This window comes from Gilliamella bombi (genome assembly GCF_900103255.1).
Lineage (GTDB): Bacteria > Pseudomonadota > Gammaproteobacteria > Enterobacterales > Orbaceae > Gilliamella > Gilliamella bombi.
Genome location: NZ_FMWS01000050.1, coordinates 1 through 54,099, shown reverse-complemented (window position 1 = coordinate 54,099; position 54,099 = coordinate 1). Strand labels below are relative to the sequence as shown.

General features: G+C 35.7%; 80 protein-coding genes and 1 tRNA gene (1 of these 81 only partly in view). 52 read left to right on the top strand and 29 right to left on the bottom strand.

Translation table 11 applies throughout. The features are described 5' to 3' along the window. The 3 genes from B9N71_RS09775 to proA all read left to right on the top strand — a co-directional run. On the top strand, positions 1–732 hold the 3' portion of the coding sequence (locus tag B9N71_RS09775) for an alpha/beta hydrolase (RefSeq protein ID WP_085165795.1). The gene continues 525 nt to the left of window position 1, outside the view; 732 of the gene's 1,257 nt are visible here — the last part of the coding sequence; its start codon lies beyond the left edge, outside the window; its stop codon occupies positions 730–732. Positions 733–754: 22 nt separating this feature from the next. After that, positions 755–1,864, top strand: coding sequence for a glutamate 5-kinase (gene proB, locus B9N71_RS09770; protein WP_085165794.1), 1,110 nt, complete (start codon positions 755–757; stop codon positions 1,862–1,864). Between the two features lie 174 nt (positions 1,865–2,038). Next, positions 2,039–3,292 carry a glutamate-5-semialdehyde dehydrogenase gene (gene proA, locus B9N71_RS09765; RefSeq protein ID WP_085165793.1) on the top strand — a complete coding sequence of 418 codons (1,254 nt, stop codon included), beginning with the start codon at positions 2,039–2,041 and terminating at the stop codon, positions 3,290–3,292. A 59-nt stretch (positions 3,293–3,351) separates the two neighbouring features. Here proA and trhP read toward each other — a convergent pair whose 3' ends face one another. Beyond that, positions 3,352–4,695, bottom strand: a complete 1,344-nt coding sequence (gene trhP, locus B9N71_RS09760) for a prephenate-dependent tRNA uridine(34) hydroxylase TrhP (protein ID WP_085165792.1) — start codon at positions 4,693–4,695, stop codon at positions 3,352–3,354. A gap of 519 nt (positions 4,696–5,214) precedes the next feature. Here trhP and argC point away from each other — a divergent pair. The 5 genes from argC (at position 5,215) to serC (ending at position 11,232) form a co-directional block, all read left to right on the top strand. Next, positions 5,215–6,225: an N-acetyl-gamma-glutamyl-phosphate reductase gene (argC, locus tag B9N71_RS09755; protein ID WP_085165791.1), complete on the top strand. Its 1,011-nt coding sequence runs from the start codon at positions 5,215–5,217 to the stop codon at positions 6,223–6,225. A gap of 78 nt (positions 6,226–6,303) precedes the next feature. Beyond that, complete coding sequence (argB, locus tag B9N71_RS09750) at positions 6,304–7,083, top strand: acetylglutamate kinase (protein WP_065606314.1); 780 nt, start codon at positions 6,304–6,306, stop codon at positions 7,081–7,083. 104 nt (positions 7,084–7,187) lie between these two features. Next, the gene (locus B9N71_RS09745) at positions 7,188–8,432 is read left to right on the top strand and encodes an argininosuccinate synthase (protein ID WP_065560029.1); all 1,245 of its coding nucleotides are present in this window, start codon (positions 7,188–7,190) and stop codon (positions 8,430–8,432) included. A 180-nt stretch (positions 8,433–8,612) separates the two neighbouring features. Continuing rightward, positions 8,613–9,986 (top strand): argininosuccinate lyase, encoded by a 1,374-nt coding sequence (gene argH / locus B9N71_RS09740; protein ID WP_085165790.1) that lies wholly within the window; start codon positions 8,613–8,615, stop codon positions 9,984–9,986. 160 nt (positions 9,987–10,146) lie between these two features. Beyond that, a complete protein-coding gene (serC, locus tag B9N71_RS09735) occupies positions 10,147–11,232 on the top strand; it encodes a 3-phosphoserine/phosphohydroxythreonine transaminase (RefSeq protein WP_085165789.1) in 1,086 nt (361 codons plus the stop codon). A 74-nt stretch (positions 11,233–11,306) separates the two neighbouring features. On the opposite strand, the gene B9N71_RS09730 is transcribed toward serC, so the two are convergent. Then, a complete protein-coding gene (locus B9N71_RS09730) occupies positions 11,307–11,666 on the bottom strand; it encodes a DUF4156 domain-containing protein (RefSeq protein ID WP_065606320.1) in 360 nt (119 codons plus the stop codon). A 216-nt stretch (positions 11,667–11,882) separates the two neighbouring features. On the opposite strand from B9N71_RS09730, the gene B9N71_RS09725 reads away from it, so the two are divergent. Further along, positions 11,883–11,959, top strand: a tRNA-Ile gene (locus tag B9N71_RS09725). 26 nt (positions 11,960–11,985) lie between these two features. Here B9N71_RS09725 and B9N71_RS09720 read toward each other — a convergent pair. From B9N71_RS09720 to B9N71_RS09625, 23 genes are all read right to left on the bottom strand, one after another. Further along, positions 11,986–13,032, bottom strand: a complete 1,047-nt coding sequence (locus B9N71_RS09720) for a tyrosine-type recombinase/integrase (RefSeq protein ID WP_085165788.1) — start codon at positions 13,030–13,032, stop codon at positions 11,986–11,988. Beyond that, positions 12,927–13,244 carry a hypothetical protein gene (locus B9N71_RS13065; protein ID WP_167370089.1) on the bottom strand — a complete coding sequence of 106 codons (318 nt, stop codon included), beginning with the start codon at positions 13,242–13,244 and terminating at the stop codon, positions 12,927–12,929. The genes B9N71_RS09720 and B9N71_RS13065 overlap by 106 nt, the downstream gene beginning before the upstream one ends. 49 nt (positions 13,245–13,293) lie before the next feature. Next, entirely contained in the window at positions 13,294–13,539 is a 246-nt protein-coding gene (locus B9N71_RS09715; RefSeq protein WP_085165787.1) for a hypothetical protein, read from the bottom strand. Between the two features lie 59 nt (positions 13,540–13,598). After that, the gene (locus B9N71_RS09710) at positions 13,599–13,901 is read right to left on the bottom strand and encodes a hypothetical protein (protein ID WP_085165786.1); all 303 of its coding nucleotides are present in this window, start codon (positions 13,899–13,901) and stop codon (positions 13,599–13,601) included. A 40-nt stretch (positions 13,902–13,941) separates the two neighbouring features. Next, positions 13,942–14,196: a DUF3850 domain-containing protein gene (locus tag B9N71_RS09705; protein WP_085165785.1), complete on the bottom strand. Its 255-nt coding sequence runs from the start codon at positions 14,194–14,196 to the stop codon at positions 13,942–13,944. A gap of 2 nt (positions 14,197–14,198) precedes the next feature. Then, positions 14,199–14,672 carry a class I SAM-dependent methyltransferase gene (locus B9N71_RS09700; RefSeq protein ID WP_085165784.1) on the bottom strand — a complete coding sequence of 158 codons (474 nt, stop codon included), beginning with the start codon at positions 14,670–14,672 and terminating at the stop codon, positions 14,199–14,201. Beyond that, the gene (gene dcm, locus B9N71_RS09695) at positions 14,653–15,885 is read right to left on the bottom strand and encodes a DNA (cytosine-5-)-methyltransferase (RefSeq protein WP_085165783.1); all 1,233 of its coding nucleotides are present in this window, start codon (positions 15,883–15,885) and stop codon (positions 14,653–14,655) included. The genes B9N71_RS09700 and dcm overlap by 20 nt, the downstream gene beginning before the upstream one ends. 123 nt (positions 15,886–16,008) lie before the next feature. Further along, a complete protein-coding gene (locus tag B9N71_RS09690) occupies positions 16,009–16,401 on the bottom strand; it encodes a single-stranded DNA-binding protein (RefSeq protein WP_085165782.1) in 393 nt (130 codons plus the stop codon). Then, entirely contained in the window at positions 16,391–16,516 is a 126-nt protein-coding gene (locus B9N71_RS13420) for a hypothetical protein (protein ID WP_279626700.1), read from the bottom strand. Before B9N71_RS13420 ends, B9N71_RS09690 begins: the two co-directional genes overlap by 11 nt. 3 nt (positions 16,517–16,519) lie before the next feature. Then, positions 16,520–16,699: a hypothetical protein gene (locus tag B9N71_RS09685; RefSeq protein ID WP_085165781.1), complete on the bottom strand. Its 180-nt coding sequence runs from the start codon at positions 16,697–16,699 to the stop codon at positions 16,520–16,522. A gap of 2 nt (positions 16,700–16,701) precedes the next feature. After that, the gene (locus B9N71_RS09680) at positions 16,702–16,947 is read right to left on the bottom strand and encodes a hypothetical protein (protein WP_085165780.1); all 246 of its coding nucleotides are present in this window, start codon (positions 16,945–16,947) and stop codon (positions 16,702–16,704) included. After that, a complete protein-coding gene (locus B9N71_RS09675) occupies positions 16,940–17,155 on the bottom strand; it encodes a hypothetical protein (protein ID WP_085165779.1) in 216 nt (71 codons plus the stop codon). The genes B9N71_RS09680 and B9N71_RS09675 overlap by 8 nt, the downstream gene beginning before the upstream one ends. 185 nt (positions 17,156–17,340) lie before the next feature. Then, the gene (locus tag B9N71_RS09670) at positions 17,341–17,946 is read right to left on the bottom strand and encodes a lambda exonuclease family protein (protein ID WP_085165778.1); all 606 of its coding nucleotides are present in this window, start codon (positions 17,944–17,946) and stop codon (positions 17,341–17,343) included. Continuing rightward, on the bottom strand, positions 17,930–18,625 hold the full coding sequence (locus tag B9N71_RS09665) for an ERF family protein (RefSeq protein ID WP_085165777.1): 696 nt from the start codon (positions 18,623–18,625) through the stop codon (positions 17,930–17,932). The genes B9N71_RS09670 and B9N71_RS09665 overlap by 17 nt, the downstream gene beginning before the upstream one ends. A 13-nt stretch (positions 18,626–18,638) precedes the next feature. Continuing rightward, on the bottom strand, positions 18,639–18,815 hold the full coding sequence (locus tag B9N71_RS13060; RefSeq protein WP_167370094.1) for a hypothetical protein: 177 nt from the start codon (positions 18,813–18,815) through the stop codon (positions 18,639–18,641). Continuing rightward, complete coding sequence (locus B9N71_RS09660; protein ID WP_085165776.1) at positions 18,816–19,208, bottom strand: hypothetical protein; 393 nt, start codon at positions 19,206–19,208, stop codon at positions 18,816–18,818. Then, the gene (locus B9N71_RS09655; RefSeq protein ID WP_085165775.1) at positions 19,208–19,495 is read right to left on the bottom strand and encodes a hypothetical protein; all 288 of its coding nucleotides are present in this window, start codon (positions 19,493–19,495) and stop codon (positions 19,208–19,210) included. The genes B9N71_RS09660 and B9N71_RS09655 overlap by 1 nt, the downstream gene beginning before the upstream one ends. 97 nt (positions 19,496–19,592) lie before the next feature. After that, positions 19,593–19,862, bottom strand: a complete 270-nt coding sequence (locus B9N71_RS09650) for a hypothetical protein (protein ID WP_085165774.1) — start codon at positions 19,860–19,862, stop codon at positions 19,593–19,595. 13 nt (positions 19,863–19,875) lie between these two features. Continuing rightward, entirely contained in the window at positions 19,876–20,166 is a 291-nt protein-coding gene (locus B9N71_RS09645; RefSeq protein WP_085165773.1) for a hypothetical protein, read from the bottom strand. Between the two features lie 517 nt (positions 20,167–20,683). After that, positions 20,684–21,268 (bottom strand): hypothetical protein, encoded by a 585-nt coding sequence (locus tag B9N71_RS09640; RefSeq protein ID WP_065590041.1) that lies wholly within the window; start codon positions 21,266–21,268, stop codon positions 20,684–20,686. After that, positions 21,261–22,688, bottom strand: a complete 1,428-nt coding sequence (locus tag B9N71_RS09635) for an AAA family ATPase (protein ID WP_065590040.1) — start codon at positions 22,686–22,688, stop codon at positions 21,261–21,263. Before B9N71_RS09635 ends, B9N71_RS09640 begins: the two co-directional genes overlap by 8 nt. A gap of 194 nt (positions 22,689–22,882) precedes the next feature. Beyond that, complete coding sequence (locus tag B9N71_RS09630) at positions 22,883–23,110, bottom strand: putative hemolysin (RefSeq protein ID WP_065590039.1); 228 nt, start codon at positions 23,108–23,110, stop codon at positions 22,883–22,885. 41 nt (positions 23,111–23,151) lie between these two features. After that, positions 23,152–23,850, bottom strand: a complete 699-nt coding sequence (locus B9N71_RS09625) for an XRE family transcriptional regulator (RefSeq protein WP_034910090.1) — start codon at positions 23,848–23,850, stop codon at positions 23,152–23,154. A 128-nt stretch (positions 23,851–23,978) separates the two neighbouring features. Here B9N71_RS09625 and B9N71_RS09620 point away from each other — a divergent pair, with 128 nt between their 5' ends. The 14 genes from B9N71_RS09620 (at position 23,979) to B9N71_RS09560 (ending at position 30,191) form a co-directional block, all read left to right on the top strand. Next, complete coding sequence (locus B9N71_RS09620) at positions 23,979–24,218, top strand: helix-turn-helix domain-containing protein (protein WP_034910089.1); 240 nt, start codon at positions 23,979–23,981, stop codon at positions 24,216–24,218. Continuing rightward, the gene (locus tag B9N71_RS09615; RefSeq protein WP_051634134.1) at positions 24,205–24,960 is read left to right on the top strand and encodes a helix-turn-helix domain-containing protein; all 756 of its coding nucleotides are present in this window, start codon (positions 24,205–24,207) and stop codon (positions 24,958–24,960) included. The genes B9N71_RS09620 and B9N71_RS09615 overlap by 14 nt, the downstream gene beginning before the upstream one ends. Before the next feature lie 2 nt (positions 24,961–24,962). Beyond that, on the top strand, positions 24,963–25,619 hold the full coding sequence (locus B9N71_RS09610) for a hypothetical protein (protein WP_085165772.1): 657 nt from the start codon (positions 24,963–24,965) through the stop codon (positions 25,617–25,619). A 323-nt stretch (positions 25,620–25,942) separates the two neighbouring features. After that, on the top strand, positions 25,943–26,197 hold the full coding sequence (locus B9N71_RS09605) for a hypothetical protein (RefSeq protein ID WP_085165771.1): 255 nt from the start codon (positions 25,943–25,945) through the stop codon (positions 26,195–26,197). Beyond that, positions 26,190–26,387 carry a hypothetical protein gene (locus B9N71_RS09600; RefSeq protein WP_085165770.1) on the top strand — a complete coding sequence of 66 codons (198 nt, stop codon included), beginning with the start codon at positions 26,190–26,192 and terminating at the stop codon, positions 26,385–26,387. Before B9N71_RS09605 ends, B9N71_RS09600 begins: the two co-directional genes overlap by 8 nt. After that, positions 26,387–26,710, top strand: coding sequence for a helix-turn-helix domain-containing protein (locus B9N71_RS09595; RefSeq protein ID WP_085165769.1), 324 nt, complete (start codon positions 26,387–26,389; stop codon positions 26,708–26,710). The genes B9N71_RS09600 and B9N71_RS09595 overlap by 1 nt, the downstream gene beginning before the upstream one ends. Positions 26,711–26,712: 2 nt before the next feature. Continuing rightward, on the top strand, positions 26,713–26,961 hold the full coding sequence (locus B9N71_RS09590) for a DUF3310 domain-containing protein (protein ID WP_085165768.1): 249 nt from the start codon (positions 26,713–26,715) through the stop codon (positions 26,959–26,961). Positions 26,962–27,024: 63 nt separating this feature from the next. Further along, positions 27,025–27,369: a hypothetical protein gene (locus tag B9N71_RS09585; protein ID WP_085165767.1), complete on the top strand. Its 345-nt coding sequence runs from the start codon at positions 27,025–27,027 to the stop codon at positions 27,367–27,369. Positions 27,370–27,374: 5 nt separating this feature from the next. Further along, a complete protein-coding gene (locus B9N71_RS09580; protein ID WP_085165766.1) occupies positions 27,375–27,818 on the top strand; it encodes a recombination protein NinB in 444 nt (147 codons plus the stop codon). Then, on the top strand, positions 27,818–27,973 hold the full coding sequence (locus B9N71_RS13055) for a hypothetical protein (protein WP_167370093.1): 156 nt from the start codon (positions 27,818–27,820) through the stop codon (positions 27,971–27,973). Before B9N71_RS09580 ends, B9N71_RS13055 begins: the two co-directional genes overlap by 1 nt. Continuing rightward, a complete protein-coding gene (locus B9N71_RS09575) occupies positions 27,957–28,244 on the top strand; it encodes a DUF1364 domain-containing protein (protein ID WP_085165765.1) in 288 nt (95 codons plus the stop codon). Before B9N71_RS13055 ends, B9N71_RS09575 begins: the two co-directional genes overlap by 17 nt. Further along, complete coding sequence (locus tag B9N71_RS09570) at positions 28,241–28,585, top strand: DUF1064 domain-containing protein (protein WP_085165764.1); 345 nt, start codon at positions 28,241–28,243, stop codon at positions 28,583–28,585. Before B9N71_RS09575 ends, B9N71_RS09570 begins: the two co-directional genes overlap by 4 nt. A gap of 9 nt (positions 28,586–28,594) precedes the next feature. Beyond that, positions 28,595–29,191: an antiterminator Q family protein gene (locus B9N71_RS09565; protein ID WP_085165763.1), complete on the top strand. Its 597-nt coding sequence runs from the start codon at positions 28,595–28,597 to the stop codon at positions 29,189–29,191. 166 nt (positions 29,192–29,357) lie between these two features. Continuing rightward, a complete protein-coding gene (locus B9N71_RS09560; RefSeq protein ID WP_085165762.1) occupies positions 29,358–30,191 on the top strand; it encodes an endonuclease in 834 nt (277 codons plus the stop codon). A gap of 13 nt (positions 30,192–30,204) precedes the next feature. Here B9N71_RS09560 and B9N71_RS09555 read toward each other — a convergent pair whose 3' ends face one another. Beyond that, entirely contained in the window at positions 30,205–30,396 is a 192-nt protein-coding gene (locus B9N71_RS09555) for a hypothetical protein (RefSeq protein WP_085165761.1), read from the bottom strand. A 454-nt stretch (positions 30,397–30,850) separates the two neighbouring features. On the opposite strand from B9N71_RS09555, the gene B9N71_RS09550 reads away from it, so the two are divergent. The 6 genes from B9N71_RS09550 to B9N71_RS09525 all read left to right on the top strand — a co-directional run bounded on the left by B9N71_RS09550 (position 30,851) and on the right by B9N71_RS09525 (position 34,002). Then, entirely contained in the window at positions 30,851–31,075 is a 225-nt protein-coding gene (locus B9N71_RS09550; RefSeq protein WP_080702289.1) for a phage holin family protein, read from the top strand. After that, entirely contained in the window at positions 31,035–31,568 is a 534-nt protein-coding gene (locus B9N71_RS09545) for a lysozyme (RefSeq protein WP_085165760.1), read from the top strand. The genes B9N71_RS09550 and B9N71_RS09545 overlap by 41 nt, the downstream gene beginning before the upstream one ends. Before the next feature lie 67 nt (positions 31,569–31,635). Beyond that, positions 31,636–32,103 (top strand): lysis system i-spanin subunit Rz, encoded by a 468-nt coding sequence (locus tag B9N71_RS09540; RefSeq protein WP_085165759.1) that lies wholly within the window; start codon positions 31,636–31,638, stop codon positions 32,101–32,103. A gap of 76 nt (positions 32,104–32,179) precedes the next feature. After that, on the top strand, positions 32,180–32,611 hold the full coding sequence (locus B9N71_RS09535) for a hypothetical protein (protein WP_085165758.1): 432 nt from the start codon (positions 32,180–32,182) through the stop codon (positions 32,609–32,611). Positions 32,612–32,899: 288 nt separating this feature from the next. After that, positions 32,900–33,625 (top strand): KilA-N domain-containing protein, encoded by a 726-nt coding sequence (locus B9N71_RS09530; protein WP_085165757.1) that lies wholly within the window; start codon positions 32,900–32,902, stop codon positions 33,623–33,625. An 11-nt stretch (positions 33,626–33,636) separates the two neighbouring features. Next, on the top strand, positions 33,637–34,002 hold the full coding sequence (locus B9N71_RS09525; protein WP_085165756.1) for a hypothetical protein: 366 nt from the start codon (positions 33,637–33,639) through the stop codon (positions 34,000–34,002). Positions 34,003–34,302: 300 nt separating this feature from the next. Here B9N71_RS09525 and B9N71_RS09520 read toward each other — a convergent pair whose 3' ends face one another. Together B9N71_RS09520 and B9N71_RS09515 are read right to left on the bottom strand one after the other, a co-directional pair. Continuing rightward, positions 34,303–34,602 carry an Aca2/YdiL-like domain-containing protein gene (locus B9N71_RS09520; protein WP_085165755.1) on the bottom strand — a complete coding sequence of 100 codons (300 nt, stop codon included), beginning with the start codon at positions 34,600–34,602 and terminating at the stop codon, positions 34,303–34,305. Further along, complete coding sequence (locus B9N71_RS09515; RefSeq protein ID WP_085165754.1) at positions 34,589–34,825, bottom strand: hypothetical protein; 237 nt, start codon at positions 34,823–34,825, stop codon at positions 34,589–34,591. Before B9N71_RS09515 ends, B9N71_RS09520 begins: the two co-directional genes overlap by 14 nt. A 162-nt stretch (positions 34,826–34,987) precedes the next feature. On the opposite strand from B9N71_RS09515, the gene B9N71_RS09510 reads away from it, so the two are divergent. The 18 genes from B9N71_RS09510 (at position 34,988) to B9N71_RS09430 (ending at position 49,055) form a co-directional block, all read left to right on the top strand. Further along, positions 34,988–35,803, top strand: coding sequence for a DNA adenine methylase (locus B9N71_RS09510; protein ID WP_085165753.1), 816 nt, complete (start codon positions 34,988–34,990; stop codon positions 35,801–35,803). Between the two features lie 21 nt (positions 35,804–35,824). Further along, positions 35,825–36,157, top strand: coding sequence for an HNH endonuclease (locus tag B9N71_RS09505; protein ID WP_085165752.1), 333 nt, complete (start codon positions 35,825–35,827; stop codon positions 36,155–36,157). An 89-nt stretch (positions 36,158–36,246) separates the two neighbouring features. Then, on the top strand, positions 36,247–36,660 hold the full coding sequence (locus B9N71_RS09500; protein WP_065626789.1) for a P27 family phage terminase small subunit: 414 nt from the start codon (positions 36,247–36,249) through the stop codon (positions 36,658–36,660). Positions 36,661–36,663: 3 nt separating this feature from the next. Beyond that, positions 36,664–38,403, top strand: coding sequence for a terminase large subunit (locus B9N71_RS09495; protein WP_085165751.1), 1,740 nt, complete (start codon positions 36,664–36,666; stop codon positions 38,401–38,403). A 153-nt stretch (positions 38,404–38,556) separates the two neighbouring features. Further along, positions 38,557–39,804, top strand: a complete 1,248-nt coding sequence (locus B9N71_RS09490) for a phage portal protein (protein WP_085165750.1) — start codon at positions 38,557–38,559, stop codon at positions 39,802–39,804. Between the two features lie 9 nt (positions 39,805–39,813). After that, the gene (locus tag B9N71_RS09485) at positions 39,814–40,677 is read left to right on the top strand and encodes a head maturation protease, ClpP-related (RefSeq protein ID WP_085165749.1); all 864 of its coding nucleotides are present in this window, start codon (positions 39,814–39,816) and stop codon (positions 40,675–40,677) included. Continuing rightward, positions 40,674–41,858: a phage major capsid protein gene (locus B9N71_RS09480; RefSeq protein ID WP_085165748.1), complete on the top strand. Its 1,185-nt coding sequence runs from the start codon at positions 40,674–40,676 to the stop codon at positions 41,856–41,858. The genes B9N71_RS09485 and B9N71_RS09480 overlap by 4 nt, the downstream gene beginning before the upstream one ends. A gap of 34 nt (positions 41,859–41,892) precedes the next feature. Further along, on the top strand, positions 41,893–42,150 hold the full coding sequence (locus B9N71_RS13050) for a hypothetical protein (RefSeq protein ID WP_167370092.1): 258 nt from the start codon (positions 41,893–41,895) through the stop codon (positions 42,148–42,150). Further along, entirely contained in the window at positions 42,131–42,472 is a 342-nt protein-coding gene (locus tag B9N71_RS09475) for a head-tail connector protein (protein ID WP_167370091.1), read from the top strand. Before B9N71_RS13050 ends, B9N71_RS09475 begins: the two co-directional genes overlap by 20 nt. Position 42,473: 1 nt before the next feature. Further along, positions 42,474–42,797, top strand: a complete 324-nt coding sequence (locus B9N71_RS09470) for a phage head closure protein (RefSeq protein WP_085165746.1) — start codon at positions 42,474–42,476, stop codon at positions 42,795–42,797. Beyond that, positions 42,790–43,218: an HK97-gp10 family putative phage morphogenesis protein gene (locus B9N71_RS09465; RefSeq protein WP_085165745.1), complete on the top strand. Its 429-nt coding sequence runs from the start codon at positions 42,790–42,792 to the stop codon at positions 43,216–43,218. Before B9N71_RS09470 ends, B9N71_RS09465 begins: the two co-directional genes overlap by 8 nt. Beyond that, positions 43,215–43,541, top strand: a complete 327-nt coding sequence (gene gp17, locus B9N71_RS09460; RefSeq protein ID WP_085165744.1) for a tail completion protein gp17 — start codon at positions 43,215–43,217, stop codon at positions 43,539–43,541. Before B9N71_RS09465 ends, gp17 begins: the two co-directional genes overlap by 4 nt. A 19-nt stretch (positions 43,542–43,560) precedes the next feature. Then, complete coding sequence (locus B9N71_RS09455; RefSeq protein WP_085165743.1) at positions 43,561–44,085, top strand: phage tail tube protein; 525 nt, start codon at positions 43,561–43,563, stop codon at positions 44,083–44,085. Further along, positions 44,085–44,456 (top strand): phage tail assembly chaperone, encoded by a 372-nt coding sequence (locus B9N71_RS09450; RefSeq protein WP_085165742.1) that lies wholly within the window; start codon positions 44,085–44,087, stop codon positions 44,454–44,456. The genes B9N71_RS09455 and B9N71_RS09450 overlap by 1 nt, the downstream gene beginning before the upstream one ends. A 14-nt stretch (positions 44,457–44,470) precedes the next feature. Further along, positions 44,471–44,749 (top strand): phage tail assembly protein T, encoded by a 279-nt coding sequence (locus B9N71_RS13565; protein WP_081297998.1) that lies wholly within the window; start codon positions 44,471–44,473, stop codon positions 44,747–44,749. A 2-nt stretch (positions 44,750–44,751) separates the two neighbouring features. After that, positions 44,752–48,012, top strand: a complete 3,261-nt coding sequence (locus tag B9N71_RS09440) for a tape measure protein (RefSeq protein WP_085165741.1) — start codon at positions 44,752–44,754, stop codon at positions 48,010–48,012. A 52-nt stretch (positions 48,013–48,064) separates the two neighbouring features. Continuing rightward, the gene (locus B9N71_RS09435; RefSeq protein WP_085165740.1) at positions 48,065–48,481 is read left to right on the top strand and encodes a putative periplasmic lipoprotein; all 417 of its coding nucleotides are present in this window, start codon (positions 48,065–48,067) and stop codon (positions 48,479–48,481) included. A 28-nt stretch (positions 48,482–48,509) separates the two neighbouring features. Next, entirely contained in the window at positions 48,510–49,055 is a 546-nt protein-coding gene (locus B9N71_RS09430) for a hypothetical protein (protein WP_085165739.1), read from the top strand. A gap of 34 nt (positions 49,056–49,089) precedes the next feature. On the opposite strand, the gene B9N71_RS09425 is transcribed toward B9N71_RS09430, so the two are convergent. Further along, positions 49,090–49,746, bottom strand: a complete 657-nt coding sequence (locus B9N71_RS09425; RefSeq protein ID WP_085165738.1) for a helix-turn-helix domain-containing protein — start codon at positions 49,744–49,746, stop codon at positions 49,090–49,092. A gap of 96 nt (positions 49,747–49,842) precedes the next feature. Here B9N71_RS09425 and B9N71_RS12825 point away from each other — a divergent pair, with 96 nt between their 5' ends. The 5 genes from B9N71_RS12825 to B9N71_RS09405 all read left to right on the top strand — a co-directional run. Beyond that, a complete protein-coding gene (locus B9N71_RS12825; protein WP_141675202.1) occupies positions 49,843–50,004 on the top strand; it encodes an Arc family DNA-binding protein in 162 nt (53 codons plus the stop codon). Between the two features lie 77 nt (positions 50,005–50,081). Continuing rightward, positions 50,082–50,855: a KilA-N domain-containing protein gene (locus tag B9N71_RS09420; protein WP_085165737.1), complete on the top strand. Its 774-nt coding sequence runs from the start codon at positions 50,082–50,084 to the stop codon at positions 50,853–50,855. A gap of 71 nt (positions 50,856–50,926) precedes the next feature. Then, the gene (locus B9N71_RS09415) at positions 50,927–51,475 is read left to right on the top strand and encodes a BRO family protein (RefSeq protein ID WP_208610477.1); all 549 of its coding nucleotides are present in this window, start codon (positions 50,927–50,929) and stop codon (positions 51,473–51,475) included. A gap of 275 nt (positions 51,476–51,750) precedes the next feature. Further along, entirely contained in the window at positions 51,751–52,932 is a 1,182-nt protein-coding gene (locus B9N71_RS09410; RefSeq protein ID WP_085165736.1) for a nucleoid-associated anti-phage protein, read from the top strand. Next, positions 52,925–54,099 (top strand): anti-phage protein (locus B9N71_RS09405; RefSeq protein ID WP_085165735.1); only part of this gene is annotated, 1,175 nt, incomplete at its 3' end. The genes B9N71_RS09410 and B9N71_RS09405, both read left to right, overlap by 8 nt.

The following is a 54,099-nucleotide window of genomic DNA, read 5'->3' as shown; positions in this document are numbered from 1 at the left end:
AAAGAACTGGAATTTAAAATCGATAATCGTAGTGTCAAAACAATTTTACATTTACCAAAATGCGAAGGGACTTGTCCTGTTGTGTTGATTTGTAACGCGTTAGGCAATTTGCAGATCGATTATTATCGTTATTTTAGTGAATTTTTAGCGCCGCATGGATTTGCCATGCTAACTGTTGATCTACCAACTGTTGGTTATAGCCGTAACTTTGCTTTATCACAAAATAGTAGCCAAATTCATCAAGCTATATTAGAGCAATTGTCTTCTGTTCCATGGATAGATGATCATCGGATTATTGTTGCTGGATTTAGGTTTGGTTCACATATTGCCACACGTTTAGCTTATTTGATGCCAAATAAAATAAAAGGCGTATTTAACTTTACTCCGTTTATTCATCAAATCTTTGTTGATAAAGATCTGCAAAAAAATCTACCGAATAGTTATAAAGATATGTTAGCTAGCCGTTTGGGATTGCCTTCAATATCCAACCAACAATTGGCAGCAGAATTAAATTATTTTTCACTAAAAAATCAAGGACTTTTAACTCATGCTTGTCATGTGCCTGTTATGAATATCATCTTTGAGGATGATAAGTTAAGTGATCTTTGTGAAGCAAAATTAATTCATTCAATCAAACAAAATAAAGTAATAACTGTACCTAAAACACAGTTACAAAAAAGTTTGCATCAGGCGTTAACACAATCAGTAAATTGGATGAAGTCTGTTATATAACCTGAAAAAATAAGAATATGCTATGACTATTAAAAAACAACAAACCGTGGTTGTTAAATTAGGTACCAGTGTACTAACAGGTGGAACAAAACAACTTGATCGAGCACAAATAGTTGAGTTAATAAGACAATGCGCAAGTCTACATCAAGATGGACATAAAATTATCATTGTTACATCTGGTGCAATTGCAGCTGGACGCGAATATCTTAACTTCCCTACCCTACCTAATACTGTTGCTTCAAAGCAATTACTTGCTTCTGTTGGACAAAGTAAGCTTATTCAACTTTGGGAACAGCTATTTTCTATCTATAAGATCTATATTGGTCAAATGTTACTTACCCGTGCAGACCTTGAAGATCGTGAAAGATTTTTAAATGCCCAAGACGTTTTAAAAGCAATGTTAGATAATCATATCGTTCCAATCATCAATGAAAATGATGCTGTTGCAACCGCAGAAATTAAAGTTGGCGATAATGATAATTTATCAGCACTAGCTGCCATTTTAGCCGAAGCAGATAAGTTGATTTTATTAACCGATATTGAAGGTCTTTATACAGCCGATCCAAGAGCTGATAAAAATGCCAAGTTAATTCATGAAATTGATCATATTGACGATAATTTGCGAAGTATCGCCGGTGATAGTGTTTCAGGGCTTGGCACGGGTGGTATGAGCACAAAATTACAAGCAGCTGAAGTAGCTGGAAGTGCAGGTATAGAAGTTATTATCGCTGCAGGAAATAAACCAAATGTTATTATTGATATTGTCAATAATAAACCGATTGGAACACATTTTTCACCACAAAAAACACCATTAGAACATCGTAAACACTGGTTGTTTGGTGCACCAAAAGCAGGAAAAGTGTTATTAGATGATGGTGCTGTTAATGCGATTTTAAATAATGGTAGTTCGCTATTACCTAAAGGAATTATCAGCGTAGAGAAAGATTTTTCTCGCGGTGAAGTTATTGATATTTGCGACAAATTTGGCAAACGCATTGCGCGAGGTGTCAGTCGTTATAACAGTGATGCTTTAAGGCAAATTGCTGGGCATCATTCTCAAGAAATTAGTCAAATTATTGGCTATGAATATGGTCATGTTGCTGTTCATCGTGATGATATGATAATAAAATAAATAATAAACAAGGAAGGAAAATCATGGGATTAGCTATTGGAGGTATAATTGCTAATTGGTTAGCAGTAGATAGATTTAAATTATATGACTGATGATGATAAGCAATCATTATTAAAAGAAAGAAATAAATAATATAAAACAACTAAATAGTAATATAAAATAGTGGTGATAACAATGTTACAGCAAATGGGTAAAACTGCTAAACTTGCTTCATATCAACTAGCACAATGTCCTACCGCAATGAAAAACAACACGTTGATGGTTATTGCTGATTTATTAGAACAGCATAGCGCAAGTATACTCATTGCAAATGAAAAGGACATCCAAGCGGCAAAAAAACAAAATTTAAACGAAGCCATTTTAGATCGTCTACTCTTAACACCCAAACGATTATCATCTATTGCCAATGATGTCCGTAAAATCATTTCATTAACTGATCCTATTGGTCAAATCATTGATGGTTCTACTTTAGAAAACGGCTTAAAGTTACACCGTCACAGAGTACCACTTGGCGTTATTGGTGCGATTTACGAGGCTCGACCAAATGTAACAATTGATATTACAGCTCTTTGTTTAAAAACAGGCAATGCCGCAATACTTCGCGGGGGTAAAGAAACAATCAATACTAATATGGCCACAATTTCTGTTATTCAAAAAGCGTTAAAACAAGTTGGTTTACCCCAGACAGCTGTTCAATGTATTAATAATCCTGATCGTAAATATATTCATGAGTTACTTAAACTCGATAAGTATATCGATATGATTATCCCCCGAGGTGGTGCATCTTTACATAAATTATGCCGTGAACATTCAACAATACCCGTCATTACAGGTGGTATTGGAGTCTGTCACATTTTTGTTGATGAAAGTGCTGATGTTGATAATGCTCTACCAATTATTGTCAATGCCAAAACTCAGCGTCCAAGCACTTGTAATACGCTTGAAACGTTACTAGTCCACCGAAATATTGCGGAGCAGTTTTTACCAAAACTTTGTCAGGTCATGGCAGATAATAACGTCGTATTACATACTGACCAAAACTGTTATGAAATATTAAAAACAGGTAATGCAACTATCCTACCAGTAAAAAATGAAGAATTACGGCAAGAATGGTTATCAAAAGATTTAAACGTGATCATTGTTGATTCACTTGAATTGGCTGTAGAGCATATCCGCGAGTATGGTACGGGGCATTCGGAATCCATTCTCACGCGTAACTTGCTTAATGCAGAACAGTTCGTAAATCAGGTTGATGCAGCTGCAGTTTATGTCAATGCATCAACACGTTTTACTGATGGTGGGCAATTTGGATTAGGTGCAGAAGTAGCAGTTAGTACACAAAAACTACATGCACGCGGACCAATGGGACTCGAAGCTTTAACTACCTATAAATGGATAGGTTATGGAGACAATTTAATTCGTCAATAATAAAATTCTGTTTAATATAACTGTTCGGACATCCCGAACAGTTTTTATGCTTAACCAAACTAATCAAAATTACGCATTAATAATGCATAATTTAAATCGATTTCTTCAGGAATCGGAATATAAACAATATGACCATCACCTAAACCAGCAGAAACAGGTTGTCCTTTTTTGTTTTCCATTCGCTCAATCGTGAAAGTTTTATTACCTTTCGGCGTCATCATTTCAACGCTATCCCCAACAGAGAATTTATTTTTTACGATAACTTCAGCCAATCCATTTAATCGCTCACCACTAAACTCACCAACAAATTGTTGCCTTTCCGAAACTGAATGGCTATGTTCGTAGTTTTGCATTTCTTCATGCTTATGGCGACGTAAAAATCCTTCCGTATACCCTCGATGAGCAAGTGCATTAAGCTCTTGTAACAAGCGAGGATCAAAAGGTTTACCTTCACTCGCCGCATCAATAGCTTGGCGATACACTTGTGCTGTTCTTGCACAATAATAAAAAGATTTAGTTCTTCCTTCAATCTTGAGCGAATGTACACCAATTTTTGTTAAATCATCTACTAGTTCCACTGCTCTTAAATCCTTTGAGTTCATAATATATGTACCATGCTCATCTTCGTAAGCTTGCATATATTCACCTGGGCGACCTGATTCTTCAAGCATAAATACTTTACTAGTAGTTTGACCAATTCCTAATGTTGGTTCAACTTGTTTTACCGAGATCGGTTCACATTTATGTACAATTTGCCCCACTTCGTCTTCTTTACCCTCAGCAACTTTATATTTCCAACGGCAAGCATTAGTACATGTCCCTTGATTTGAATCACGCTTATTAATATAGCCCGAAAGCAAGCAGCGCCCAGAATATGCCATACACAATGCCCCATGGATAAACACTTCTAACTCCATTTCAGGAACTTTTTCACGGATTTCAGCAATTTCATCAAGTGATAATTCACGCGATAAGACGACTCGAGTTAATCCCATTTGATGCCAAAATTTTACTGTTGCCCAGTTAACAGCATTCGATTGTACAGATAAGTGAATTTCCATATCAGGAAAATGTTCGCGAACTAACATGATTAAACCTGGATCTGACATGATAAAGGCATCAGGTTTCATATTTACAATGGGTTCTAAATCACGAATAAAAGTTTTTAACTTCGAGTTATGCGGTGCTATATTCACAACTACATAAAACTTCTTACCTTGAGCATGTGCTTCGTTAATACCAATTGCTAGATTTTCATGATTAAATTCATTATTACGAACTCGTAAACTATATCGCGGTTGGCCGGCATAAACAGCATCTGCACCATATGCGAAAGCATAACGCATATTTTTTAAAGAACCGGCAGGAGAAAGTAATTCTGGTTTTGCATATAAATTTGTCATTAAAAATGCCTCTGATTTCAGGTCAGTATTACTTATAAGTAATAGATTAAGCAAAATAGGATGGGCATTTTACGCTTTAGCCTATCTGTTGGCAAATTTATTATATTGTCAAGATACACAGCAGAAAAACTATGCTTATAAACAAAGGCTATTTTGTTAAATGTTGTGATTAATTTCACATCAAACTGTGATTATGCCTAATTTTTTTAAATTTTACATTACTATTTTTTTTAGTCAAAACCACATAGCATAGCATCTACGTCAACAATAAAATTGTTGAAAATATAAATTGCAGTATGTAAATAAACTAAGATGTAGTAAAACACCGGGTTGTTTACACTTCATGGTTAAAATCATCCTGTCAATTTTCTGTGAGGATCAGAATATTTGGGTGTCTGCAAAAAATATTTGAAATTAAATTCACAAAAAGTGAATAAAAATTCATTTTGTACTTGTAATAGCCTTATAAATAACCTACTATATGCACATTATTGCATAAAAAATAGATAAGGGTAGGGTATGTTAAAAGCAATTATTGTTGGTGCAAGTGGTTATGCGGGGGCAAAATTAGCTTATTATTTACACAAGCATCCGCATATACAACTTATTGCTTTAACCGTGTCTGAAAACAGCCAAGACGGTGGTAAGCTTATTTCTGATTATGATTTACACCCTCAGTTAAAAGGTGTTGTTGACTTACCACTTATTGCCACTGCAGATTATTCTGCCTATATCAATGATCTTGATATAGTTTTTTTAGCTACTGAACATGCAGTCAGCCACAATATAGCTCCTTATTTTTTAGAACATGGTTGTACAGTTTTTGATTTGTCGGGTGCGTTTAGAGTTAACTCTGCTTCTTTTTATACCGATTATTATGGTTTTATCCATCAGCACCCAAAATGGTTAGATAAAGCAGTTTATGGCTTAGCAGAATGGAATAGTGAACAAATCAAACAGGCACAACTGATTGCTGTACCAGGATGTTATCCTACAGCATCACAATTACCATTAAAACCATTAATCGAGGAGGGGCTATTAGATAATTCACAATGGCCTGTTATTAATGCTGTGAGTGGGGTGAGTGGAGCAGGGCGAAAACCTTCGCATAATAATATATTTTGTGAAGTAAGTTTACATGCCTATGGACTTTTTACTCATCGGCACCAACCCGAAATTGCAACACATTTAGGTCAAGAAGTGATCTTTACACCTCATTTAGGCAGTTTTAAACAAGGTATCCACGCCACAATTACTTGCCGAGTAAATGAAGGTGTTACATCACAAGATATCCTCAAAGCTCTAAATAAATATTACAAAAATAAGCCTTTGATTAGAATTTATCAAAAAGATTGGCCAGCATTAAAATCTGTCATTGGTTTGCCTTATTGTGATATTGGATTTGTATTAAAAGATCGTCATTTAATATTAATTTCTGTTGAAGATAACTTATTAAAAGGCGCAGCAGCACAAGCTGTGCAGTGCATGAACATTCGATATAATTTTGATGAAACCACGTCATTATTATAAAAATGAGTGAATTATTTCAAAAGCACTGTACAAAATTTTTAATGAATTAAAAATAGGTTAAATTAATAGGAAACTAAAATGAAACCATTAATTATAAAACTTGGAGGCGTATTGCTCGACAATAAAGATGCCTTAAGTAAATTATTTGACGTTATTAGTGAGTACAAAAAAAATTTTCAACGATCATTAATTATTGTTCATGGTGGTGGTACGGTAGTTGATTCATTAATGGATAGACTTTCTTTACCCGTAGTACGTCGCAATGGATTACGGGTAACTCCTGCTGATCAAATTGACGTTATTGTTGGTAGCCTTGCTGGCAGTGCCAATACTACTTTATTGTCAGAAGCAAAAAAACAGCAAATAGCAAGTGTAGGACTCTGTTTAGCTGATGGTAATAGTGTAGAAGTTAAACAAATTTCAGAAGATTTAGGTTATGTTGGTGAAGCAAAAGCTGGCGATCCTACATTAATCAATCTACTTATTAATTCGGGATACCTTCCCATTATTAGCTCGATTGGTATTACTCAAGCGGGACAAATGATGAATGTTAATGCCGATCACGCAGCGGTAGCACTAGCTAAGACCTTAAATGCTGATTTAATATTATTGTCTGATGTAGTTGGCGTACTTGACGAAAACAAACAACGCATTGAATCATTAACTCAATCACAAGCGGAGCAACTGATTGCTAAAGGTGTTATTACAGACGGTATGGTTGTTAAAGTGAATTCAGCTTTCGAAGCCGCCAAGGCCTTAGGACGACCAATTGATATTGCTAGTTGGAAAGAATCCCACCAACTCATCGAATTATTTAATGGGCAATCAGGCACTACAGGCACAAGAATCATTGCTTAGATATTGAGCAGCTATTATATTAAGCTAGTTATCTATATCTAACGATTAATAAAAAAATATTTTTAACTCATTTTTATCGTCAGTTAATTTAGAAAGGGTATAACATGGAAAAAAGTGGAACAAAAAAGGTCGTATTGGCTTATTCAGGTGGTTTGGATACATCAGCAATTATTCCTTGGTTGAAAGAAAATTATGGTGGATGTGAAGTTTATGCCTTTGTTGCTAATGTAGGTCAAGATCCAAAAGAACTAAAAGATGTAGAAAAAAAGGCTAAAGCATCGGGTGCAGTTGCTTGTAAGGTTGTTGATTTAAGAGAAGAATTTGTTAAAGATTACGTATATCCAGTCTTAAAAACAGGAGCCTTATACGAAGGAACTTATTATCTTGGTACCTCCATGGCTCGTCCAATTATTGCAAAAGCGCAAGTTGAATATGCGTTAGAAGTCGGGGCTGATACACTCTGTCACGGAGCGACTGGTAAAGGCAATGACCAAGTGCGTTTTGAAACAACCTATACTGCACTTGCACCACAACTTAAAGTGATTGCTCCTTGGCGTGAATGGGATCTGCGTTCACGCGAAGCATTAATTGATTATTTAAAAGTTCGTAAAATTCCAACAACTGCAACCGTTGAAAAAATTTACAGCCGTGACGAAAACGCATGGCATATCTCCACTGAAGGTGGTGTGTTAGAAAGCACATGGAACCAAGCTAATACAGATTGCTGGGCTTGGACTGTTTCGCCTGAAGATGCTCCAAACCAACCAGAATTAGTAACCATTGGTATTGAAAAAGGCGAAGTGGTTTCAGTAAATGGGAAAAAATTATCACCATATAACTGTGTTGCAACATTAAATAAAATTGGTGCAAAACATGGTGTTGGTCGAGTTGATATCATTGAAAATCGCTTAGTCGGTATCAAATCGCGTGGTTGTTATGAAACGCCTGGCGGCACAATAATGATGACAGCATTACGTGGTTTAGAACAATTAATATTAGACCGCGACAGCTTTAAATGGCGTGAACAACTAGGTATTGAAATGGCTTATGTTGTTTATGATGGGCGCTGGTTTGCACCATATCGTCGATCAATTCAAGCCGCGGCTGAAGTTTTGGCACAAGACATGACGGGTGAAGTAGTGGTTAAACTTTATAAAGGTAATGCAACTGCCGTGCAAAAGAAATCACCAAATAGCCTATATAATGAAGAATTTGCTACATTTGGTGAAGATGAAGTTTATGATCATAGCCATGCAGGAGGATTTATTCGTCTATTCTCATTATCATCACGTATACGTGCTTTAAATGAGGAACAGCAAAAACAAACTGCCAAAAAAGCGAAAAAGTAAACGCCAATTTGCAAATAAAATAGCGATAATAATAAATATATACAGGCAATGTCCTGTATATATTATTTTTATTCTTGATTAAATTTAATTTTATTATAAAAATAAATATATAAAACGAAAATTGAAATTGTACAGCTAATCATTAAGATAACATTTATTTAAGATAATATTGAGGTAATTATGGCATTATGGGGTGGGCGTTTTAGCCAAGAAGCAGATGAACGATTTAAGCATTTTAATGATTCATTACGCTTTGATTATCGTCTTGCAGAGCAAGATATCATTGGCTCAATTGCTTGGTCAAAAGCATTGGTAACGGTTAACGTTATATCTTATGATGAACAAAAAAAATTAGAAAAAGCCTTAAATGAATTGTTGCTATTGGTTAAACAAGATCCTAACCAAATTTTACAAAGTGATGCCGAAGACATACACAGTTGGGTTGAACAAAAACTGATTGAAAAAATTGGCGAATTAGGTAAAAAATTACACACAGGACGAAGCCGTAATGACCAATCAACAACCGACTTAAAATTATGGTGTAAAGACCAAATTCCTTATTTAATTAATGCGATAAATCACTTACGCCAATTACTAGTTACAACCGCTGAACAGCACCAAAAAGCTATTATGCCTGGTTACACCCACTTGCAACGAGCACAACCAATTACATTTGCGCATTGGTGCCTGGCTTATTTTGAAATGCTAAGTCGTGATGTCAGCCGTTTAGAAGATACATTGCAACGTTTAGATGTTAGTCCATTAGGCTCAGGTGCATTAGCTGGAACTGCCTATCCAATGGATCGTGAACAATTAGCGCATTGGTTAGGATTTGCTCAAGCAACTAATAATAGTTTGGACTCGGTGTCTGATCGTGATCACATTCTTGAACTATTAAATAATGCTTCAATAGGTATGGTACACCTATCGCGTTTTGCTGAAGATCTTATTATTTTCAATAGTGGTGAAGCCAATTTTGTTGAACTATCAGATCGAGTGACTTCAGGATCTTCACTCATGCCACAAAAAAAGAATCCAGATGCATTAGAACTGATTCGTGGCAAAATAGGGCGGGTTGCAGGTGCATTAACAGGAGCCTTAATGACCTTCAAAGGTTTACCGCTTGCTTATAATAAAGATTTACAAGAAGACAAAGAGCATCTATTTGACGCACTTGATACTTGGCAAGAATGCTTAGATATGTCCACACTAGTGCTAGAGGATATTAAAATTAACTACACAAATTGCCAAGAAGCTGCCAAACAAGGTTATTCTAATGCAACTGAATTAGCTGATTATTTAGTTGCCAAAGGCATACCATTCCGTGAAGCTCACCACATTGTTGGCGAAGCAGTTGTTGATGCTATTGCAAAGCAAAAAGCGCTCGAAGAACTTTCGCTTGAAGAACTACAAAAATTTAGCCCAGTTATTGATAATGATGTTTATTTAATATTATCGCTAGAATCATGCCTAGCTAAACGATGTGCCAAAGGTGGGGTTTCACCACAGCAGGTAAAATCAGCGATTGAAGTTGCCAAGCAACAACTATTATAAACAGCTATATTAATCTAATAACAACTATACCTGTATTATCTGGTATTTTTATACTGAAACACATAGTTACCTGAAACTTTTTAACAAAAAATATGATTGTATATCTGTTCATACAGTGTAAAAATAGAGCTCTTTTTTGAATGGATTAAAGTGAAGCATAATGAGTAAAAGTTATAATTTTAGTGCAGGTCCAGCAAAATTGCCTGCTGAAGTATTAAAACAAGTTCAAACTGAATTATTAAATTGGCATAATACAGGCGCTTCAGTCATGGAATTAAGCCATAGAGGTAAAGATTTTGACGTCTGTGCTATTGAGGCCACCAACGACCTACGAGAAATCTTAAACGTTCCAAACAATTACAAAATTCTTTATTGCCAAGGTGGAGCCAGAGCACAATTTGCTGCAGTTCCATTAAATATTTTAGGAAATAAAACCAATGCCGACTATATTAACAGTGGTTATTGGAGCCAATGCGCAATCAAAGAAGCCAGCAAATATTGCCAAGTGAATGAACAAAATGTTGTTATCAAACAAAACGGACTAACGGCTGTTAAATCTATGTCAGAATGGCAATTAAATGATAATGCTGCCTATGTACACTATTGTCCAAACGAAACAATTGATGGCGTTCAAATCTTTGAAGCCCCCAACTTTGGTGATAAAACTGTTGTAGCTGACTTATCATCATGTATATTATCGCAACCTATTGACATAAACCGATATGGCATAATTTATGCGGGTGCTCAAAAAAATATTGGTCCATCAGGTATTACCATTATCATTGTGCGAGAAGATCTAATTGGTCATGCACAAAAAATCATACCATCAGTACTAGATTATAAAATCTTAATGGACAACGATTCAATGTTTAACACTCCACCTACATTTGCATGGTATTTGTCGGGGCTAGTGTTTAAATGGATAAAAAGTCTTGGTGGACTAAAAGCAATGCAGCAACGAAATCAAGCTAAAGCACAATTACTATATCAATTCATCGATCAATCTGATTTTTATAGAAATAATGTTGCAGTAGCTAATCGGTCAATTATGAATGTTACCTTCTTATCACCGAATGAAGAGTTGGATAAAAAATTTGTAAGCGAAGCAACTCAAGCCAACATTATTGGCATTAAAGGTCACCGAATTGCAGGAGGTATGCGAGCATCAATTTATAACGCTATGGATCAAGAAGGCGTCAATTATTTAATTGATTTTATGCAGCGATTTGAAAAACAAAATAGCTAAATTAACTCAAAATATTACAAGTCATTACTATCAGCAAAAAGGGAGGCAAACCTCCCTTTTTCATTTAATCAGCATTATTTACAGCTATAAACCTCACCAACCATAACCGCATCTGTTGGTGCAATATCAGAAATATATTGCATTGAAGTATCCTGTGCATTATAAATCACATTACCACCCATTGCAGCAGCTTTATTCATCAGGTCAGAAGCCGCATCACGAATAAGTTCACTATGTGTTTTAAGACCAGAAAAAAAACTACTACGACGCCCCTCTGCTTTACCTAATAACTGACAAGAAGCAGCTGGTTTAGTATCAATAAACCGAACTTGACTACCGGCAGAAGTAGTTTGATAGTTAGAACTACTACAAGCACCTAAAAGTAAAGTCGCAACCATCGTAACACCAATGAATAATAATTTTTTTATAGACATAATATTTCCTCAACCAATAAAACAACAATCAATAATAAACTAAATTATTGTAGCAGTTTAATTAAACAAAAAATATCAGTAATTAAACTTGTATAAAATCTAATAAATCACAGGACAATAAATAATCAAACCGACCTATTTTATTAATTAACTATAGCAAATTCGATTTAACTCTATTATAATCGCAACCCTACTAACTAAGTAGCACATCCAAATGGCCCCTTAGCTCAGTTGGTCAGAGCAGTCGACTCATAATCGATTGGTCACTGGTTCAAGTCCAGTAGGGGCCACCATTAAACACTATGATTTATATAAGTTTTTAACCATTTCTTACGTTTATCATTGTGTCGTTGAGCAAGCCTTGTGCCGTAAATGTGACATTGTTTGCAAATTCAAGCATATGATCTGCGTTTAGATGAGCGTATTTATTCACCATCTCTAACGTTTCCCATCCGCCAAGATTTTTGAGCGTATAGAGCGGTGTACCTGCTTGAACGTGCCAGCTTGCCCAAGTGTGGCGTAAATCATGAAAATGAAAATTATCTATTCCTGATAATTGACAGGCTTGTTTAAAATCTCGCCGATCAATATCACGCACTCGCTTTTTAGTTGAACGAGTGAATACATATTCACAATTATTCCTGAATCTTAACTTACGTATTAACTCCATTGCGTCATGATTTAGTAATAACGCTCTTGCTTTTCCTGATTTTGCGTTTTCGTTAGTGACGGTTGCTACACGATTAACAAGATCAACATTGTGCCACGTTAGCGTAAATATCTCACTCATACGCGCACCTGTTGATAGCGCAAAAAAACAAACGTCTTTCATCCATTGTAATTTTAGATTCTGTATGAGTAAGCTTGCTTTTTCCTTTGTGATCCACCTTACTCTGACTTTAGGCTCACCATAACGAGGAATGTAGGGAACAGCATCAATCCAGTTCATTTTATGAGCTAAACTAAACGCCCTGAGAATCGTAGAGCGATAACGGTTTTTTGTACCATTTGCTATTGGTTTCTTAGTTTTTGCATGAAATGTTGGTATACTGTTCGTTAACTCCTCACCAGTAATAGTTGATAAATCTCTACCCGAAAAGATATTTAAAAAATATTCTGCGTGAGCCTGTTTATAGTCAAATCTTGCTTGATGTTCTCCATCTTTTAACATCAATATAATAGCTTCTTCAAAAAGCCTGGTTGGCTTTTTGTTGATTCTTGACGTTTCCCACAATTCAGCTTTTAGCCGATCATGATATTCTAACGCCTGTTTTTTGTCTGCCGTACCAGTAGAGCGTCTAATTCTTGACCCATCCGGCGCGACGATGTCAATATGCCAGACGTCGCCACGTTTTTTAATTGACATTTTTTTACCTCCTTAATTTCAGAGGTTAGCCGATTTGCATTATGCTTTGCCTTGAAATTTTCTTCAAACTCTTTTTTATCGACCAACCATTTTCCAACTCTATTTTTTGATTTAGATTGAAAAGAAAATCCGTATTCTTTTCTTTTTTCATAAAGATACGTGTAAGATAATTTTGTTATTCTTGCCGCATCTTTTAATGTAATCATTTCCATAATTACCTCTGATTCTCTCTTATCAACAAATAACACTTAGCAATAGCAATTATTGCTCTTTGCTTTTTTGTGTAGCTAGTGCTTTTTTAACAGTGTCTTTTACTAGCTGTCTTTGACATGCTCTTTTATATTTTTTTTGGAACGTTTTAAAATTATTTCCGTCCCGATTAGCGTCTTCTACAAAAACATCATCTTCAGCGCCCTCGCATTTATTAAAATACTCTCCGAACGCGGTACAGATAGAATCATATTCAGCCGGAGTTACGCTGATTGTTACCGCTCTACGGTTTTTCATTTGATTTCCTTAGAATTTTGGCGTTAATTCATTAGAGTCACCCCCAATGGGGGTATTGTCTAACATTCTTCTATTTTTACGTCATCTGGACATTCAATTGTTAAAGCGGGGCTGTAATCGTGCTCATGAGTCAACTGAATATTCCAATTTGGAATTGGTATACCCTGATCTATTTGGGCAACGCCAATCATCCAAACACCGGGGGTGACATATTCGCCAACAACATAAAGCTGATTTTCGCCAGAACTAACTTTGTATCTAGCTTGTTCATCGAAACAGTCGATTTCTTCGACAGGTTTTCCATCTATTGATACACTAAAAATATCGTCGCTGTGACCGATGAAAGTTAATTGTTTTGTCATAATTATTCTCCTCATTTAACTGTTACTATCACGCTATTATTTATATAAATCTAGACACTACATTGATGCTCAACATTACATAACCGTCTCGCAAATACTCCGCATCGTCTAAAATATGAGAGACAATAACAGTACATTGATTGCCCGTACGATTACCGTGCTCATCAATTTCATACAAAACTAGAAAATCTCCAACCTTGTAATTTCGGTCGTTGTAGCGTATTTCGGCCGACTTCCTGCCTCGAGCTACATCCATAAAATACTCTGATTTAATTTTTAGTTCGTGTGTAGTCATTATTATTTCCTCTTAATAAATGACATCCAATGAGTGTTGGACCTTTTACCGCTGATGTGGCCAAAGATAGGTTCATACTCAGTTAACGCTAAAATCTCTTTAACTGGTATGTCTGTTTCGTTCCATTTAAAGATTAGCGTGCCGTTTGTTTTTAGCACTCGAAAGCATTCACTAAAGCCTTTTCTTAAATCATCTTGCCAAGTTGACTTATTAAGTTGGCCATATTTTTTTGCTAGCCAACTGCGGTGGCCAACTTTGATTAGATGGGGCGGATCGAAACAAACTTGATAAAATGTTTCATTGTCGAACGGTAGCGCGGTGAAATCGGCTTGCACATCTGGATTGATATCTACTACTCGACCGTCGCATATTACGTGACTCTCTTTTCGCTTATCACAAAACAAAACTCGCTCATCGAATTTGTTAAAATAGAACATGCGAGAGCCACAGCAAACGTCAAGAACAGGTTTTGTCATGATTGTTTCCTTTATCCATTTGATTCAGAATATGAGCTATAACGTTAACCGTCCAACCATTGCCAAGACATTTATAGCGCTGTGTATTGCTAATGCCTGCTGTGTAGTTGTCTGGCAGTGTTTGTAAACGTTCGCACTCTATTGGTGTTAGCTTTCTTATGTAGCCGTCTATTAAAATGCCGTGCTTATCTTGCGAGGTTAGTGTATAGAATTTTTTACCTTCGCTGAATCGTTGACCGTTTTGTCTCTTTTCTATTCTATCATGAGTTATACAACCAAACAGGTATTGACCCATCTTAGCAGCTCCTCCTCCTGCATCACCGCACAACGTTACAGCCTTACCATGTATGCTATAAACACGATTTGCCTGGCTGTCTTTGCGAAAATAACCAATCTTTCCTTTAATAACCTCTTTATCCAAAATTTGTAACGTTTTATCAAAAGGGACAATATAAGGCTGTAAACAATACATTAAATGATTATTATGTTCCCAAGAATTACTTGTTAAAGCTGGGCTTTTGTCGGCATAAACGCCCCCTTTATTTTTACCTCGAGGACGTTGAAAAATTGCTTGGTTAAAATCTTTAACAAGCAAGCCTTTTTTGTTTCGCTTCAGCATTGATTTAGCATTTTCTTTATATAATGTTGATAATATTGTTTGTGACTTATCTGTTAACGCCTCACCCTCCAATAAAACATCCTTTAACAAAATACCTTTGTCTTCTGGCTGTTCTACATGCCAGTTGCACCAATAGAGGCGTTTTCTATTTTGAGCAGATACTAATGCGCTATTAATCATTATCGGCTCAACGCCGATGACTGATGTAATTACATGTTCAAACTCTTTTTTCATTCTGACATTCTCGAGTAAAAATTTAACATCAGGATTAACAGATTGAACATGCGATAGTATTTCGGCAAATCTAAAAAATAATGCTGAGCGTTTATCATCAAATGCTAACTGCTTACCGGCAAATGAAAACCCTTGGCAGGGAGAACCTGCTAAGATCAAATCAATGCCTGACCAATCAATATCCCATTTTTCCCAGTTATTGATATCTCCAAGCCTGACAATGTCAGGATAATTGTTGTGACTGACCTGTATTGCGTATTTGTCAATTTCGCTAGCGTAGTATTTTGTTACATTAATATTTGCACGTTCGAGCGCAACACGACCGCAGCTTATGCCGTCAAATAATGATAATACGTTCATGATTTTTACCGATAGAAATCGCACGCCAAATGATCAGCGCAGATATTTGTAAAATTAATAGAATAGGGTGGTTGTTCAGTGAGTTATTAACAGATTTTGTTGGTAACTTTATAAGTTATTGATTTAAAATGGTATATTGTCATCAAATGTATCTTGCTGAGCCTGAGCAGTTGCTTGCGGTTTAGATTGTTGTGCTTGTTGTTCATCCTGCTTTTTAGTCAATTGAATTTGAGATACACGCAAACACGGTCTTGTGAATGTTGCACCATCTTTTTGCCATTCTTCAACATAAAACTCACCACTAACCACAACTAAATCGCCTTTTTTGATATTTGGCGCATAACCCTCTGCCGCTTTACCCCATAGCACACACTTAATCCATGATGTTTTTTGATGTTCGCCGTAACCCTGTTTAACTGGTAATTGAAATTCTGCTATTGCTGTATTGTTTTGTAGATAACGTAGTTCAGCATCTTTACCAACGTTACCCGTTGCTGTCATTGTGTTAATTGCCATTTTTTCGCTCCAATTGTTTATCAATTTGTTTTTGCATTTTTTCAATTTCTTTAACGCAAGCAATAGCCTCTTTTAATAGTTCAGTTCGTGTTAATGGGTTTTTATCTTTAATCATAATTTACTCCTTAATACCGATCCCAATCGCTACAAGTTCTTGAAGATAAGAATTAACTAACTCTTGTTCGTAAGCATTTTTATCTTCCGCAGCTTCATATTCAGCTTTATCAACGTCTATTTCTACTTCATTGTGTGATGGACCAATTCGTGCGCTCACTACAAACGTTATTTTTTCTGACATGATTACTCCTCGGGCAGCGGTAATTCATCTACATACGTCCAGTGTGTTATGTGTTCATCAATAACAGATTCATCATATTCACCATCTGTGTGCAGTCTGTACACGAAAAAATAATGTTCACGTTCATTATAACCACACACTTGAGTGTAAGGTTCATAAAACGGCTTTTTTATAACGATAATGATATCGTCAGCGTCTGTGCCGCAAGGTTTTTCATCTGGAAATTTACGCCAGTTTAATTTAGTCATTAATCACCTCCGTTAAATCAGTTTCTGGTACTAATTGAATGCTAATAAAATCGCCCATAAGGACAGGAACGTGATACCACGGGCACATAACACCCGATTCATCATATGCATAATAAATATCATTATTTGCGATTTCTGTTCTCATGCCGTCATATAAGACGGGGTCGAATAAGCTAAATTTTGGCGATTGCTTTGTTAATTTGCCCATTAGATTTCCTCCTCTAAAATTATTGTCACTCTGTCGCCAACGGCGTGACTACCGTCTGAAATTTGTGGTGCGGCTTGTATATTTCAAATTAGCGGACTGTGAGAAACGAGGGCGGAAATGACCCTCAGTGCACACTAATCATCAACGCATATACCAGACGTTATTAAAAACCGTCTAAGTGACGGTTATGCGGCTTCTATTTGTTTGATTTTCTCATCTAGTTCTTGCAGAAATTTGATAACTTCTGCTTCTATCTCTTGAGCCAACGCTTCGTCGTAATGAATTCGTACGCATCTAAAGCTCAAATTATCTGGTAACCTATCGTCATAACTGACAAAATCGCACCATTTTCGACCCGTGCACATCATTTGCCATTGCATTTGTAAGATGTACTCACGCTTTGGCTTTAGTGATTGCATAAATTCTAAGTGCGTCCACGTGTTTGGGCATTTGATTTCAATTAATCCATCATCATTTACTAGTCCATCGGGGCTAGCGCCAGCGTTTTCGATTGTAGGGTGGGGAATAAAGCCAACCTCGTTTACCTTGCAAAGGTTTTCAAGCTCGTAGCAACGTCTGGCTTCAGGTTCTAATTCAGTGCCTCGTTGCATTGCTGCGTTAGAGTATGATTCGGTTTGTTTTTCTGTTAGCCGTTCGCAAATTAGCTGAGCCATGTAATTTTGACGGCTAGCTGCATAGCCGTTTTTTGTTTTTGTCATCACATCGCTAATTTTGCTTGCTGTTACTTTACCAAGCCTAGCCTGAAACCACTCATCAGTTCGTTGCTCCATGTTCTTTTGCCTTGTTTACAAATTCATTCATTTTATCTGTCCCGATTATGTCACGTTGTTTTTTCGTCAGTGACTTCCAAAAATTACGGAACAAATCAAGACCATTAATAACATGTTGTTCGCATAATGATAAAAGTAGGTTCAGATATTCAGGATCGACGGTGTTACCATTTATTCTTCCATCCATGTCGTCATCGGCTGTTGTGATTCCTAAAGCGCCAATTAATGTGTACCTTTGCAAATAGGTAACGGTTGAACCGATAGCTTGAACGTCATTTTTACTACCTGTTTTATCAGGTGATGCGTTCATTGTAGTGGATTCTTTATGACCGTCTAAATGGCTGACGATGCAAGATACAGTTATTCCGTTGCTATGGTCTTGCTCAAATCTAATACTCAACCCGTTATTAAATAAAACGTCTTTAATTTGAGCTATAATGTCTCCAAGCGGTGTATATTTGTAATGATGTCCATCTTTCTTTTTTATGAGAGTTGGACACTGTTGCTGAAACTGGGCTAGTGCGTGATTAAATGCTTTTTGCGCTTGTGATTTTTCCCAACGCTCTTGCAAGTCCATCAGCTTTTCAAGGCTTGCTATGTCCGTGCCTTTTGTAATTGCTTTGTCAATTAAATTTATTGGTAAAAAATCAGTATTTGCTTGAATAATTTCTGTTGCCATTTTTATATTTCCTTTAATTAGTTGCCACTTCTAACATCCAGCGAATAAGCATAAACAATCCGCCCAGCGTCAAAAAGTAGGTACAAAAAAGGGCGTATATTTGCTCGCCCTTGTTTAGTTTGTAATTAATATTAAATCGGTCTGTTTGATAAACATTACAGCCGACGTAGTCAATTGGTATTGTGTTCATTTAGACGTCCTCTGGTCGTTTTGTGAGCGAGAGACGCCAGTTAGTACTGTTGGCGTTTGTTGCTAAAACGCTGTTGCAATAATCACCACCGCAATTAGCCCAGCCAAACCCTCTTGCGCTGATACAGGGTTCATCAGTATAAAAATACACTTCGCCATCTCTATCCATTGCCGCCCATTTCCATTCTGGAGCAATCATCGCCCACATTTCACGGGTAATCAAAGGGATTGGTTTCGGTACAATGCGGTATTCTGTATTCAATGAAACGTAATCAGAGACTGCTAAGCGCCAATCGTCATCAATTTTATATTCAACTGGTACACCCTGCATTTTTGCTAATAAAACTTGTACCATATGCTCTTGATGTTCATTTTGTGGTGTTAATTTTTCCATTATTCATTCCTCAATTCGTTGAAAAACCAATCTGTTATGTCTTCGCATTTACAAAATGACGCACAAGAAGTGTACCCAATGCGTCTTTTGAATAAATGATGTTGTTTAACTATAAAAATCGGTGATATAAACAGATCTGGAGCAAATTTAGATGCCTTGCGTCCCGAAAACCAAATGAGATCAGCATCTAAACAAGCATTTAACACTAACGCTAATTCATGCTCAGTTTTACATTCAACATACCAATCTAGCTGTTGCAATTGCTCAATAATCTTTTTACTTGTCATTGTTTAATCCTCATGAATTCTAGCCGCTAAATCTGTAAAAAAGCCCGTTACTCAATTCACGGGTAAAGGATTTGCATGTACTCGTCTTTCCGAGTTGTCAAAATCTTTTGTTATACTCAGCTTTAGCTTGTGAGTAACACATATCAGTTATAAACTGATTGTAAATATCAGCGTCAATGTTTTTACTTTCTAGCTTTATTTTTAAAAGCTCTACTATTTGCCAATCGTTGTCGTTACCGAAATTTTTAAGCAATTCTTCGGCTCTAGCTTCAATCCAATCATCTTTAGCGTCTTGCATTTCAGAATTATTCATCATGTTGCAATATGCTCTTTCGTAACCGTTCTCTACAGCTCTATGTAATTGCATAACCCACCTCAATTTACAGTGTTGATAATGGTTGAAATAAGGCTTTTTGACGTCTAAGCCACTCTTCGTGAGTTTCATTTCTAGCAGCTTCATATCGAACCACATAATCTATGTCTTCTGAAAGTATTAATATAGTTTCACGCGATACGTTTTTGTTGCACGCAACAGCTGCTCTAATGCTTGAATTCCCGATTCTAGCTAGCTCAGCAAGTGTTTTTGCGTCAGTGTTTGGATTGTGAGCTAGGCGTCGTAATTCCGCATTTCTTTTCCATGGTTCGGTAATGCTGTTATCTATTAGATCCATATGTTAACCTCTACAGTTATTATCAGTCTCAAACTCAAGCGCACTCTATGAATGCGCTTTGATTTGAAATTAAATAGCAATCTTCTTACTAAAGAACTTGATGGCCAGTCGGTCTCTGTCGAGGCTGGGAGTGATTAAGTCGCTCACCCGATGCGTACTGCTGTGATTGCTATCAAAACCGCTGTACTTTCATATGCTCCAGCTAGCTACTTGAATCTCGCTTAACTAATTAAGTAACTCGTGGTATTGCTTAATTGTTTTGTTAAGTTGATTTGTTTTGATGTGATTATTACAACATAAGTTGTCATTAATATCAACATCTAAAGTTGTTATTGTTTTTAATTAAGTTGTTAAGTTGTTGTTTTTGTGTGATTGATTGTTATTTGTTTGCTTATTTTTTAATCAACGAATTGTTTTAAAGCTGTAGGGGGTTTTAGGTGTAAAAAAAGCCCCAGAAGGGGCTTTATTTTATCTCGAATGAACTAAGCAGCTTTAACTAGAGTAAATACACGACGGACTAAAAATTATTGATGAAGTCATTTAAATTTTGAATTTTAAAGTTATCTTCATTCAATAATCTTTTAGGTAATGAAGATGTTATAGTCGATTTTAATAAATCTAAATATCTTGCAAGATCAAGATTAGTTTTTTTATTATAAACTATTAAAAAATGCCATTTATCTGTATTTTCATGAAATATGGTTTTAGGTTCCAGATCGTTTTTAATTGAGAGTAATAATAATAAAGTATCTTTGTATTTTAAAGCAAAATCATTTACTTTAATATTCTGAAGTAGCTTGGGATAGTGTCCTTTAACTGGACAAGATTTTGCCTGTTCACAACAATTAATCTGTTGTGTTATTTTCTTTCTAATATTTCCATCTTCAGCATTTAAATCACTGAATTCGGTAAAATATAGATTTCCATCTTTTTCTAATAGAAAATCAACAGATTTTAAATTATCACAATTACAATGTTTTTTTAACCCATCATCATTATCAAGCAAATAACCATTAGGTAATCGTTCTAGCAATTCCTTTGTTATATCTCTAAATTCTGGATCTATTTTTTTAAAAAATTTATTTAATTCAATTTTAGCCATTTTCTTCTAAAAACATCTGTAAAAAAGATTCACCCAAATCATCTTTAATCGCTTTAATTTTGTTGAATATATTTTCTTCATTGTTGATTGAGATACCTTCTGATGATAGCTGATTAATTGCAAAGTGATCATTACTTACTAAATCTTCATTTTTATTAATTAACAATTCGATACATTTAATCATATCAATACTATGAGTAGCGATTACAACATGAACGTTTAATTTTGATAACTCTAATAAACACTCAACCATCATTCTTTGCCAATTCGGGTGTAGATTAATTTCTGGTTCGTCAATAAATAAATAGCTACCATCAGAAATAATTCCTTTATCTAATAATAAAGATAGCATTCCTAGGTTTGTTGTTCCTGTAGAAGTTAAATAAAGTGAAAAAGAACTGTTTTCGCAATTCTTTTCTTTGAAAAGAATGTCCCCACTGTCAGAAATATCAAATTTTCCGCCAATTGCATCTTTTAGGGTGGAAGATATTTCTTCAAATTTAGTAACTATTGGTGATAATGTATAATTAACCTCCAATAAGTTCGATAAATCAAAAAAATATTTTGGGATACCCAACAATTCTTTTTGAAAAAATTTAGAACGAAGAGATCTATTAAGAAATTGATTTCTTTTGATTAAATTTAAAGCAGGTCGTATTTTCCAAAATATAGGGGATTCTATATACACAATATTATTGAGCTGTTGAAACTGATCTATACTAGCTGAATTAAGTTCAAATGCAATGCTGTCTTGCTTTTCTCTTTCATTATATTGCAAACTTATTGTGCCTAATTTTTCAAAGTTAAAAGAAAATTTTTTATTGTTATTATAATTAATTAATTGAGATAATTTAGCAATTTGAAAATTTTCTTGTAATTCAGATCTAAGATCTTGTTCAATTGATTTTGCTATATTATTAATAGGGTCTTTAGCTAAAAGATCTAAATTGTGAATGATATCATCTAATCCTATTAATTCTTCAACGAAAGATTGTATTTTTTGTTTACTTCCAAGCTCGTTTTTAAAGTCTTTGAAATTATTTATTATGTTTTTTAATTTTTCATTTAATTGTTTTGTCAACAAAAATTGCTCTGATAAATAATGAGCATCAACATTATGTTGTATGAAATTAACGCAGTCATCAATCGCTTGTTTCATTAATAAGAGTGATGTAGTTTCTTTTGTATTGAGTTTACTTGTTGATAATATTTTATTTAAAAAAAAGTCAGTTACTCCAATATCATTTAGCAAATTTTTTGTTAAATGATCTTTATTTATTGTATTAAAGAAGCTATAAAAAGCCCTAGTTACAAAACTTTTTCCGCAACCATTCCTGCCTGCTATCACAGTAAAATTACTTAATGTTATATTTGCGTTTTGAATTTTACCAAAGTTTTCTATGTTAACATTAAACTTCATATGAGCTTAGTTCTCTTAAGTAATAGTTGTTGTATCATGTAGTAAAAATAAACAGTGTGTTATTTTAAATGAATTATCAAATTAACTGAATCTATTAGGTATGATATACTACCTTCAATTATTATGAAACTAGAAACTTCAAGAAATAGTCAGTATCTTTATGATCTTTTTTTATTTAACCGCCGAAGCGGTTATTAATGTTTATCTCTGTATAATTTCCATTCATCGACAGTAGTTCCGTCGGGTAGGTGGCATAATCCATACCAACCTTTGCTGTCCTTTACTATTTCAGATTTACCGCCAAGACTTTCGCAATAAACTGATGCAGGATTAGCCATGTTAACGTTGTTTTGTGCTGATTCTTTTTTTGCACAAGCTATCGTTGATGCCGATAAAAAACTAATTAATAATAATTTTTTCATTAAAACCTTTTTTTGGTATTAACCATTTTTTATAGCATTGATTACATTTCAAATGAACAATGAAATACTCGCCCGATTATTTCTATATTTTTTGAATCATCAATTTCATCAGGAAATTCTTCAGAGTTGTAAGAAACAATTCTTATTTTTCCTGCTGGTAATAAATACAATCTTTTTAGCCGACACAATCCGTCTTGGCATATTGCATAAACATCGCCATCACGAATATCTTTTTGTAGTGTGTTTACAGCGACCGTTGCACCATTTGGAATAACTGGCTCCATGCTGTTTCCTTTAGCTGGAAAACAAATGACAAATTCTTTTTGTGCGTTTTTTCTTCTAAAAAAAGATTTGCTAAATCTGAGCTTATATCCGTTGTGATCTTCCGTGCTTGAACAACCATGTCCTGCTGCAAGTTCAATTGATTTGAAATATGGAACTTCAACTTCATCATCATTTAATGGGGTTTTATCATCCCATTCGTCTACGTCTCTTGTTGATAATTCATCCATCGGCGTTCCGTCTCGTTGCTGTTTAAGCTGAGGACCTTCTCCTTTAGCTAACCATTCAACCGAAACACCTAAATAATCAGCGATCTTCAATAGATTTCTATTTGATTTTGTTTTGCCTGTCATTAATTTCCATATTGTGGTTTGAGACATACCAATAGCCTCTCCCAATTTCGCTTGAGAAATCTTCTTTTCTTTCATTATTGAGGTTAGTCGATCTGCTAATGTCATTTTTTAAGCTCCTTTTTCATTTAAATAAAATACAACCAAAGTTGTATAAAGTAAAACATCTTAAGTTGTTGACACAAGCAAAAACAAAAGATAATATTCACAACATAAGTTGTTAAAAGAGAGTTTGTATGAAAAATAAAGCAATTGAGAAAGCTATTTTAATTACGGGAAGCCAGAAAAAATTAGCTGATGCGTGTGGGAAAACTCAGACATCAGTATGGAAGTGGCTGCACGGATTGTCTGATGTTAGTCCTGAACATGTTCATTTAATAGTAAAAGCAACCAATGGGGAAGTTGCAGCTTGCGATATTAGACCTGATTTACCAGAACTTTTCCCAAGAAAGAGGGTAAGCAATGAACGCAGTTGAAATATTAAAACTAATAGGGCGTCCGAATGCCTATTATCCTAAGCTAGCTAAGCCACTGGGTGGTGTGAGTCCTGCTGTTTTATTCTCACAATTATTTTATTGGCAAGACAAGGCTACGTCTGATTTAGGTGTGTATAAAACACGTGATGAGCTTGAAGATGAAACTGGTTTATCTCATAACGAACAAAGAACGGCTATCAAAAAACTAAAAGAAAAAGGCGTGTTAATTGTTACAGAAAAGAGGTTAGAGCATAAGACTTTTTACAAGATTGATAATGAAAAAGTTAATCAAGTTTTAAGCGATTTCGCCAACTCTATAACTCAATCATCACGACAAATGAAAAGTAGTTACCCCGATCTCTACAATGTAGATGTCGAGACGACTACAAAATCAAGTTCGTTATATCAAGAGAATACTACAAAGACTACTACAGAGAATACTACAAATATTATTGCGAATAAATCGCAACAGCCAAAGCGACCTTGTCAGTTTCCTGATGAATTTAAACCGAACGATCATCATCGAGATATAGCGATGAATGAAAACATCAATTTGGATAATGAGTTTGTTAAATTCAGGGATTACTGCTTGGCGAATGGCAAAAAATATATTGATTGGAATGCGGCTTTTAACAACTGGTTACGCAATGCTAACGGTTATAAAAAATCAAATAAACCACCTGAAAAATTCATGACCCTTGCCGAGCGTAACAGGGCAGTTTTAGAGAGTATGAGGGCTTAACCATGGCAAAGATTACAGATGAATTTTTAGCGGTTATTGGTGGATTACTTGAGGTTTACGGACAGCAAGCAAGCACAGTCAAGGTTAATATTTACTGGTCAACACTTGGGCAATATCCGATTCAATCGTTAAAAGCCGCTGCACATGCTTGGGTGCTTAAAAGTCAATTTATGCCTAAGCCTGCGGATTTAATCAAGCTAATGGGTGGTTCAAGTAATCATTTATCACCAGATGAAGCGTGGTCGATTGCAATACTTGCTAGCGATGAAACCAATACGGTTGTTTGGACTAATGAAATAGCAAAAGCGTGGGCACAAGCTGAAATTGTCTACCGAAATGGCGACAAAATTGGAGCAAGACGAACGTTTATTGATGCATATGAGCGAATGGTTGATGAATCGATGATGTACGGGCGTACCGTTGAAGTGTTTGTTTCGCCTGGTAGCGATAAAGCAAAGCGAGCTGATGCTATAAACCACGCTGTTTTTACTGGGCTATTAACACAAGAGCGAGCTAATCATTATCTACCAAAACCAGAGAATACATTTGCAATGCTGGAATGTAAAACCGAGCAGGGAGCATCAAATACCAGCATGATGCATATTGCTAGCATTAAACAGATGTTAAAAAAGGGTAGAGCTTGTGTTGCGGAGGGTTAACCATTGCCCATTCGGTCTTAATCACATGCTCGACAAAATAGCGTACGACTATGTGAGAGCGATACGAGAGCGTGGAGCAAATACGGCAAAGATTAAGCATGAAATGGCAGAACGAGCTACAAAATATTCAGAAGAAGACAAAATTAAATTGAGGGAGTTGATACAGAAATGGCTTACAAAATAACAGCAACAGTACAAGTAGGGCTTCAGGAGCAAGTAAACATTACCATGTTTCGTGTTAACAAGATAACTGAATCAGACATCAAGAAGATATACAAAGGCGCGACAGTTGATAATTATTCTTGTGTAAAGGTGGCATAAATATGGATTATTTTTTTGCTGTAATGATTTTTATAGCTTTAACTTTAAATTTTACTTTACTGTGCGGATTAGTTGGATCAGGTGCAAGTTCATCAATTCTTGATTTATTTGACAAAAAATTTAAGCAGTATCGATTAGCTGGAAGTTTGGCTAAAGCAGTAGAGAAAGCTAATAAGGACTTTAAAGCTGTGGTGATTATTCATGGTGATTATGAAATTTTAGTTGCCAGGAAAGTAAAGGACTCAACCAATGACTAAATTAACACAGCAAGAGTTAGAAAAAGAGCGCGCGCTTTTTGAAAAATGGCTTTCGAGCTTTTATGGTTATAGTTTTGTTTTTGGTCACGATTATTTAATTGATGAAAATCGTTATGTGAGCGGACCAATAAACATGCGTTGGTCAAGTTGGCAGGCACGGGCTGAATTAGACGGGGATCGGGGTGAGTAATGAGTGATTTATTAATAATTGGTGGTGTAGTTATTGTACCACCCGTGGAACGAACCGGAGAACTCGGTAAATTTATTGCTAAAACTAGAATAGATTTAGGGTTTACTCAGGCTCAACTGGCGGAAAAAATGGGTGTGAGCAACACAATGATATCAATGATTGAAAAACGACAAAAACCAATTAGCGCAGAATTAATTGATGCTTTTTTTAATGCGGTGAATCTTGATGCTGGTGAGCGAACTAATTTTATTCAACTAGCGGTGACGAATAACGTAGCAATATACGCAGAAAAAACTATAAAAAAATTAGTGTGTAGAGGTTAATTATGAACGACAACGTAAAAAATCCTAAACATTACCAAATAATCGATGGTATCGAATCTATCAACATCATAGCGCGTAGCATGACTGTAGAGCAGTTTAGAGGGTTTTGCCTCGGTAACATTCTGAAATATCGAATTAGAGCAGGTAAAAAAGACGCTTTGGAGCAAGATATTGCGAAAGCGAATGAGTACGAGAAGATTTTTGAAAATAAAAAACATCTGTGCGTTGACTGGGGAGTAGACGATGAGTGATGCAGCGATTGTATTGATAGTTGAGTTTGTTTTTTGGGGATTCGTGATTTGGAGGGCAACTAAATGACAAAACCAACACTGAACGATTTTATTAAAGACCCGTTCAAAGCTATGCGAAAGGGATACTATCCTGATTTTATGAGCTGTTTATCATTAAAAGCGTCATCGTTCGGAATTAAACAGCTAAACGATATTAAAGGTGAGTTTTTTTGGATTCTTAATCAAGAAGCAATTTTATTTCCAATACACTTGCTAAGCCTTGTTATATATACATTTCTAATATTAACAACGCCTATTCTTTTTCCAGTTTGGGCATTGATATTTTGGTTCAACGTTAGAAAGCAATATAAACGCTATCACGAAAAGATGAAGAACAAATCGACGCTAATAGTTGAGCATTCGGAGTGATAAACATGGCTAAAGAAATACGATTAACACACGAACTAGCACGCGCGACAGCGATTAACGTAATAAGTCAATTACCAGTCAATAGCGAGCGTCCATTGCGGATTGTAATTGATGAAGACAATCGCACGTTAGCACAAAATCGCATGATGTGGGCTGTTTTAAATGATATCGCAAAACAAGTTGAATGGAATGGAGAAAAGCTCACAGCAGAGGAATGGAAGCATTTAATCACGGCTAATTTGCACGGGCAGAAATGTGTAAAGGGAATTCAAGGCGGACTGGTGTTTATGGGGTTATCAACGCGAAGAATGAATAAAAAAGCATTTGCTGATGTGGTGACTTGCGCTGAACAGTTCGGGGCTGAAAATGGCGTTATATTTAGCGCAGATGCACAGGAAGCAATCAAACTAGCAGAACAGTACAAAGATCAATTATCAAAGGTGGCATGATGAACAACGAACACAAAAAACACAAAGAACAACTGAAACTATACGATGATAAAGAGCAAGAATTAGAGCGAGCAATAGCAATAGTTAGAGAACAACGCAGAGAATACATTAATCAGCATAATTTAAACAGGGTTAACGATGAGCAGGCTAACTAAAGAAGCAAGAGGGAGAGAGTGCACGGTTCGATTGCCGTGCTGTAATCATAATCCAGAAACTACGGTACTGGCGCATTATCGATTAGCAGGAACGTGTGGCGTAGGTATGAAACCGAATGATTTGCAAGGCGCATGGGCTTGTTCAGCTTGTCATGATGAAATCGACCGCAGGACAAGAAATCACGAGCATGAATTCGTTAGATTGGCGCACGCTGAGGGTGTAATTAGAACACAAGATATCTTGGTTAAAGAAGGGAAGATTAAATTATGAGACCAGCAACGTTTGCACTCGGTAGATTGAAATCTGGGCAGATGAATAAAACTGAAACTGAATACTATCAGTATCTAAAAACGCTTGAACAAGCTAACGAAATAACATGGTTTAAATTCGAGGGTCTAAAATTCAAATTAGCAAATAACACAACATACACACCTGATTTTGTTGTAATGAATAAAGATGGATTAATTGAATTGCACGAAGTTAAAGGGTTTTGGATGGATGATGCAAGGGTAAAAATAAAAGTGGCTGCCGACATGTATCCGTTTAAGTTTTTAGCGATAAAAAAGAAAGCGAAAAAACTAGGTGGCGGTTGGGAAATTGAAGAATTTTAAGGATAACAAATGCTAGCAGAATATATATACGTTGATGATGAGCCAAAGGAAATTGTAAAATCAGTTACACGAGTTCGCTTTCAGGCTGATTACGATATTACTGACGTGTTGAGATTGTGGGGTAATTGGTCAAGGAAAAATTATTATTCAGAACAAAAATCACCATCTTTGTTTGAGAATCAACAGAAAAAATACAAAGAATTGTGTAATGATGATGATGCCATGCTAATAGATTCTGCGTTAATTGCGTTATCAAAAACTAACAGGCAGGCGGCAGAGCAATATAATGTTTTGAAATTATTTTATTTTGGCGAGAAACAAACGATTGAAGATTACGTAGCAGCAACTGGATTCGGAAGAAAACTTGAGCGATTAGCATTCAATAGAACGGTCAGCATTATAAGTGCAAAGGATTTTAACAAACAAACAAAAAATATTATAAAACCGCTATCTGTTGTTGATATTGCAAAAAAGATGTGGGTTGATAGAGCAAAAATAAAATCAATGAAAGAAGGTGGAGAAAATCACATTGTGGGGCATTTAAGCGCAATAACAATGTTAACAGGACAGCGCCTAGATATTTTAAATAACATAAAATATAAATAAATTTAAATTTTATTTAAAAATGCTTGAAATGCTAACATGAAACTGGTATAAAGTTGTCAGTATGGAATAATTGTATACAAAGCTCGCAAATGCGGGCTTTTTTATTTTCATTTTGTAATTTTTTATATTAAACTGCGTAACTTTTAAGCGCAGGTGATATTAAATTATGAAAAAATTAGCTTTAATTTTAGTTTTATTTTTATTATTTCCATCGATTTCAAATGCTAAGAATTGTCGAAAAGGCATACCTTGCGGCAATTCGTGCATATCAGCATCTAAAACTTGTCGAATAGGAACGTATTCAGTAGCACCGACGCCTAAGCCGAAAAAGTCAAAATCAGTGCCGACAGCCGAGCAGGTTGCAATTAGTAAGCAAAATTTTGACAATGCAAAAACTCAGCTAACTAAATTGTATAAATCAAATTCAACACAAACAGAATTTTACTGCGGGTGTGATATTTCATGGGCAGGTAAAAAAGGTGTTGTCGATTTTGGTAAATGCGGTTATAAGCCAAGAAAGAATTTAAATAGAGCTTCTCGCATTGAGTGGGAGCATGTCATGCCTGCCGAAAACTTCGGTCGTCATCTGCAATGTTGGCGAGACGGTGGACGTAAAGCGTGTAAAAAAGATGTTACTTTTAATAAAATGGAAGGTGACATGCACAACTTGCAACCTGCTATCGGTGAGGTAAACGGTGACCGTTCTAACTATCGTTATTCGCTGTTTACAGATATGTTTGATCAATACGGACAATGTAAAACTGCTGTAGATTTCAAAGAAAGAAAATTCCAACCTCGTGACGAAATTCGGGGTATAATAGCACGCACATATCTTTATATGTCTGATAAATACAAAATTAATTTATCTAATCAAGAAGAAAAATTGATGGCAGCGTGGGATAAAATGTTTCCGCCTGAAAAATGGGAATGCGAGCGTAACAAGCTAATAGAAAAAATTCAGGGTAATGATAATAAATTCATTACTCAACAGTGTAAATAGTTACATATAAGCCTCAATTAGAGGCTTTTTTGTTTTCTCTGTAGAATTTAATTGCTTCTACTACAAGTTTGGCTTCTGATATATTTAAGTCTAAAGCCGTTTGTTTAATCATTGCGATATCGTCTATATTTAATTTAAAGGCTTTATTTTTAATGCCTCGTTTTTCATTGCTTCGTTCGTTAATTTCGGCTCTTGTTAATGCCATATAACCACCTTGATTTATTAAATAATAGTTGATATATTTAAGGTCATCGGAGAGGTTTCCCTCTCCTTTGAACTACTTTAGAATGCTGGGGAGCTAATCAAAAGTAGCAGAATTAAAATGAGTATTTTGAACTTCATTTTACTTCTCCTTAAGCCCTCGTCTTAGGTCGGGGGTTTACCTTATCAAGTCCCTTACTTGATGGTTATTATTGTAAGGTATCCTACAGTAAAAGTCAACACTATTTATCAAAAAATATTGTTTTTTTATATATTTATTACCGAATAGAATTATTAAATGAAGCCGCTTAATTGCGGTTTTTTCATGTCCAAATTTCATGCATGTCGGCGACATTGATGTCGTCAACATCTACAGAATCGACAGCAAAGCTAGACACACACATAACTAACATTTAGCTAGTACGCTGTCACATCATTAACTAACAAGAATATTCATCATGGAAAAATACACTTCACCGATTTCGTATTTCTGGGGAGCTATATGCACTCTATTTGGTGCGCTCAGTTTGAACGATATTGCTATTGTGGTTGGTATTATTTTATCAATAGCGACGTTTATTATTAACTGGGTATATAAACGCCGAGACTTTTATCATAAAAAGAATTTGAGAGAACAATACTATGAAAAACACAACAAGAATAGCGACGAGTGCGATTTGTAGTGTTTCGGTAATCATTGGTATTGTTATTGCTAATTACTCAGACGAAATCAGAACGAGCAAAGCAGGGCTTGAAATAATCGGTAACGCTGAATCATGCGTACGAGAGCCATACTATTGTCCTGCTAATGTATTAACAGCAGGTATCGGCTCAACGGGTAACATTCAACAAAAAGTCTATTCAGACGAGGAAATAGCAAAACGTTGGGTAGGTGATATCAAAACAGCAGAAATGTGCGTTAATCGCTATGCTAATGGTTTTCACCTACCTCAACCTGTTTTTGATGCTGTAACGTCAATTACTTTTAACGTTGGATGTTCAAAAATGAGAACATCAACAATGTATAAACATCTGAACAACGGCGATTATAAAGCGGCTTGTAATGAGTTTCCAAGATGGAATAAAGCAGGTGGTAAGGTTCTAAAAGGCTTAGTAATCAGACGAGAAAAGGAGAAAGCGTTATGTCTATCTTATGCTTTATCATCGCTTCAATAATGGCGGTTAATGATGTCAACGGTTGGGGTTGGTTTTTATTTGTATCGTTATTGTTGAGTGATTCGTCATGTTCAAATTGTCAAAAGTAAATATAACGTTGATTAGTATATTGGCTTTTGTTAGTTATTTTGCATACAACTGCTGGCAAGATAAACGTCTTGCAGTCTCAAGAGCGAATAAAGCCGAAGCAAAGTACGAAAAGTATATACAAGATAATAATGAAGTTAAAAAAATTGAATCAAACATTATCGAGGCTATTAAAAATGGGTATGCTAAAACAGATGCTTTACGCAATGATATCGATAACGGTCTTGTCGAGTTGCGCGTCAAAGTCGAATCTGTCGAGCGAGATAGTGCCACCACCAGCGGTATTGCTAACAAAGCCTTACGACTTGCAAAAACTTCTCAACAAGATTATTACAATCTCACCAATGCAATCGAGTACAACAAAGTAATGATTGAGGGTTGGCAGAAATACTATTGTAAAGAGATTGCGCCCAAGAATAATTCGCAATTTATGTGCGAAAATAAGTAACTACCTTTGGGTGGTTTTTTTATTGCCCTTAGTTAATAAATTTCATACTATCTATCAAAATATTAAAGGAGATGACATGAAAAGAATCTTGATAATTAGTTTAGTTAGTCTTGCTTTATTTGGTTGTGGTGAGAAGAAAGTAACTGAGGAAATGCTTATTGGGAAATGGATATGTCATAAACAAGGGTTATACAATATAGAAAAAACATCCACTGATAAAAGAAATTATGAGATAAATAACATCTTTGAAAAATATGAAAGACAAAAAGATGGCTCAATGACGAGGCAAGCTTATGATTTAGCACCCGAAAAATTTTCATTTAAACGCTATAGAAAAGAGCATCATAATATAGATGAAAACGTTGAGTATGATGAGACATTTGAATATCAATATGTCTCAGAAAATGAGTTTAAATATATTGAAACTTTTAATTCTAGGTATAGACATACAAAAAAAACTGGCGAGTTAAATGTTTATACAATAACCTGCGTTAGACAAAAAGATTAAATAAACATTGTTTAAACCGTCATTGAGACGGTTTTTTTATACCTATTTTATTTGAAGTTTCACAAACCCAATTCAAATTTTAATTACTCATAATTATCCCTAGTTGTAAATTTTAGTTTTACAAGTTGAATAAATTCAAATCAATTTTCAATCAATCATAATGCCATCACACGGCGAATATTAACCAAGAGCTTTACAGAATGAGCCTGAGAGAATGACAGCTAATGTCTTAACTCTTGGGGCTGTTTATTCTGTGTGACTTAGGCTCATTCTATAGAGAGACATAATATGAATATTATTAAATTCGATTTTAAGGGTCATCAAGTTGGTTTCAATGATGATGGATGGATTAACGCAACAGAAGCGGCATCAAGATTTGGTAAACGTCCAAATGACTGGCTAATTCTTCCTGATACAGTTAATTATATCAATGCGTTAGAATCTACATACCAGAAAATCCCGTATGTAAAAACGAGCCGAGCCAGAAAGGACCGTGGTGGTGGTACTTGGATTCACCCTAAATTAGCGGTTAGGTTTGCACGTTGGTTATCTGTTGACTTTGAGATATGGTGTGATGAGCAAATTGATAAGCTTATTCGTTCTCAGGCTGTTACTTATACAGATGAGCAAGTATTAGCAATACTAACTTATAGTCAACCGCAAACATGGGAAAAGCGATTCCAACAACCTTTTTATCAGGCATTATCAAAAATGACTAACTTGCCATTCAATAATCATATTGGCGGTTGTCCATCATTATTTGGGCTGATAACGCAAAAATGGGTTTATGGTGTCGTGCTACCTAAAAAGGTTTATCTGAGCATCAAAGAACGCACAAAGAAAGGTGAAAAAATCCATCAATTCTTAAAACCAGATGCACTAAAAGCAGTAGAAGACCAGTTAATAGCAATAACAACCATCGCAAAAGGTTGTATTGATTATAAGGATTTTGAAGCTCGATGTTCAACAATATTTAATACAAAAGGGCAGATAAAATTTATATTGGCAGCATAACGGTAACTATTATGGATAATAATAAAAACCCTATTTTTTACGCTCGCATTGTTAGTATCTCATATGTAGAGCATCTCATTAGAATAAATGGCGATAATATTTTTAAGCACCATTTAGGAGATCTAGAATTAGAACCTGACAGCCTCGCATCTTTTTTGGAAGGATACTATGAACAACACCTTTCAGAATTTAATCGTATGTGTATGTACGGCTCAATGATTGATCTAAATAAAACAAAAGAAGGTTGTTCATTTAAAATTGGTACTACATTTTATTTAAATCAATCAGGCATAGATATATTAAACAATCTAATGAGTAGTTTCATTTTAATGAAATCAGAAGAGAAAGAAACAAAATCAAGCGTTACATATCATTAATATTAAGGTTAATCATGTTTGTTGAGATAAAGAGAAATTAAACAAATTCAATTAGCCCATTTATATAAGAATGGTAGATTTTATGGTTACGGTATTGCAGTAGATGGACAGCTTTTAACTAATCAAGTAGCTGTTAGTATCGAGACAAAACCCAATCAATTAGCAAGTATACATGTTGATTTTAAATTGGATAGTAAAGCGGTTAGCAACCCAGTTGATATTGAATTGAATAACAACAGCAATAAAAGAGGGTGGTAGGAAATTCCTCCAGTAAATGCTTTGAAAACCGCCTTGATTTGTTTATGATTTAGCTATTAATTCGGCGCTAACTGATAAAATTAATATCTTTGTTAGCTCCTGCTCGTTGTGCGTCTTTGTAATGTCTATTTTTGGTGTTTCACCAGCAGACATCTGTTTGAGAATCTCTTTTCTTTCTTGCTTTAATTTATTCATTTTTTCAATAACATCTTTATGTATTGTGACAGTGCCTTTTTCGTATCTTTGCCAAGTTCTAGCTGATACGCCTGCTATTAAATTTGCGGCGTCTACAATATCAAGAAAGAAGAAGCGCCGAAGCGCTTTTAATTCAGTGTGATTCATAAATTTCTCCGGTTGGGTATAGGTTTGTGTATTTACCAATCAAGACCAATTCAGCCAAGTTATACGGAGATACTTTAACATTAATGACATCATCATCAATTTGTAAATGTTGTAAAACAACTCGTTTAGCAGTGATTTTAATAACTCGATATTTGCAGATTAGATCCGCATTGCTGTGACAGTGAGCTTGGAAAATTTGATTTAATTTAACTTGATTGATCATTTTTATGTCCTCTTTAGGATTGATTCGAACCAGTTCCGAATCTATGTAAGTATTATGTCGCATTTGCGACATTAAGTCAATGCTTTTTCCAATTTATTTTTAAGAAACTATTTAAAGGAATATAGCTCTTACCAAGAGACTAATTATTTAAAGGATTTTAATTTGAAGAAATACAATAAAGCCCCTCTACCTTTTCAAGGGCAAAAACGAAACTTTATAAAACTATTTAATGAACAAATAAAAAAGCTATGTGGTGACGGTTCAGGTTGGACAATAGTTGACGTATTCGGTGGTTCTGGACTGCTATCTCACAATGCTAAATACACATGCAGAAACGCACGGGTAATATATAACGATTATGATAATTATAGTCATCGACTCGCTAACATAAGCAAAACGGAAGGAATTAGAAAAGATTTATTGTCATTAGTGGCTGTGTATAAGAAAAAAGAAAAGATACAAGCAGATACAAAAGAAAAAATAATTGAGTACTTAAATTCTAAAAACAATTGCATAGATTGTTTTACTTTATCAAGCTATTTGTTATTTTCTGGTGGTACCATAACAGACCTAAGTGATTTTGACAGTAGGGCGTTATACAATAGAGTGGCAGTAACACCACTTAATTGCAGTGGATATCTAGACGGTGTTGAAATTACTCATCTTTCCTTTGATAAACTGATGCAACAAAAATTAACTGGCAAGGTTTTATATTTGCTAGACCCGCCATACATCAATACTCAGCAAGGATACCGCAAAGATACGTATTTCGGATTATTAGATCAATTAAAACTGTTTGGACTAATGAAGCCACCTTTTATGTATTTCACAAGTGACAAGAGTGAAATCGTTGAAATGGTAAATAATGCTAATTTCACATTCAGCGATATATTTAATGGATGTGAAATATTTGAAACTAAAAATCAAGTTGGCAAAAAAGCATCATATAAAGACTTTTTAATCCTGAAAAAGAGTTAGATTTTATTATTAAGGGAAATTATGCCGATATCACCCAAAATATTTAATCCTCATCGCAAAAACAATACAGCTAAAGTTAGCGTTAAACAATCATGGGGAAACGGAAGAGGCGGTAGGCCATGGAGACGATTGCGCACAGCTATTCTTGAAAGGGATAACTATCTCTGTCAATGTGATGATTGTACACGATTAGGATTGATTAAGGTTGCTAATGAGGTTGACCATATCATTCCGTTGTTCAAAGGTGGCACAGATGATGAAACCAACCTACGAGCTATTAATAGTGAATGCCATAAGAAGAAAACAGCAAAAGAAAGCCGCACGAAGACTAAAAAGAAGGAGGGGGTGGGTTAAAAGTCTATAACTTTTTAGATGGACACCGACCGCCTAATCAAATTTTCACACCGTCAAAATTAATAATCCGATTTTTAGGAGGATGTAACATGGGCAGAAAACGGACTGATCCCAATTTAAAGGTGATCGCAGGTACCGACCGCCCCGATCGAGAAATTCAAGATGTACCTAAATTTGATTTAATTGATGATTTCCCAGAAGCGCCACTTCATTTAAATATCGATGGTATTCAAATGTGGAATAATTTAGGTCCACAACTGGTAAATACAAAAGTATTGCAAGTGGTTGATTTGTACCCGCTTGAACAACTATGCGTTGCGTGGCAAATGTTTAGAAAAAAAGCAAAAGCTGACATGGAGATCACAGCATCAGAGCATCAAGCATTGAAAGCATTATTTTCAGAATTTGGTATGACGCCTGCGAGTCGTAGCAAGGTAACGGCGCAGAACGATAAAAATACTGGTAATAAATTTGCAGGCAATGGAAAACGAAAAGCGAGTTAAATTATGCGTGATTATGTTCAGATAGCGATTGATTATGCAACTGATGCGATAAAAGATAAAAAGCGTAAGAAATATTGCAAACTGATCAGGCAAGCAGCCAAGCGATTTTTAGATGATTTAAAGAGAGCGGACAAAAAAAATTGTCCGTTTTTTTTTGATGAATGGCACGCTAATGATGCTTGTGATTTTATCGAAAAATTACCTCACGTTGAAGGTAAGTGGGATTGCCCGACAATTATAATGCATCCGTCGCATATTTTTTTTGTAGTCCAGCTTTTTGGTTTTAGAAAAAAAGAACCTCTCTTTATTGATAACTGGGGTGAAGATAATAAATTCTACCCTCGCCGTTATTCTGCTGCATTGTTTGCTGTTGCTCGCAAGAATGCAAAAAGTACATTATCCGCTGCAATAGCAATTTATTGCTTGTGCTGTGAGCCGGAAGATGGAGCGCAGGTAATTAGTGCTGCCACAACATTTCCACAGGCATCAATTATCTTTAATACAGCAAAAAGAATGGTTGAGAAAACGGCGGATTTAAAGGATGCTTTTGGGTTAGAGTGCTGGGCTAAGGCGATAAGTCGATTTGAAACTGGAGCAACATTCAAGCCAATACACGCTAAAGCGTCAACCCAAGACGGTTTAAATCCCTCACAAGTGTTTATTGACGAAATACATGCGCACAAAACCGCCGATCTCCTAAATGTATTGCAGTCAGCAATGGGGGCTAGAGCTAATCCATTGTTTGTTTATACGACAACGGAGGGGTATGTAAATGCTGGTCCGTGGCAAGAAATTAGAAAGTTTGCTAGGGATTTACTTAAAGGTGTTTTTAAAAATGAAGCTGATCACTTTCTGGCGGTTTTTTACTGTTTAGATGATGATGATGATGAGTTTGATGAGACGGTGTGGATTAAGGCTAATCCTCTAATGGATGTTAACCCGTACCTTTTGATCTCAATTAAAAAAGAGGCTGTTGAAGCTAAACAAATGCCGTCAAAAATGGCTGAATTTAGAATCAAACGGCTTAATAAACCAGCATCAGCTGAAAACGGTTGGATTGATCTCGGGAAATGGGATACATGCGGCGGAGAAGTTGATTTAGAAAAATTAAAAAATTATCCATGTTACGGCGCGCTCGATTTATCTTCAACCAGCGACCTAACATCATTTCGTCTAACATGGGAAATTGACGGAGAAATATATACCGCTGGCTGGGGGTGGTGTCCTACTGATGCGATAGCCTATCGCACTGAACGCGGCACTGTACCTTATGCTGGATGGGTTGAGAAGGGGTATATTAAACAGACCGAGGGAAATGTTATTGATTATGGAATAGTTGAAAGGGACATAGTGGAACTTTTCGAACAATTCAATATTGTTTCTGTTGCATACGATCCTTGGAATGCTACAGATTTAGTTAATAGATTAGTTGCACAAGAATTGCCAATGATTCAATTCATCCAAGGTACAAAATCATATCACCCAGCAATGCAAGCAACAGAGCGCTATTACATGTCAGGCAGGCTACATCATGACAACAATCCAGTTTTACGATGGTGCGCATCTAACATTGTCGCCAGAAAAGATGAAAACCTTAATATGGCTCCAGACAAACGGCGTTCGGCTGACAAAATTGACTGGATGATTACTTTAATAATGAGTATCGGATTAATCGTAGCAAACAGTGAAGATAACGAAGATGAAGATATTGAAGCAGCATTTAAGGACGTATTAATAATATGAAACTAGCATTAATTTTATTCATGGCTTTTAGCTTATTTGGCTTTGTATTGCTGATTATTGCTGCATATCTAATATTCGGATATCAGTATTCAATTTTAACAGCCTCTTTATGCTCGTTCATAACGGCTTATTTCATTAAAAGAGGCTTAACAAATGGCTAAAAATTTCTTTCAGGTTCTTAGTGATTCTTTTAAGTCACCGAGAAGCGAAGTATTGGATACTGGCGGTAATGTTATTAGACCCTCTGATAGTGAATTCTGGGCAAATTTTTTTGGTTGGCAATCAGCAAGCGGACAAAATGTATCTGTAGATAAATCATTGAGATTATCGGCGGTGTGGGCATGTGTTGGGCTTATTTCGGACACCGTTTCAACATTACCGTTAAATCTCTATGAACGATTGCCGGATGGGGGGCGTAGAGTTGCAAGTGAACATCAGCTACAAGATGTTTTACATTCAAGCCCAAATTATAACAATACACCATTTGAATTTTGGCAAATTGAATTAGCGGCAATGCTACTGAGAGGAAACGCTTACGCTGAAATAAAAAGGACTGCTAATAAAGTTTCTTCAATAAACTTCCTGCTTCCGCAATCTATAGAGACTCAACTACAAGAGGATGGAAGCCTGAGATATCGATATTCTAATAAAAATAGCACTAGGATAATATCTGAAAATGACATGTTCCACACAAAGGCATTTACATTAGACGGTATTACAGGTATTTCACCAATTCAATACGGAGCCAATGTAATTGGTTCGGCAATGTCTGCTGATGCTGCAGCAAACAGCACGTTCAAAAACGGATTAATGCCCACCGTTGCATTTTCTACAGATAAAATCATCAAGAAAGAACAGCGCGAAGAGTTTAGAACGAGCGTACGCGAAATATCTGGTGCAATGAACGCTGGAAAGTCTCCAATTTTAGAGTACGGATTAGAAGCAAAACAAATTGGTATTAGTCCTGAGGATGCGCAATTACTCGAATCTAGAAAGTTTAGTATTGAAGAAATTTGCAGATGGTTCCGCGTCCCTCCTTGGATGATTGGATACACTGAAAAAAATACCAGTTGGGGATCGGGGCTAGAGCAACAAATGATAGCGTTTGTTACATTTAATTTAAACCCTTGGATAACAAGAATTCAACAATCCATTAATAAACGGCTATTGTCTCCAGAAGATCGTAGTAAATATTACGCTGAATTTAGTCTTGATGGTTTATTAAAGGGCGATAGTTCTGCCAGAGCCAGCTTTTATTCAGCAATGGTTAACAACGGTATTTACACACGTGATGAAGTACGAGTAAAAGAAAACCTGCCAAAACGCGGCGGTAACGCTGACGTATTAACAATTCAAACTGCAATGGCGCCAATTGATGCGCTTGGAAAATCTAAAAACTAAGGTATATCAATGAAAAAACAAAACTTACCTGTAGCGCCACAGTCGCTGCAAAAGGTTCCTATTGCCTTTGATTTGAGCGCAAATGCTTTAAATAAATGGGAATCAGGGATTAGAGCCGAAATAGAAGAAGATAACACGATATCTATTTTAGATCCTATTGGTCTTGATTATTGGACCGGCGAGGGAGTGACTGCAAAACGAATTGCTGCGGCTCTTCGTCAGATAGGCCATGATCAGGATGTTACTGTCTACATCAATTCGCCCGGTGGCGATATGTTTGAAGGTTTTGCTATTTATAACCTTCTTCGTAATCACGGTGGGAAAGTCACGGTAAAAATAATCGGCATTGCCGCATCTGCCGCATCAATAATTGCAATGGCTGGGGATGATTTACAAATAGCTAGAGCAGGATTTTTAATGATTCATAATTGCTGGCTGCACGCTGTAGGAAATCGCCATGATTTTAGAGAAGTGGCGGAAACAATTGAGCCATTCGATTTAGCTATGACCGATATTTACGCAATTAGATCTGGATTGGATAAAAACCTAATTATATCGATGATGGATAAAGAAACTTACATCGTCGGTAATGATGCGGTCGAGCAAGGTTTTGCTGATTCATTATTACCTGCTGATATCGTAACAAAACAAAAAGAATCCGATCCGAATTCATCAATCAAAAAATTAGACGCCCTGCTCGCCAAAGCCCAATTACCGAGAACTGAGCGTCGAAAACTCATTCAAGAACTAAAAACTAGCATGTCTAGCGCTGCTAGCGAAAGCACGCCGTGCGCTGCTTCTGATGTTCAAATAAACGTAGAGATTGGCTCTACAACAAAACTATCAAATTCACTAAAAGGTATTTTAAAATGACAAATTTAGCACAAATAGAACAAGAGTATAAACAAGTCCAAGCTGATCTTAAAAGCGTTGGTGACACATTAAAAGGTTATGCAGAGAAATCTGAAAAAGAGATTAAAGCACACCAGCAGTTAAGCGAAGAATCAAAAGCGAATGCAGACACCGCATTAACTAAATTCAATGAATTACAAGCTAAGTTAAATGATATTACTCAAAAGCTTGAACGACCTCAGGATAACCCTAAGGAATCTGTACAATCACTAGGGAAAATGGTTGTTGAAAGCGAATCATTTAAAAATGCTAATATGAACGCTTCGTTTCGGGGTTCAGTACGTGTGAACGCTCCTCGTTCGGCGATTACGACCACAACAACGAATATTGTGGCTCCGGATCGCCAAGCTGGGATTATTGCACCACCAGTACGCCGTATGACAATCCGTGATTTATTGATCCCGGGAACTACTAACTCAAACTCAATTGAATTTGTCCGAGAAACTGGATTTACAAATAATGCAACAACTGTTGATGAGAGTATGGCAAAGCCTTATTCTGACATCACGTTCGGATTAGTTAATTCACCAGTACGCACTGTTGCACACTTATTTAAAGCATCTCGTCAGATTTTAGACGATGTTTCTGGGTTGATTAGTTATATCGATGGGCGAGCGCGTAATGGTTTACAGCTAGCAGAAGAAAAGCAATTATTATTTGGCAATGGTTCTGGCTCTAATATTCTGGGTATTGTTCCTCAAGCCTCAAGTTTTACTCCGTCATTATCTGTTGCCAATGCAACCGCAATTGATCGCATTCGTTTAGCTTTACTTCAAGCTGTTTTAGCTGAATTTCCATCAAATGGTATTGTTTTAAACCCAATTGATTGGGCGGGTATTGAGCTGACAAAAGATAATGAAGGTCGTTATATTATCGGCAATCCAATGGACGGCACAACGCCTCGACTTTGGAATTTGCCTGTTGTAGAAACCCAAGCTATGAACGCAAATAATTTCCTAGTCGGCGCGTTCAATATGGCAGCTCAAATTTTTGACCGAATGGATATGGAAGTCTTGATTTCTACAGAGAATGACAAAGACTTTGAAAACAACATGATCACCATTCGAGCCGAAGAGCGATTAGCATTAGCTGTATATCGCCCAGAAGCATTTGTAACAGGTGAAGTAACACCAACAGCGTAAAGGAGAAAGGCGAGGCAACTCGCCTTTATTATCTATGGAAAAAATAAAAGTAATTGCTTTAAAAAGTTTTGATTACGGCGGAACAATCAGAACACCTCAATCGCCACCGTTTGAAGTTGATAAATTAGACCTGTCCTATTTTGTATCAAATGGCATGGTTAAGCACTATCACGAGCAAGATCATGTTGCAGATAGAGAAGATGAACCACAGCATTCTAATATTGATGAAGAACCTCAACCGAAATCAAAAACCAAAAAAAAGGCTAAAAAAGATGTCACTGATAACGCTTGATGAAGCAAAATTACATCTGCGCATTGACCATAATTTTGATGATGCTGATATTCAATTAAAGCTTGATGCCGCAGAGGAACAAGCAATTAATTTCTTGGAGCGACAAGTTTACGCAACAGATGACGAACTAAAACAAGCTGTTTTTTCAAATAAAGCAGGAGATCGTCCGATGTTAGTCAATTCAAGTTTTAAATCCGCTGTTCTTTTATTATTGGGTCATCTTTATGAAAATAGAGAAGAAACTAGCGCCGCAAATTCATCAAATGTTAAATATGGATTTGAGCGATTGTTAAACCCATATCGAATTCATATAGGTGTTTAATATGCAGTCAGGCAAATTACGCAATCAAGTAACTTTTCAGAAGCAAATTAAACGCAAGGACGAACTGGGACAGCTAGTTAATGAATGGGTCGATATGTGCACTGTACGAGCTGAAATTCGTGACGTGTCGGGAAAAGAGTATCAAAACTCACAAGCTGAACAGGTGCAAACAGATTGTAAAATCCTAATTCGGTATAGAAACGATATTACTGCTGATATGCGCGTGCTGTGTAATGGAACTTATTACGACATTAAAGCGGTACTTGAAGACGTAAAAAGGACAAGGCTTGAATTACCCTGTCAAAAGGGCGTACGTTATGATTAAACCAATGTTATCTATTGCTGGATTTAAAGAGCTTGAAGCGGACTTTAAATTACTGTCAAAAGCAGAGCAACGAAAAGTTTCAAAAAAGGCTGTACGTGCTGGAGCAGTGGTTTTTCGTGACGCTATTCGTGCAAATGCGCCTGTTCGAACTGGACGCTTGAGGCGGTCTATTTCTGTAGATACAGCAAGAGGATCGCTAACTGCTGGCGTGAAGTTCAAAAAAATTCGAGTTACAAAAAAATCAAAAAAAGGCAAAAGTAAACAAACTTTACCGTTTTATTGGTGGATGCTTGAGAACGGCACGTCAAAAATGTCAGCACGTCCTTTTGTTAGACCTGCATTTGATGCAAATGTAAAAAAAGCAGAAGATGCAGCATTTGAACAGTTTTTAAAAGATATCGATGAGATTTTCTTGAAATGATAGAAGCTAAAATTAACAACGCACTAAAAACATTGTGCAATGGTCGAGTTAGCCCATTAGTTGCGCCGCAGGGGACTAGTCCACCTTATCTGTGCTACACAAAAATATCAGAAGTTTATGACGATGTCATGTGTGGTCAATCATCTGTTGAGTATTGTTTTCAGGTTGATATCTATGCTAAAACACTGCTCGAAGCTGAAACCATTAAACAACAAGCGTACGAAAAACTGAAACCGTTAAAACCATTCAATATCACTAGTCGCCAAGACTATGAAACCGAAACAGAGCTTTATCGCTCAACGTTAGAATTTTACATTCAATAATTAACTATTTAACCATTTTATGCCGCTTAACTGCGGTTTTTTTATTTTTGGAGATATTAATATGCCAGAAGTTCAAGAAGTACAAAGTAGCGAATACACAAAAACAAGGGATGTTGGTGTTTTTGTTAGTAAAGATCCCAGCCTTAAATTTATCGCCTCAGCAACAGCAAAGCTTAGTCTAGAATGCACTGTGACAGACTACTCAATGACAGCCCCCGAGGGTGAAGAAATCGACGTTTCAACTCTTTCATCAATCACAAAAGAAACGATCAGCGGCTTGCCAGCTGAGGCGACTGTTTCAATGAACGCCAATTTTGTTATCGGCAATGCGGCACAGCAAGTATTACGCAAATCGTATGACACTGGAGATAACTACGCATTTCAAATTAAGTATGAAGATGGTAGTTCAATAGATTGGATTGCGCGCGTAACTAGCTACGAGTTCAAAGGAGCGAAAAATGGCGTTGTAACAGGGTCATTCTCGTTTAAAGTGAAAGGTAAATTCGTGTTTAATGCTCCGTCTGTTAATCAAGGACAAAAATAATGAATTTAAAACAAATTATTACAGCAAAAAATTCAGGCTTTCGTACAAAAAAGATTCGGGTTGAAGAATGGGGCGTTGCGGTTACTATTCGTGAGCCTTTGCACACTGATTTTAATCGGTACATTAAGACAATCAAAGATATCACAGATAATAAAAAGCTAACTGAACACGAAAAAGATTTACTGAACATTAAAGCAGAAGCAACGCTATTTGCGACAGTGCTGCTTGACGATAACGGTGATTTTGTTTTCAGTAATGATATTGATGATTTAGTAAAAAGTTACGGTCCTGTTCACACTCGACTAGTAAATGAAGCTTTTAATCTACTTGGCTTGAAAAGCGAGCCAATAAAGGAAGCTGAAAAAAAGTAGAAAGCGATCCCGAGCTGTTTTTTAAGTTAAAGCTTGCATTAAGGCTCGGTAAAACTCTTGCCGAGCTTGAGCAAACGCTATCAGCAAGGGAATTTTACTACTGGGTCGCATTCGACAAATTAAACCCGATCGGCGACGAAAGGCACGATTGGCACGCCGCACAAATATCTTCAAGCATCTATCGGTCACAAGGTGCAAAAGTCGAATTTGACGACTGTTTACTTAAATTCAAAGAAGAAAAGAAAGAGCCTGTCAGCATATTTGACGCGCTATCAAATTTACTTGGGAAATAATTATGGCAACATTGCGAGAATTAGCAATACGAGTTACAGCCGACTCATCATCATATCAACGAGAAATGAGCAGGGCATCACGGCTTGGTACAGATTATTACAGAACTATGGAAGACCGTTCGAAGCGGTTTGATGCATACATTGCTAGCAATAATCGCTCAGTTCAAGCAATGAATATGCAATTAACACAGCTAAAATCATCAGCATTAAGTGTAGCCACCGCATTTGCCGGTGGTTTTGCCTTTACTAGCATTGTCAATATGGCTGATGACTGGGGACAAATGGCTGCTCGTGTCAGAATGGCTATTACATCTGTCCAGGGTTCAGCTGATAATTATGAGCAAGTGCAAGGTCGCCTGCTTGAAATTAGTAATCGTAATGCTAAAGCAATTGAAGATTCGCAAGAGCTGTACGTCGCCACAGCATCATCAATGCGTGATCTGGGTTATAGCACAAATGACACGATCGACTTTATCGAAGCTATGTCAAACAGCTATACTATAAATGCGACTTCTGCAGATAAAGTATCAACAAGCATTAACGCAATCACTAAATCGATGATCACAGGGAAAGTTAGTAGTAACGACTGGAAGTCGATCATGGCATCAACGCCAAATGTTGTTACCGCTCTGGCAAATTCGACAGGTAAAGCTGAAGAGATCATAAAGCAACTCGGTATGAGTGGTCAAATATCAATGCGACAGCTTGCTGATGCAATGATCAAGGTTAAAGATGAAACGGGCGAAATGGCTGACGGCATGGGTAATACTGTAAAAGACGGTTTTACTCAGATATCAAACAGTTTTAAAGCGTTAATTGGCGAACTAAATAGCAGTACCGGTGTTACTCAAAATATCGCAAGTGGGTTGAAGTTCGTTGCAGATAATATTCATTTAATAACAGGCGCCGGCACGATTCTTGTTAGTATCGGTCTATCTCGATATTTTAGTGGACTTTCACTATCTGTTTTCAATGCTACAAAAACAACATTAGCAAATAGAGCTGCGCAAATATCTCAAGCACAGGCGCAACTAGAAGCAGTTAAAAGCTTGCAATTAAAAGCGGTTGCAGAAGTAAATGCCGCAAGATTTGAAGCACAGCGAGCGGTTGGTTTAAAAGCAAGTCTTGTTGCGCAAAATAATTTAACAGCTGCGATTAATCGTCAAACACAGGCGAATAATGCGCTCGCTGCTGCACAAACAAAAGTGAATGTACTAACTAGTAAATTTAATTTGTTATCCCGCGCAGGAAGTGGTTTATTAGGTATGCTTGGTGGTCCACTTGGTTTAGCTACTACGCTAGTATCAGTAGGTGCAGCATTTTTTGCAATGGGCGATGGCGCAGATAAAGCTAAAAAACCAATTGAAGAGTTACAATTACCTGTTGATGAACTTCTCGCTAGATTTAAAGAATTAGATAAATCAAGACAGCTAAATATCACAACAGGGCTGCAAGCTGAAATCGATATTAATACAAAAGATATCGATATTAATATTTCTGATATTAAAGATAAATTAACGGATAAATTAACTGACATTTTACCCGCTGGATATTCGGGTGTGACGCTTTATTTGTCACCATCTAATAAACAAGCTATTGATGAGTATGTGAATGAAATTGATTCGCTCAAAAATAAGCTAAAAGAGGGAGAAATAACATCAAAAGAATTTGGCGAGAAGCTATTTGAAGCTGGGCAGAAATTTACATCAGCAACAGCAGGCGGCGAACAATTCAAGACACTAATTGGGAATATTACTACTGTTCTGTTAGAAAATGCTCAGAAACTAGCAGAAAACAAAGAAAAAATGGATGCGGTGGGCAAAGCCTCGGCTGAAACAGCTAAAGAAGTTAAAAAACTTGATGTAGCTGATTTTCCAAATTTAGAAAATCAGCTTGGCGTACTTAGTCAGCAACTTGATGTAAACAAAGTTAAGTCAGAAAGTGGAGCAGAGGCGGCATTTGTGCTTGCTGGGCTACAACGAGCAGCTGGCGATGCTGCGCTTGAACATGCAGATGATTTAATTGCATTAGCGAAAGGGGCGGATTTATCAGGAAAAATGACTGATAAACTCGCTCAAAAACTATCGGAATTTGCAAAAAATCTACGTGAAAGCTTCAAGCTACAAGAGGGCTTCAAACACTCAAAAACGATCAAGAGCGCAGCAGAGCTGTATAAGTCGCAGTTAGACAAACTAAATAGCCAAATCAACGCTTACACAGATATCACTGAGCTACAAAAAATCCGCAGGCAATTAGCTGAGGGTGAACTTAGTAAATTAACTGATATTCAAAAGAAAGCGTTAGAATCAAAAGCTATTGAGTTAGATAAGCTAAATGCGCAAAAAGAATATAAATCAATACTGGACTCTTTGCGCACTCCCGCCGAGCAACAGCTAGATACTTACAAACAGCATTTATCGATTATCGAAAAAGCAAATCTATCACTAAAAGAGCGTGAAGAATTGCTTAATAGAATGGCTAAAAAAGCCTCTGAATCAGCACCGACATTTAGCTATCACAACTCTTACAATGGGCTTGGTAGTGATTTACTGAACGTTGCAGAAGATGAGAAAAGGTTACATGACTGGAATGAGCAACAGCTACGAATTCAAAACGACTTATTAGCACAAAAGCTAATTAGTCAGCAAGAATATGCTGATGCCGTCGTAAAAATTGAAGAAACTATGCAACAAAAGCAAAAGGATATTCAGTCTGCATATACACTCGCAACGCTCGGCACATTCTCATCATTAACTGGCTCTATTGCTGATATGTTTAAAGAAACTGCTGGTGAATCATCTGCTGCATACAAAGTTATGTTTCTTGCTAGTAAAGCCTCAGCTATTGCGCAAGCTACCATCAGCACTTTTGTCGCAGCTAATAAAGCGAGAGAGCTAGGTATGCCGTATGGTGAAATTGCGGCTAATGTTGTGATGGGACTAGGAATGGCGAATGTTGGTATGATCGCAGCTCAAACACTAACGGGTATGGCGCATAGCGGTATTGATAACATCCCAAAAGAGGGCACGTGGTTGCTTGATAAGGGTGAGCGTGTAGTTGATGCTAGAACAAACGCCGATTTAAAAGATTTCATAAAATCGAATAAATCAGGCAGTAATATAACTGTAAACGTACCCGTAAATGTTGGTAACGGTGGATTATCTGAGGACGACGGAAAAGCTGTCGGAAATATGATAAAACAATCGGTACTAGCAATTATTGAAGAACAAACGCGTCCCGGTGGAAAGCTAAATAGACGTTGATTTAATAGCTTAAATTTCATACCATTACCTAAATTTAATTAAGGAGAATGGTATGAAAAAAATTGTATTTTTGGGGTTAATGAGTTTTACGTTGATAGGGTGCTCGTCGTCACCAGTGTCAAATGATGTAGCAGTAAACGTTCCGGAGAAGCGGATATATAATCAAGATATTTTTGCAAAAAAAGAAAATTCAGGAATGGTTATTATAAAAAGAGATAAAGGCTTTGTAAGTAGCGCTTGTTCCGATTCTCTTTTTGTTGACGGAGTCAAGATTGCTGATTTAAACCCCGCGGAAAAAGTTGTTATCTATCCGCTATTAGGGAAACGAATTTTTAGCATGGTGGCAAATGGAGTTTGTGGCGGAGGAATGGTTGAAGTTGAAGGGGATGTTGAGAAAAGTCAAGTTTTAACATATAGAATTGCTCATTCCTTAAATGGTGGATATGGTATTTATAGAACGGCGTTCTAAATAGACCAATCATTTATAGGAGAATGGTATGAAGAAATTATTATTATTAACGTGTTTAGGTTTTATTTTCTCTGGTTGCAGTGTTCACCATCAATTTAGTGATAGGTTGTCTTATCAATCACTAAAGCAAATAAAATCAGAGATACATATAACTCAAAAACAAAACTTAGATATTACATGGATTCCCAGTGATTTTACGTCACGAATCGATATACAAGGGGCATCAGGATTGCTAGGTAGTGGAACTCGTACTAGAATTCCGATCGGCATTGGTCTTTCATCAAGAATTGAAGAAGCAATTAGCACGTACGCAGATTTAAATTCTGGTGGTAGAAAGTTAACATTAATAGTTAATAATGCTAAAACAAAATTCACTTATGGAGCAACGAATATTGATAGTGCGAGTGTATATTTAAATGTAACATTTGAATTATCAGGCAATAGGTGGACTAAAGAATTTTCTACTAAGCAGAATGATAGCGGTGTAAAAGATGCAAAAGTTACTTCGGTTATTGAGTATGCGTGGGATCAGATAGCTTTAGATGTGGCTAGAGAAATAGCTACGCACTTATAATCAAACCCTCTAAGAGGGTTTTTATTGGCTATAATTATAATGTGATATCGATACGTACGGCTTTAGCGATTATCTTATATTCTCCTTTTTTCAAAATAATGTCAGAATAATTAGCATTTAATGGGTGTGCCGTCGTTTGATTAGCATCAATAAAAAGTTGTTTAATTGAATAGATTTTATCAATTTCAATTAAGCAAATATCACCACTTTTTATTTCAGCATCCATATTAAATGTTACGATAGAACCGTCTGGTATACCTAATTTTTTAGATATTTCCATTGAGTCGCCAGTCATCCGTATAGCAAAAGCGCTTTTATGTATATCTTTAAGTTTATTTGGTAATGGATAAAGCTCTAATTTGTTTGTGCTAAACTTATTTTCATTAAAAAGAGACAAGTCAAAGCTGTTTAAATCAAAAATAGTAATCTGTTCTTGATGTGTTGCGGGAGTATAATTTTCCCATTCATCTATATTCGTATCAATACCCGTACCTAGCCACGAAGAGTTAACACCTAAATAGAAAGCCAAATCTAGTAGAGTATTTTGTCTAGGTTTTGCTTGACCAGCTTCGTAAGCAGCAATTTGTCTTTGGCTTATTCCAACCATTCTTGCTATTTCGGTTTGTGTTAGTGAATGAGCTTTTCTCATAGATGAAAGCCTTTCCGGAAACCCTTCATTTATTTTAATCATGAATAAATCCTAAAAATAATTGTTTACAATATGAATAATTCATATTAATATATATCAAGTTACTTGAATTAATCATAACACAATCAGGAGAAGAAAGTGAAAGAAAATAAAGTAACGTTATCAGCAAGAATGCCTGTAAGCCTTAAAGCTGCGCTTGAGGTATTAGCAGCAATGAATGATAGAACCATGAGCCAAGAGCTTGTAAACAGAGTTAGACAGTCATTAACAGAGGAGGAAAAGAAAATTGCAGGTATCTAAAAAACTAAAGGCTTTAACTGCGCCAACAGCCAAAGCCCAAATCAAGTTAACCACAAACGCTAAATAAGGGAAAACTTATGAATAATAGTAATATAAACAACTCTAATTGTCCAGTAATAGCTGGAATCTCTATCACAACTGATAAAGAAGGTCGATATAATCTTAATGCGCTACATAAAGCTAGTGGATTGGGCGATCACAAAAGACCAAGCAAATGGTTAGCTTCACAACCAACAAAAGAGCTAATTGCTGAATTAGAAAAAAGTCAAAGCCCTTCTACGGGCTTAGGTCAAAATTTAATCAATACAATCAAAGGTGGTATTTCTTCTGGTACATTCGCCCACGAACTTTTAGCAGTATCTTACGCAGGTTGGATCAGTCCAAAATTTCAGTTAATGGTAAATCAAGTATTTTTAGACTATAAAAAAGGTGAATTGAAAAATATTCAAAAACCTTCTAAATCTTATTTACCTGAATATCGACAAGCAAAGGCAATAGAATTATCAGTCAGAGCATTAGATAAGATGTTTAGCAATCTGCCACATTTGAGCGAACAGTCTAAACAAGCTATCTATGCCGATACAATTAACCCAATTGCAGGTAAAAATGTTATTCCGCTTCCCAAGCTTGAAAACAAAACATTTTCAGCAGGCGAGGTAGGAGATTTACTCGGCGTATCCTCAAATAAAATTGGTCGTATAGCTAATAAGCTCAACTTAAAAACAGAAGACTATGGAATTTTCGTACTCGATAAGTCACGTTCTTCTGATAAACAAGTTGAAACTTTTAGATATAACGAAAAAGCAATAGATGTAATCAAAAATCATCTTATTAATAAAGAAATCGCTTAACCAATTAACAACAAATTATAAGCCCTCTAAAAAGGGGGCAATTACGAGGATATAGCATGTCAAATCAACTAATGTTTCACAGCACAGTAGTGCAACCGGTTAAACGTAATAATCAAATTTGGATCACGTCCACCGAGCTATCTAAGCTTTTACAATATGCAGATTCTAAATCAGTAACAAAGATTTATAGTCGGAACAAGGATGAGTTCACCGATAAAATGACAATGGTGGTCAAATTGACTACCAATGGAATAAACAACAGTCTACGCAAGAAATCAGTACGAATTTTCTCACTTCGAGGAGCGCATCTAATCGCAATGTTTGCTAGTACGAATGTAGCAAAAGAAGTGCGTAAATGGTTGTTAGATTTAGCTGATAAAGAGGCAGGTCATTCACAAACAAGAAAAGATATGATTGAGGTAAGCAGAACCAACCTAATTTGTTTAGTTCATCACATGCTTTGGTTGAATGATTTCTATATAGATAATCGTTTATATGATGTTTTTAAAATGCTGGGGTCTAATTTCGGTGTAAGACTTCACGATCATTTTGGCGACGGTGCTTTTGTTGCTTCAATGTTTAAACAACAGCTAGAAAAGAAACAATTACGACAAGTATAAGTTAACGACTGTAAGAACGAAGGCAGGATTCTGCCTTTGATTAAAAAATAATCGCAATCAAATATACGAATAAACCACCTTCGGGTGGTTTTTATTAATTAATTAAGTTTTTTAAGTCTAAACAAATTCAATTAATAGTTAAAAAAAATTATCAAAATTTATAAAAAAGATGTACTGTATATATGAACAGTATGCTGTTTTAATGATCATATAATGATTATTTATTGTTTATATTATAATTAACAAATTTAATTTAATTATTAAGGATAAACAATATGACAGATACTATTAAAAAAATATGTACTAATTGTAATGGTGATTTAGATGTAAATGGTGTTTGTAGTGATTGCGGGCATGATTCATCAATAGAGCAACCAGAAGTTACATATTTACCTCAATTTGCTATTACGGCAGATCTTAAGCGAGAAAATACTAATTTTCGTTTTATGCTTGGTAAATTGTGGAAATTAACAGATAACGATATTATGGAATTCATTGCTAAAGTAGATGAAAAATTCAAAAGACATAAAAAAAACCATAGTTATATCTATAAAAACATAACAAATACCAGTGTTGCTGTTAATTTATCTAAATATTCAAAAAGAAAAGTAGAATTTGAAGAACTTGTTTCAATCATAATGGAAAAACTTCGTTCCGAGGCTAGTGCTGATAGGCGAAGTATAAAGGGAGGTTCAATAATATTTATTCATTATAATATTGAAAGTGAAGAGGATTCTCTAGGTAGATTGTTTATTTTGATGGTTGATAATAATAATGGATTTAATTTTGATGGTGATTTAATCCCAAGGATGTTTCCAACTATTAATATGGATTCGTTGAGACAGGCAGCAATGATTGATTTAACTTTATTTGATGCTACTTACCCTGAAAATAAAGGAGAACCGTACTTACAATTTATCACAGGTAAATCAACTAGTAACTTCTTTAAGAGAGCTTTGGGGTGTAACGAAGAGCTTGATAGTGCTCTAAGTGTAAACGAGGTTTCACGTGCTGTTAAAGATTTTTTGTCATATATGAATGTTAAAAAGAAAGATAAAGATAAGGTTCAAGATGCAATAACAAAATTATTTGACAAGACATTAAAAAGAAAGGCTGATAAGAAATTATCGATAGAAAATATTCAAAACATTATAGAAAGCACATTGGATGATGAAAAAATTAAAGGAAAATTTAGTGATTTTGTTTCATCTAAGGAGTATAAAATTAATGAATTTTTTGAGCCTACTTCATATTCTAAGAAAATTTTTGAAACGATTACGTTAGCAGATGCAGAAAAAGATTATTGTTGTCAAATTTCTTACAGTGCTTTAGGCATAAATAATAAAGAAAACAAAAAAATCACTTATAGCCAATCTGATGGAACTATAACAATTAAGTTAAATGAAAATGATATTAAGAACATTAATGACTACTTAGGTCTAAGTAAAAATGAATAAAGATACATTCACTAAAAATAAAATAAAGGAACTAGAGTCTCTTATTGAGCAATTGTCATCTTGTAAAATTGAGATCGATGACGGATATACTGAGATTTCTTTGGGACAAGATGTCAATGGCGAAAATTTAAAAGAACTTTTAAGGGAGTTTGGGGTTGAAACTGATGATTTAGATTATTCCTCATATCATAATGAGGTTAGCTTTCCAATAAAAAAAGGCGATTTAGCAGAAAATACTGTGATTTTTCCTACGTTAGATAGTTTTTGGGTAAAAGCATCTTCACTCGATGATGAATTATCTTTTTACATTATTCTTGACGGAGGAGAGCGAGTTAATAATGAAATGATATCTTTTTTAAAGCCTGAACCAATTATTAAAAAAATCAACTTATTTTTAAAATGGAGCAGGCTAATAAATAAAATAGCAAGACATTCTTTATCAGATAAATGCATTTACTATGTTCCAGATCAAAATAATGGAAAGGAAGTTGAAATTATTATTCCATCTAACAATTTATCCAAAATAGATGAAATAGTAAAAATAGATGGAATTAATTACGAATATGTAGATGAACTTTTAAATATTATTGAAGTAGATGATGTCATGACATCGGAAAGACAATCTATATTGAGAGTTGCTATTTCAGATTTTGTTGACAATAAATGCGTATTGACAGAAATAATAGAAAAAGATGAGCGAATTTATAACCGTTATAAAGATTTGGTTGATTTATATGCTAAAAAATTTTCTATAGATAAAGTGTTATCTGAAATAGAAAGTAAATATATTGAGTACACTTCAAAAATAAATGACATTGTTTCTTCAACTCAAAATAAGGCTTTTGCAATACCAGGTGCTCTTATTGCAGTTTCAGCATTAATTAAAGCTGATAATTTACCAGCAGGATTGTTAGTTATTATTGGGTTGTTTATGATTTTTTTAATTACTTTTGTTTCAAACAAATTATATAAAGACTCATTTGATGAATTAAATGCAAGCGTAAAAATTTCATTTACGCGTTTTAAAATTTTAGAGGAGAGAACACAAATTTGCTCAGCAGCTACCGACGCTGGGGACAAATTAGATAAAAAAATATGCAAAGCTAAAAGTCGATTGGCATTAGTAAATGTCATGAGTTTTGTAATGTTATTGGTGGGAGGTGTTGT

Coding starts and splice junctions, on each gene's coding strand:
- proB (WP_085165794.1), top strand. CDS start 755: ATGACTATTAAAAAACAACAAACCGTGGTTGTTAAATTAGGTACCAGT.
- proA (WP_085165793.1), top strand. CDS start 2,039: ATGTTACAGCAAATGGGTAAAACTGCTAAACTTGCTTCATATCAACTA.
- trhP (WP_085165792.1), bottom strand. CDS start 4,695: ATGACAAATTTATATGCAAAACCAGAATTACTTTCTCCTGCCGGTTCT.
- argC (WP_085165791.1), top strand. CDS start 5,215: ATGTTAAAAGCAATTATTGTTGGTGCAAGTGGTTATGCGGGGGCAAAA.
- argB (WP_065606314.1), top strand. CDS start 6,304: ATGAAACCATTAATTATAAAACTTGGAGGCGTATTGCTCGACAATAAA.
- B9N71_RS09745 (WP_065560029.1), top strand. CDS start 7,188: ATGGAAAAAAGTGGAACAAAAAAGGTCGTATTGGCTTATTCAGGTGGT.
- argH (WP_085165790.1), top strand. CDS start 8,613: ATGGCATTATGGGGTGGGCGTTTTAGCCAAGAAGCAGATGAACGATTT.
- serC (WP_085165789.1), top strand. CDS start 10,147: ATGAGTAAAAGTTATAATTTTAGTGCAGGTCCAGCAAAATTGCCTGCT.
- B9N71_RS09730 (WP_065606320.1), bottom strand. CDS start 11,666: ATGTCTATAAAAAAATTATTATTCATTGGTGTTACGATGGTTGCGACT.
- B9N71_RS09720 (WP_085165788.1), bottom strand. CDS start 13,032: ATGTCAATTAAAAAACGTGGCGACGTCTGGCATATTGACATCGTCGCG.
- B9N71_RS13065 (WP_167370089.1), bottom strand. CDS start 13,244: ATGGAAATGATTACATTAAAAGATGCGGCAAGAATAACAAAATTATCT.
- B9N71_RS09715 (WP_085165787.1), bottom strand. CDS start 13,539: ATGAAAAACCGTAGAGCGGTAACAATCAGCGTAACTCCGGCTGAATAT.
- B9N71_RS09710 (WP_085165786.1), bottom strand. CDS start 13,901: ATGACAAAACAATTAACTTTCATCGGTCACAGCGACGATATTTTTAGT.
- B9N71_RS09705 (WP_085165785.1), bottom strand. CDS start 14,196: ATGACTACACACGAACTAAAAATTAAATCAGAGTATTTTATGGATGTA.
- B9N71_RS09700 (WP_085165784.1), bottom strand. CDS start 14,672: ATGACAAAACCTGTTCTTGACGTTTGCTGTGGCTCTCGCATGTTCTAT.
- dcm (WP_085165783.1), bottom strand. CDS start 15,885: ATGAACGTATTATCATTATTTGACGGCATAAGCTGCGGTCGTGTTGCG.
- B9N71_RS09690 (WP_085165782.1), bottom strand. CDS start 16,401: ATGGCAATTAACACAATGACAGCAACGGGTAACGTTGGTAAAGATGCT.
- B9N71_RS13420 (WP_279626700.1), bottom strand. CDS start 16,516: ATGATTAAAGATAAAAACCCATTAACACGAACTGAACTATTAAAAGAG.
- B9N71_RS09685 (WP_085165781.1), bottom strand. CDS start 16,699: ATGTCAGAAAAAATAACGTTTGTAGTGAGCGCACGAATTGGTCCATCA.
- B9N71_RS09680 (WP_085165780.1), bottom strand. CDS start 16,947: ATGACTAAATTAAACTGGCGTAAATTTCCAGATGAAAAACCTTGCGGC.
- B9N71_RS09675 (WP_085165779.1), bottom strand. CDS start 17,155: ATGGGCAAATTAACAAAGCAATCGCCAAAATTTAGCTTATTCGACCCC.
- B9N71_RS09670 (WP_085165778.1), bottom strand. CDS start 17,946: ATGGAGCAACGAACTGATGAGTGGTTTCAGGCTAGGCTTGGTAAAGTA.
- B9N71_RS09665 (WP_085165777.1), bottom strand. CDS start 18,625: ATGGCAACAGAAATTATTCAAGCAAATACTGATTTTTTACCAATAAAT.
- B9N71_RS13060 (WP_167370094.1), bottom strand. CDS start 18,815: ATGAACACAATACCAATTGACTACGTCGGCTGTAATGTTTATCAAACA.
- B9N71_RS09660 (WP_085165776.1), bottom strand. CDS start 19,208: ATGGAAAAATTAACACCACAAAATGAACATCAAGAGCATATGGTACAA.
- B9N71_RS09655 (WP_085165775.1), bottom strand. CDS start 19,495: ATGACAAGTAAAAAGATTATTGAGCAATTGCAACAGCTAGATTGGTAT.
- B9N71_RS09650 (WP_085165774.1), bottom strand. CDS start 19,862: ATGCAATTACATAGAGCTGTAGAGAACGGTTACGAAAGAGCATATTGC.
- B9N71_RS09645 (WP_085165773.1), bottom strand. CDS start 20,166: ATGGATCTAATAGATAACAGCATTACCGAACCATGGAAAAGAAATGCG.
- B9N71_RS09640 (WP_065590041.1), bottom strand. CDS start 21,268: ATGGCTAAAATTGAATTAAATAAATTTTTTAAAAAAATAGATCCAGAA.
- B9N71_RS09635 (WP_065590040.1), bottom strand. CDS start 22,688: ATGAAGTTTAATGTTAACATAGAAAACTTTGGTAAAATTCAAAACGCA.
- B9N71_RS09630 (WP_065590039.1), bottom strand. CDS start 23,110: ATGAAAAAATTATTATTAATTAGTTTTTTATCGGCATCAACGATAGCT.
- B9N71_RS09625 (WP_034910090.1), bottom strand. CDS start 23,850: ATGACATTAGCAGATCGACTAACCTCAATAATGAAAGAAAAGAAGATT.
- B9N71_RS09620 (WP_034910089.1), top strand. CDS start 23,979: ATGAAAAATAAAGCAATTGAGAAAGCTATTTTAATTACGGGAAGCCAG.
- B9N71_RS09615 (WP_051634134.1), top strand. CDS start 24,205: ATGAACGCAGTTGAAATATTAAAACTAATAGGGCGTCCGAATGCCTAT.
- B9N71_RS09610 (WP_085165772.1), top strand. CDS start 24,963: ATGGCAAAGATTACAGATGAATTTTTAGCGGTTATTGGTGGATTACTT.
- B9N71_RS09605 (WP_085165771.1), top strand. CDS start 25,943: ATGGATTATTTTTTTGCTGTAATGATTTTTATAGCTTTAACTTTAAAT.
- B9N71_RS09600 (WP_085165770.1), top strand. CDS start 26,190: ATGACTAAATTAACACAGCAAGAGTTAGAAAAAGAGCGCGCGCTTTTT.
- B9N71_RS09595 (WP_085165769.1), top strand. CDS start 26,387: ATGAGTGATTTATTAATAATTGGTGGTGTAGTTATTGTACCACCCGTG.
- B9N71_RS09590 (WP_085165768.1), top strand. CDS start 26,713: ATGAACGACAACGTAAAAAATCCTAAACATTACCAAATAATCGATGGT.
- B9N71_RS09585 (WP_085165767.1), top strand. CDS start 27,025: ATGACAAAACCAACACTGAACGATTTTATTAAAGACCCGTTCAAAGCT.
- B9N71_RS09580 (WP_085165766.1), top strand. CDS start 27,375: ATGGCTAAAGAAATACGATTAACACACGAACTAGCACGCGCGACAGCG.
- B9N71_RS13055 (WP_167370093.1), top strand. CDS start 27,818: ATGAACAACGAACACAAAAAACACAAAGAACAACTGAAACTATACGAT.
- B9N71_RS09575 (WP_085165765.1), top strand. CDS start 27,957: ATGAGCAGGCTAACTAAAGAAGCAAGAGGGAGAGAGTGCACGGTTCGA.
- B9N71_RS09570 (WP_085165764.1), top strand. CDS start 28,241: ATGAGACCAGCAACGTTTGCACTCGGTAGATTGAAATCTGGGCAGATG.
- B9N71_RS09565 (WP_085165763.1), top strand. CDS start 28,595: ATGCTAGCAGAATATATATACGTTGATGATGAGCCAAAGGAAATTGTA.
- B9N71_RS09560 (WP_085165762.1), top strand. CDS start 29,358: ATGAAAAAATTAGCTTTAATTTTAGTTTTATTTTTATTATTTCCATCG.
- B9N71_RS09555 (WP_085165761.1), bottom strand. CDS start 30,396: ATGGCATTAACAAGAGCCGAAATTAACGAACGAAGCAATGAAAAACGA.
- B9N71_RS09550 (WP_080702289.1), top strand. CDS start 30,851: ATGGAAAAATACACTTCACCGATTTCGTATTTCTGGGGAGCTATATGC.
- B9N71_RS09545 (WP_085165760.1), top strand. CDS start 31,035: ATGAAAAACACAACAAGAATAGCGACGAGTGCGATTTGTAGTGTTTCG.
- B9N71_RS09540 (WP_085165759.1), top strand. CDS start 31,636: ATGTTCAAATTGTCAAAAGTAAATATAACGTTGATTAGTATATTGGCT.
- B9N71_RS09535 (WP_085165758.1), top strand. CDS start 32,180: ATGAAAAGAATCTTGATAATTAGTTTAGTTAGTCTTGCTTTATTTGGT.
- B9N71_RS09530 (WP_085165757.1), top strand. CDS start 32,900: ATGAATATTATTAAATTCGATTTTAAGGGTCATCAAGTTGGTTTCAAT.
- B9N71_RS09525 (WP_085165756.1), top strand. CDS start 33,637: ATGGATAATAATAAAAACCCTATTTTTTACGCTCGCATTGTTAGTATC.
- B9N71_RS09520 (WP_085165755.1), bottom strand. CDS start 34,602: ATGAATCACACTGAATTAAAAGCGCTTCGGCGCTTCTTCTTTCTTGAT.
- B9N71_RS09515 (WP_085165754.1), bottom strand. CDS start 34,825: ATGATCAATCAAGTTAAATTAAATCAAATTTTCCAAGCTCACTGTCAC.
- B9N71_RS09505 (WP_085165752.1), top strand. CDS start 35,825: ATGCCGATATCACCCAAAATATTTAATCCTCATCGCAAAAACAATACA.
- B9N71_RS09500 (WP_065626789.1), top strand. CDS start 36,247: ATGGGCAGAAAACGGACTGATCCCAATTTAAAGGTGATCGCAGGTACC.
- B9N71_RS09495 (WP_085165751.1), top strand. CDS start 36,664: ATGCGTGATTATGTTCAGATAGCGATTGATTATGCAACTGATGCGATA.
- B9N71_RS09490 (WP_085165750.1), top strand. CDS start 38,557: ATGGCTAAAAATTTCTTTCAGGTTCTTAGTGATTCTTTTAAGTCACCG.
- B9N71_RS09485 (WP_085165749.1), top strand. CDS start 39,814: ATGAAAAAACAAAACTTACCTGTAGCGCCACAGTCGCTGCAAAAGGTT.
- B9N71_RS09480 (WP_085165748.1), top strand. CDS start 40,674: ATGACAAATTTAGCACAAATAGAACAAGAGTATAAACAAGTCCAAGCT.
- B9N71_RS13050 (WP_167370092.1), top strand. CDS start 41,893: ATGGAAAAAATAAAAGTAATTGCTTTAAAAAGTTTTGATTACGGCGGA.
- B9N71_RS09475 (WP_167370091.1), top strand. CDS start 42,131: ATGTCACTGATAACGCTTGATGAAGCAAAATTACATCTGCGCATTGAC.
- B9N71_RS09470 (WP_085165746.1), top strand. CDS start 42,474: ATGCAGTCAGGCAAATTACGCAATCAAGTAACTTTTCAGAAGCAAATT.
- B9N71_RS09465 (WP_085165745.1), top strand. CDS start 42,790: ATGATTAAACCAATGTTATCTATTGCTGGATTTAAAGAGCTTGAAGCG.
- gp17 (WP_085165744.1), top strand. CDS start 43,215: ATGATAGAAGCTAAAATTAACAACGCACTAAAAACATTGTGCAATGGT.
- B9N71_RS09455 (WP_085165743.1), top strand. CDS start 43,561: ATGCCGCTTAACTGCGGTTTTTTTATTTTTGGAGATATTAATATGCCA.
- B9N71_RS09450 (WP_085165742.1), top strand. CDS start 44,085: ATGAATTTAAAACAAATTATTACAGCAAAAAATTCAGGCTTTCGTACA.
- B9N71_RS09440 (WP_085165741.1), top strand. CDS start 44,752: ATGGCAACATTGCGAGAATTAGCAATACGAGTTACAGCCGACTCATCA.
- B9N71_RS09435 (WP_085165740.1), top strand. CDS start 48,065: ATGAAAAAAATTGTATTTTTGGGGTTAATGAGTTTTACGTTGATAGGG.
- B9N71_RS09430 (WP_085165739.1), top strand. CDS start 48,510: ATGAAGAAATTATTATTATTAACGTGTTTAGGTTTTATTTTCTCTGGT.
- B9N71_RS09425 (WP_085165738.1), bottom strand. CDS start 49,746: ATGATTAAAATAAATGAAGGGTTTCCGGAAAGGCTTTCATCTATGAGA.
- B9N71_RS09420 (WP_085165737.1), top strand. CDS start 50,082: ATGAATAATAGTAATATAAACAACTCTAATTGTCCAGTAATAGCTGGA.
- B9N71_RS09415 (WP_208610477.1), top strand. CDS start 50,927: ATGTTTCACAGCACAGTAGTGCAACCGGTTAAACGTAATAATCAAATT.
- B9N71_RS09410 (WP_085165736.1), top strand. CDS start 51,751: ATGACAGATACTATTAAAAAAATATGTACTAATTGTAATGGTGATTTA.